This is a genomic window from Brevibacillus sp. AY1, assembly GCF_029870785.1.
In the GTDB taxonomy this organism is placed as follows: domain Bacteria; phylum Bacillota; class Bacilli; order Brevibacillales; family Brevibacillaceae; genus Brevibacillus; species Brevibacillus invocatus.
In genome coordinates this window covers 1-44914 of record NZ_JAFLPN010000030.1, presented here as the reverse complement: position 1 = coordinate 44914, position 44914 = coordinate 1, and the positions used below count along the sequence as shown (strand labels likewise).

The 44914-nt window shown below is 49.0% G+C and carries 55 protein-coding genes, 1 other RNA gene, 1 pseudogene and 1 other annotated feature; of the genes and pseudogenes, 46 read left to right on the top strand and 11 right to left on the bottom strand.

Annotated features, from left to right (window positions below; genetic code table 11):
• The first annotated feature begins 158 nt into the window (after nucleotides 1-158).
• On the top strand, nucleotides 159-821 hold the full coding sequence (locus JZI27_RS19290; protein ID WP_280208755.1) for a YczE/YyaS/YitT family protein: 663 nt from the start codon (nucleotides 159-161) through the stop codon (nucleotides 819-821).
• Nucleotides 822-894: 73 nt separating this feature from the next.
• Here the strand turns inward: JZI27_RS19290 and JZI27_RS19285 are convergent, their stop codons facing one another.
• A complete protein-coding gene (locus JZI27_RS19285) occupies nucleotides 895-1149 on the bottom strand; it encodes a LysR substrate-binding domain-containing protein (RefSeq protein ID WP_280208753.1) in 255 nt (84 codons plus the stop codon).
• On the opposite strand from JZI27_RS19285, the gene JZI27_RS19280 reads away from it, so the two are divergent.
• Nucleotides 1086-1559, top strand: a complete 474-nt coding sequence (locus JZI27_RS19280) for an MFS transporter (RefSeq protein WP_280208751.1) — start codon at nucleotides 1086-1088, stop codon at nucleotides 1557-1559. The two genes, JZI27_RS19285 and JZI27_RS19280, sit on opposite strands and share 64 nt — an antisense overlap.
• A complete protein-coding gene (locus JZI27_RS19275; RefSeq protein WP_280208758.1) occupies nucleotides 1453-2088 on the top strand; it encodes an MFS transporter in 636 nt (211 codons plus the stop codon). Before JZI27_RS19280 ends, JZI27_RS19275 begins: the two co-directional genes overlap by 107 nt.
• A 126-nt stretch (nucleotides 2089-2214) precedes the next feature.
• On the opposite strand, the gene JZI27_RS19270 is transcribed toward JZI27_RS19275, so the two are convergent.
• On the bottom strand, nucleotides 2215-2871 hold the full coding sequence (locus tag JZI27_RS19270) for a Crp/Fnr family transcriptional regulator (protein ID WP_251244217.1): 657 nt from the start codon (nucleotides 2869-2871) through the stop codon (nucleotides 2215-2217).
• Between the two features lie 88 nt (nucleotides 2872-2959).
• On the opposite strand from JZI27_RS19270, the gene JZI27_RS19265 reads away from it, so the two are divergent.
• Genes JZI27_RS19265 through JZI27_RS19255 form a run of 3 tightly spaced genes read left to right on the top strand, consistent with a single transcriptional unit; the run spans nucleotide 2960 to nucleotide 6195 of the window.
• The gene (locus tag JZI27_RS19265) at nucleotides 2960-4096 is read left to right on the top strand and encodes an aminotransferase class V-fold PLP-dependent enzyme (protein ID WP_245996894.1); all 1137 of its coding nucleotides are present in this window, start codon (nucleotides 2960-2962) and stop codon (nucleotides 4094-4096) included.
• Nucleotides 4097-4106: 10 nt separating this feature from the next.
• Nucleotides 4107-4742, top strand: coding sequence for a YitT family protein (locus JZI27_RS19260; RefSeq protein ID WP_251244216.1), 636 nt, complete (start codon nucleotides 4107-4109; stop codon nucleotides 4740-4742).
• A 46-nt stretch (nucleotides 4743-4788) separates the two neighbouring features.
• Complete coding sequence (locus JZI27_RS19255) at nucleotides 4789-6195, top strand: amino acid permease (RefSeq protein WP_280208748.1); 1407 nt, start codon at nucleotides 4789-4791, stop codon at nucleotides 6193-6195.
• A gap of 64 nt (nucleotides 6196-6259) precedes the next feature.
• Here JZI27_RS19255 and JZI27_RS19250 read toward each other — a convergent pair whose 3' ends face one another.
• Genes JZI27_RS19250 through JZI27_RS19235 form a run of 4 tightly spaced genes read right to left on the bottom strand, consistent with a single transcriptional unit; the run spans nucleotide 6260 to nucleotide 8314 of the window.
• The gene (locus JZI27_RS19250; RefSeq protein WP_251244215.1) at nucleotides 6260-6775 is read right to left on the bottom strand and encodes an arsinothricin resistance N-acetyltransferase ArsN1 family A; all 516 of its coding nucleotides are present in this window, start codon (nucleotides 6773-6775) and stop codon (nucleotides 6260-6262) included.
• Between the two features lie 18 nt (nucleotides 6776-6793).
• Nucleotides 6794-6931 (bottom strand): hypothetical protein, encoded by a 138-nt coding sequence (locus JZI27_RS19245; protein ID WP_251244214.1) that lies wholly within the window; start codon nucleotides 6929-6931, stop codon nucleotides 6794-6796.
• Nucleotides 6932-6945: 14 nt separating this feature from the next.
• The gene (locus JZI27_RS19240) at nucleotides 6946-7812 is read right to left on the bottom strand and encodes a permease (protein WP_251244213.1); all 867 of its coding nucleotides are present in this window, start codon (nucleotides 7810-7812) and stop codon (nucleotides 6946-6948) included.
• 52 nt (nucleotides 7813-7864) lie between these two features.
• A complete protein-coding gene (locus tag JZI27_RS19235; protein ID WP_122909424.1) occupies nucleotides 7865-8314 on the bottom strand; it encodes a MarR family winged helix-turn-helix transcriptional regulator in 450 nt (149 codons plus the stop codon).
• A gap of 142 nt (nucleotides 8315-8456) precedes the next feature.
• Between JZI27_RS19235 and JZI27_RS19230 the strand changes: the two genes are divergently transcribed.
• The 9 genes from JZI27_RS19230 to JZI27_RS19190 all read left to right on the top strand — a co-directional run bounded on the left by JZI27_RS19230 (nucleotide 8457) and on the right by JZI27_RS19190 (nucleotide 14493).
• Nucleotides 8457-8780 (top strand): ArsR/SmtB family transcription factor, encoded by a 324-nt coding sequence (locus tag JZI27_RS19230; RefSeq protein ID WP_122909423.1) that lies wholly within the window; start codon nucleotides 8457-8459, stop codon nucleotides 8778-8780.
• A 26-nt stretch (nucleotides 8781-8806) separates the two neighbouring features.
• Nucleotides 8807-10099, top strand: coding sequence for an arsenic transporter (locus tag JZI27_RS19225; protein WP_251244243.1), 1293 nt, complete (start codon nucleotides 8807-8809; stop codon nucleotides 10097-10099).
• Nucleotides 10100-10114: 15 nt separating this feature from the next.
• On the top strand, nucleotides 10115-10540 hold the full coding sequence (gene arsC / locus JZI27_RS19220; protein ID WP_251244212.1) for an arsenate reductase (thioredoxin): 426 nt from the start codon (nucleotides 10115-10117) through the stop codon (nucleotides 10538-10540).
• 337 nt (nucleotides 10541-10877) lie between these two features.
• A complete protein-coding gene (locus JZI27_RS19215; protein ID WP_251244211.1) occupies nucleotides 10878-11462 on the top strand; it encodes a sulfurtransferase TusA family protein in 585 nt (194 codons plus the stop codon).
• A 39-nt stretch (nucleotides 11463-11501) separates the two neighbouring features.
• Nucleotides 11502-11897, top strand: a complete 396-nt coding sequence (locus tag JZI27_RS19210) for a DsrE/DsrF/DrsH-like family protein (protein WP_122909420.1) — start codon at nucleotides 11502-11504, stop codon at nucleotides 11895-11897.
• 30 nt (nucleotides 11898-11927) lie between these two features.
• Nucleotides 11928-13079: an MBL fold metallo-hydrolase gene (locus tag JZI27_RS19205; protein WP_122909419.1), complete on the top strand. Its 1152-nt coding sequence runs from the start codon at nucleotides 11928-11930 to the stop codon at nucleotides 13077-13079.
• Between the two features lie 196 nt (nucleotides 13080-13275).
• Nucleotides 13276-13758, top strand: a complete 483-nt coding sequence (locus tag JZI27_RS19200) for a DsrE/DsrF/DrsH-like family protein (protein ID WP_251244210.1) — start codon at nucleotides 13276-13278, stop codon at nucleotides 13756-13758.
• Nucleotides 13759-13815: 57 nt separating this feature from the next.
• Nucleotides 13816-14082 carry a metal-sensitive transcriptional regulator gene (locus tag JZI27_RS19195; protein WP_280208757.1) on the top strand — a complete coding sequence of 89 codons (267 nt, stop codon included), beginning with the start codon at nucleotides 13816-13818 and terminating at the stop codon, nucleotides 14080-14082.
• Between the two features lie 21 nt (nucleotides 14083-14103).
• On the top strand, nucleotides 14104-14493 hold the full coding sequence (locus tag JZI27_RS19190; RefSeq protein ID WP_251244209.1) for a rhodanese-like domain-containing protein: 390 nt from the start codon (nucleotides 14104-14106) through the stop codon (nucleotides 14491-14493).
• Between the two features lie 65 nt (nucleotides 14494-14558).
• Here JZI27_RS19190 and JZI27_RS19185 read toward each other — a convergent pair whose 3' ends face one another.
• On the bottom strand, nucleotides 14559-14870 hold the full coding sequence (locus JZI27_RS19185; RefSeq protein WP_122909415.1) for a DUF4870 domain-containing protein: 312 nt from the start codon (nucleotides 14868-14870) through the stop codon (nucleotides 14559-14561).
• Nucleotides 14871-15111: 241 nt separating this feature from the next.
• Between JZI27_RS19185 and JZI27_RS19180 the strand changes: the two genes are divergently transcribed.
• On the top strand, nucleotides 15112-15759 hold the full coding sequence (locus JZI27_RS19180; protein ID WP_122909414.1) for a DedA family protein: 648 nt from the start codon (nucleotides 15112-15114) through the stop codon (nucleotides 15757-15759).
• A 112-nt stretch (nucleotides 15760-15871) separates the two neighbouring features.
• A complete protein-coding gene (locus JZI27_RS19175; RefSeq protein WP_122909413.1) occupies nucleotides 15872-16756 on the top strand; it encodes a DMT family transporter in 885 nt (294 codons plus the stop codon).
• 12 nt (nucleotides 16757-16768) lie between these two features.
• On the opposite strand, the gene JZI27_RS19170 is transcribed toward JZI27_RS19175, so the two are convergent.
• Entirely contained in the window at nucleotides 16769-17686 is a 918-nt protein-coding gene (locus JZI27_RS19170; RefSeq protein WP_280208738.1) for an EamA family transporter, read from the bottom strand.
• Between the two features lie 201 nt (nucleotides 17687-17887).
• Here JZI27_RS19170 and JZI27_RS19165 point away from each other — a divergent pair, with 201 nt between their 5' ends.
• From JZI27_RS19165 to JZI27_RS19135, 7 genes are all read left to right on the top strand, one after another.
• Nucleotides 17888-19480, top strand: a complete 1593-nt coding sequence (locus JZI27_RS19165) for an HD domain-containing phosphohydrolase (protein ID WP_280208737.1) — start codon at nucleotides 17888-17890, stop codon at nucleotides 19478-19480.
• Between the two features lie 92 nt (nucleotides 19481-19572).
• An RNA gene (gene ffs, locus JZI27_RS19160) (signal recognition particle sRNA large type) lies at nucleotides 19573-19837 on the top strand.
• 241 nt (nucleotides 19838-20078) lie between these two features.
• Nucleotides 20079-21509 (top strand): ATP-binding protein, encoded by a 1431-nt coding sequence (locus JZI27_RS19155; RefSeq protein ID WP_251244204.1) that lies wholly within the window; start codon nucleotides 20079-20081, stop codon nucleotides 21507-21509.
• A 149-nt stretch (nucleotides 21510-21658) separates the two neighbouring features.
• A complete protein-coding gene (dnaX, locus tag JZI27_RS19150) occupies nucleotides 21659-23371 on the top strand; it encodes a DNA polymerase III subunit gamma/tau (RefSeq protein ID WP_280208736.1) in 1713 nt (570 codons plus the stop codon).
• A gap of 25 nt (nucleotides 23372-23396) precedes the next feature.
• Nucleotides 23397-23708: a YbaB/EbfC family nucleoid-associated protein gene (locus JZI27_RS19145; RefSeq protein WP_122909410.1), complete on the top strand. Its 312-nt coding sequence runs from the start codon at nucleotides 23397-23399 to the stop codon at nucleotides 23706-23708.
• Nucleotides 23709-23738: 30 nt separating this feature from the next.
• The gene (recR, locus tag JZI27_RS19140) at nucleotides 23739-24335 is read left to right on the top strand and encodes a recombination mediator RecR (RefSeq protein ID WP_122909409.1); all 597 of its coding nucleotides are present in this window, start codon (nucleotides 23739-23741) and stop codon (nucleotides 24333-24335) included.
• A gap of 91 nt (nucleotides 24336-24426) precedes the next feature.
• Nucleotides 24427-24894: an SRPBCC family protein gene (locus JZI27_RS19135; RefSeq protein ID WP_280208735.1), complete on the top strand. Its 468-nt coding sequence runs from the start codon at nucleotides 24427-24429 to the stop codon at nucleotides 24892-24894.
• A gap of 333 nt (nucleotides 24895-25227) precedes the next feature.
• Here the strand turns inward: JZI27_RS19135 and JZI27_RS19130 are convergent.
• Nucleotides 25228-25789, bottom strand: a pseudogene (locus JZI27_RS19130) (response regulator transcription factor); the annotation flags it as partial.
• Between the two features lie 158 nt (nucleotides 25790-25947).
• Between JZI27_RS19130 and JZI27_RS19125 the strand changes: the two are divergent.
• Genes JZI27_RS19125 through JZI27_RS19115 form a run of 3 tightly spaced genes read left to right on the top strand, consistent with a single transcriptional unit; the run spans nucleotide 25948 to nucleotide 27450 of the window.
• Nucleotides 25948-26925 (top strand): CPBP family intramembrane glutamic endopeptidase, encoded by a 978-nt coding sequence (locus JZI27_RS19125; RefSeq protein WP_280208734.1) that lies wholly within the window; start codon nucleotides 25948-25950, stop codon nucleotides 26923-26925.
• A 15-nt stretch (nucleotides 26926-26940) separates the two neighbouring features.
• On the top strand, nucleotides 26941-27171 hold the full coding sequence (locus JZI27_RS19120) for a DUF2508 family protein (RefSeq protein ID WP_057134139.1): 231 nt from the start codon (nucleotides 26941-26943) through the stop codon (nucleotides 27169-27171).
• 12 nt (nucleotides 27172-27183) lie between these two features.
• Nucleotides 27184-27450, top strand: coding sequence for a pro-sigmaK processing inhibitor BofA family protein (locus JZI27_RS19115; RefSeq protein WP_057134138.1), 267 nt, complete (start codon nucleotides 27184-27186; stop codon nucleotides 27448-27450).
• Between the two features lie 6 nt (nucleotides 27451-27456).
• Here the strand turns inward: JZI27_RS19115 and JZI27_RS19110 are convergent, their stop codons facing one another.
• Entirely contained in the window at nucleotides 27457-27984 is a 528-nt protein-coding gene (locus JZI27_RS19110; protein WP_245996393.1) for a hypothetical protein, read from the bottom strand.
• Between the two features lie 184 nt (nucleotides 27985-28168).
• Here JZI27_RS19110 and JZI27_RS19105 point away from each other — a divergent pair, with 184 nt between their 5' ends.
• The 12 genes from JZI27_RS19105 (at nucleotide 28169) to rsmI (ending at nucleotide 36910) form a co-directional block, all read left to right on the top strand.
• Nucleotides 28169-29185 (top strand): hypothetical protein, encoded by a 1017-nt coding sequence (locus JZI27_RS19105; RefSeq protein ID WP_280208733.1) that lies wholly within the window; start codon nucleotides 28169-28171, stop codon nucleotides 29183-29185.
• A 60-nt stretch (nucleotides 29186-29245) separates the two neighbouring features.
• Nucleotides 29246-29425 carry a sigma factor G inhibitor Gin gene (locus tag JZI27_RS19100; RefSeq protein WP_122907065.1) on the top strand — a complete coding sequence of 60 codons (180 nt, stop codon included), beginning with the start codon at nucleotides 29246-29248 and terminating at the stop codon, nucleotides 29423-29425.
• A 103-nt stretch (nucleotides 29426-29528) separates the two neighbouring features.
• A complete protein-coding gene (locus JZI27_RS19095) occupies nucleotides 29529-31001 on the top strand; it encodes an aminotransferase class I/II-fold pyridoxal phosphate-dependent enzyme (RefSeq protein ID WP_122907058.1) in 1473 nt (490 codons plus the stop codon).
• Between the two features lie 32 nt (nucleotides 31002-31033).
• Nucleotides 31034-31675, top strand: coding sequence for a dTMP kinase (gene tmk, locus JZI27_RS19090; protein WP_280208756.1), 642 nt, complete (start codon nucleotides 31034-31036; stop codon nucleotides 31673-31675).
• Between the two features lie 137 nt (nucleotides 31676-31812).
• Entirely contained in the window at nucleotides 31813-32142 is a 330-nt protein-coding gene (locus tag JZI27_RS19085; protein WP_122907056.1) for a cyclic-di-AMP receptor, read from the top strand.
• A gap of 110 nt (nucleotides 32143-32252) precedes the next feature.
• Nucleotides 32253-32699, top strand: a complete 447-nt coding sequence (locus JZI27_RS19080) for a YaaR family protein (protein ID WP_251244199.1) — start codon at nucleotides 32253-32255, stop codon at nucleotides 32697-32699.
• A gap of 17 nt (nucleotides 32700-32716) precedes the next feature.
• Nucleotides 32717-33697, top strand: coding sequence for a DNA polymerase III subunit delta' (holB, locus tag JZI27_RS19075; protein ID WP_122907054.1), 981 nt, complete (start codon nucleotides 32717-32719; stop codon nucleotides 33695-33697).
• 3 nt (nucleotides 33698-33700) lie between these two features.
• Nucleotides 33701-34516 (top strand): PSP1 domain-containing protein, encoded by an 816-nt coding sequence (locus JZI27_RS19070; protein ID WP_122907053.1) that lies wholly within the window; start codon nucleotides 33701-33703, stop codon nucleotides 34514-34516.
• A 25-nt stretch (nucleotides 34517-34541) separates the two neighbouring features.
• Nucleotides 34542-34913 (top strand): DNA replication initiation control protein YabA, encoded by a 372-nt coding sequence (yabA, locus tag JZI27_RS19065; RefSeq protein ID WP_023558927.1) that lies wholly within the window; start codon nucleotides 34542-34544, stop codon nucleotides 34911-34913.
• A 108-nt stretch (nucleotides 34914-35021) separates the two neighbouring features.
• On the top strand, nucleotides 35022-35789 hold the full coding sequence (locus tag JZI27_RS19060; RefSeq protein ID WP_122907052.1) for a tRNA1(Val) (adenine(37)-N6)-methyltransferase: 768 nt from the start codon (nucleotides 35022-35024) through the stop codon (nucleotides 35787-35789).
• A complete protein-coding gene (locus JZI27_RS19055; protein ID WP_415783093.1) occupies nucleotides 35740-36054 on the top strand; it encodes a GIY-YIG nuclease family protein in 315 nt (104 codons plus the stop codon). The genes JZI27_RS19060 and JZI27_RS19055 overlap by 50 nt, the downstream gene beginning before the upstream one ends.
• Nucleotides 36038-36910, top strand: a complete 873-nt coding sequence (gene rsmI / locus JZI27_RS19050; RefSeq protein ID WP_122907051.1) for a 16S rRNA (cytidine(1402)-2'-O)-methyltransferase — start codon at nucleotides 36038-36040, stop codon at nucleotides 36908-36910. The genes JZI27_RS19055 and rsmI overlap by 17 nt, the downstream gene beginning before the upstream one ends.
• Nucleotides 36911-37022: 112 nt before the next feature.
• Here rsmI and JZI27_RS19045 read toward each other — a convergent pair whose 3' ends face one another.
• A complete protein-coding gene (locus JZI27_RS19045) occupies nucleotides 37023-37271 on the bottom strand; it encodes an AbrB/MazE/SpoVT family DNA-binding domain-containing protein (RefSeq protein ID WP_007719913.1) in 249 nt (82 codons plus the stop codon).
• A 432-nt stretch (nucleotides 37272-37703) separates the two neighbouring features.
• Nucleotides 37704-37961 (top strand) — a binding site (T-box leader).
• 53 nt (nucleotides 37962-38014) lie between these two features.
• Between JZI27_RS19045 and metG the strand changes: the two genes are divergently transcribed.
• The 7 genes from metG (at nucleotide 38015) to JZI27_RS19010 (ending at nucleotide 44694) form a co-directional block, all read left to right on the top strand.
• Nucleotides 38015-40045 (top strand): methionine--tRNA ligase, encoded by a 2031-nt coding sequence (metG, locus tag JZI27_RS19040; RefSeq protein WP_122907049.1) that lies wholly within the window; start codon nucleotides 38015-38017, stop codon nucleotides 40043-40045.
• Nucleotides 40046-40071: 26 nt separating this feature from the next.
• On the top strand, nucleotides 40072-40842 hold the full coding sequence (locus JZI27_RS19035) for a TatD family hydrolase (RefSeq protein ID WP_280208731.1): 771 nt from the start codon (nucleotides 40072-40074) through the stop codon (nucleotides 40840-40842).
• Between the two features lie 388 nt (nucleotides 40843-41230).
• Nucleotides 41231-42322, top strand: coding sequence for a 3D domain-containing protein (locus JZI27_RS19030; protein WP_122907047.1), 1092 nt, complete (start codon nucleotides 41231-41233; stop codon nucleotides 42320-42322).
• Between the two features lie 183 nt (nucleotides 42323-42505).
• On the top strand, nucleotides 42506-43060 hold the full coding sequence (gene rnmV, locus JZI27_RS19025; RefSeq protein ID WP_251244194.1) for a ribonuclease M5: 555 nt from the start codon (nucleotides 42506-42508) through the stop codon (nucleotides 43058-43060).
• On the top strand, nucleotides 43057-43953 hold the full coding sequence (rsmA, locus tag JZI27_RS19020) for a 16S rRNA (adenine(1518)-N(6)/adenine(1519)-N(6))-dimethyltransferase RsmA (RefSeq protein WP_280208729.1): 897 nt from the start codon (nucleotides 43057-43059) through the stop codon (nucleotides 43951-43953). Before rnmV ends, rsmA begins: the two co-directional genes overlap by 4 nt.
• A 212-nt stretch (nucleotides 43954-44165) precedes the next feature.
• Nucleotides 44166-44438 (top strand): biofilm formation stimulator Veg, encoded by a 273-nt coding sequence (gene veg / locus JZI27_RS19015; protein WP_057134130.1) that lies wholly within the window; start codon nucleotides 44166-44168, stop codon nucleotides 44436-44438.
• A 73-nt stretch (nucleotides 44439-44511) separates the two neighbouring features.
• A complete protein-coding gene (locus tag JZI27_RS19010) occupies nucleotides 44512-44694 on the top strand; it encodes a small, acid-soluble spore protein, alpha/beta type (protein ID WP_122907044.1) in 183 nt (60 codons plus the stop codon).
• The last annotated feature ends 220 nt before the right edge of the window (nucleotides 44695-44914 follow it).

The window sequence follows — 44914 nt, the reverse complement described above, 5'->3', positions numbered from 1 at the left end:
AAAGATTAGCGGAAGATAGTATAAGTGCAACTAAGGCTCCGCCAAAAGCTTGGCGTAGCCAAGTTTTCTAATTGGCAAAAAAGACAAATTTTCATGATCTGAAGGTTTAGATCCAGAATTTCCAATATTCACAATAAAGGGAAGGAGAGATGTCTCGAATGAAGACTCAAAATCCGCAACGAATTCGACAATATATCGTGTTTCTGGCAGGTCTTTTTTTTATGGGACTTGGAATCGCGCTGGTGACGAAATCAAACCTCGGGACGTCGCCGATTTCCAGTGTACCGTACGTGTTGAGCATGACGTTTCCCATTTCGATGGGAACGCTTATTTTTCTGTTATGTACCTTGTTCTTTTTCATCGAACTGATGATTGTGGGCAAAAAATTTCCCAAGAAGCAATATCTGCAGTTGCTAGTGGGACCGATCTTTGGCGTTTTTATTGACTTGGGAATGGCGATCTTCTCGTTCTTGGATCCTTCCTTGTATTTCGTCAAAATCGTCGAGTTGGTGATCGGTTGCATTCTTCTTGCACTGGGGATCTACCTGCAAATTGCGGCGAATACGATTTTGAACCCGGGTGAAGGTGTGGTAAAGGTCATCGCCGATAAAGTGGGGAAAGAGTTTGGCAATGTCAAAATGATGTTTGATGGAACCCTGGTGCTGGTCGCTTTGATGATTTCGTTTGTTGCTTTTGGGTCAGTCGAAGGTCTGGGTGAAGGGACTATTATTTCCGCCTTTCTGGTAGGCTTCTTGGTGAAGCTGATCAGCCGGATTGGGAATAAAATCGTGTATAAAAACAAGCTGGAAAAAGCAGCTTGAGCCATCCTTATACGTATTGAAAGAGCCATCAACCAGGCATATGTTTGGGTTGATGGCTCTTTCTGTTTCTTCGTTAAATCGCTCCGAGTTCGCGTTCATTATTTTCCGCAAAATACTCCACCAAAAAGCTTTGAAACTTGCGAGCAGCCAATGAAAGATACCGTTTTTCCAACCAGGCTTGAACGAGACTCATCATGGCAGCAGGCTCTTCTACCTCACAAACAATATTGGGTTGTATGCCCGCTCTTCCCAGGATGTCGGCATTTGTTTTCCGCAAGGGATGGCCCGTCTTATACTCGACAAAAGGTTCATCCGCTATCTCGTGCAATGAAATGCTTTGTCGCCCAGCAAAACGATGCCCAGGAGGGAGGGCGAGGCTTTCCTCCAGAGACACGCGGTCGTGCGCTCGGAATTTCCGCTACAGGATTGGCAGTCGGTGGCGCGCTTGGTCCGGTTATTGCGGCATTGGTCGTAAGTGTCGTGCATTGGCGATGGCTGTTCTGCATTCCGTTATTCATCGTGTTTATCCTGCCGTACTTCCGCAAACATTTGGACGATCATCAAGGGGATCGGACGCGTATCGTGGCTTGGCGGAGGGCTGCTCGCAGTGACAGTCGCTCCTTTTGTTCCAGTGACTCTATTGAAAAACAAACGCTATGCGGCCGGATTGGAATTATGCGTATTGGTAATGGGGATGGGCTTTTCACTTCCATTTTTGACGCCGCAGCTTTTGGCTGAAGTCAATCAATTGGAAGCGGGATGGATCGGCTTCGCGATGGTACCTGCTGCAGTGGTATCTGCCTTGTTGGCTAGAAGCGCAGGCAAGCTGGCGGATCAAAAGGGCAACTCCCAACTCTTTCATCTGGGTGGGGTCTTGTACCTGATCAGTTTCCTGCTGCTTTCGGTCTTTGTGGGGATAGCGCCTGTATTCGTTGCGCTCTTATTGATCTTTGGAACCGTGGGTCAACTGTTCATACAAATCTCGATGTCCAATGCGATATCCCGAACGCTCTCAAAGGAACAAACGGGGGTAGGAATGGGCCTGTTTTCGATGGTCGGTTTCCTATCTGGTGCCGTTTCAACAGGCATTTACAGCAAAGCTGTCGATTACGGTGCTGCGACGTATTGGATTCCGTGGAATCCTTACGCAAACGCGGCGGTTTTCAGCAATATCTACCTAGCGCTGATTGTTATGACGGCTTTGATTCTGGTGATATTCCGGTATTTCTTTAGCAAGGAAACCGTGACAAATATTCATAAAGGGTGAAGAGTTGGTTCGTATGACCGGTTGTTTGAGGCAACCGGTTTTTATAATTATCAGAAATGTATAAAAATAATTGCAGCTGTAAAATGCTTTACTGAATGTCCTGCTGCTCTTCTTGTATCGTGAGTACTACAGCAGCATGTTGACCAAGACGGACGAGTACCATTCTGACTCCTTTTCGATGACGTACATCCCGTTTTCTTTGGACAGGAACTGCTGACGCTCCAATTCTTTCATCGTATTGGCTACCGTCACACGCGAGGTACCGACTACGTTGGCGAGCTCCTGGTGTGTAAATTTCACGGTGATGACGCGCTTTCCATCCGAGACTTTCCCATACGTGCTGCCGAGCTGCAATAACGTGTAACAGATCCGCTGCGTGGCGGAGTAGAAACTCAGCTGCATGCTATGGGAGATCAGTACGTGATTTTTCAGGTCGATAAAACGCAGCGCCTGATGAGCGAGCATTGTGTTTTGGTTCCAGGCTTCCCGGAATCGCTCTTTCGGAATTTTGATGAGAGCAGCCTTGCTGGCCGTGATGACTGCGTGGTTGTAGGTCGGGTGATCAAAAAGACAGCTTTCACCAAGCAAGCCATTTTTGCCTACGATCGCAATCGTTTTCTCGTCTCCGGAAGGCGAGGTGAAGAACATGCGGATACGCCCACTCATGACCACATAGATGTGCCCTGCAGGTTCGTCCTGATGAAAGATGATTTCATGCTTCTTCAGCAGGATGGTTTGTCCGAGAGGGGCAACGTCCTGCCAATCGTACGGGAGATTCTCCATCCAAGGTGAACTCTTGGTATCAATAGTCAAAATCATAGTCTGTATCACTCCATACCAAAATGAACAGTGAGGAAAGAGGGTTATCAATGTGTTTCCATTTGCAAAAGAACGAGCGTATTTTCCGATTTTGAATGAACAGATCATGCTGTCCAGCTGCTCCCAAAGCGCACTGAGTCGACAGGTCGAGGAAGCGATTCATTCCTATTTGGACACGCTGCGATACACAGGGATGGACTGGATGCGCTGGATGGAAGAAGTAGAGGCAGCGAAGCAGCAGTTTGCCAAGCTGATCAACGCCTCACCTGAAGAGATCGCGGTTCTGTCATCCGTATCGGATAGCGCATCATCTGTAGCGAGCGCCCTGGATTTCACTGGTCAAAGAAATCAGATCGTCACAACGGAGATGGATTTTCCGAGTATCGGTCACGTGTGGCAGGCCCAAGAAAGGAAAGGCGCACAGGTCCGATTTATTCCATCACAGGATCAGATGATACCGTTAGCGTACTATAACCAAGCCGTCGGTGAACAGACCCTGATTACCTCCGTTCCCCATGTTTCGTATTACAACGGATTTAAGCAGGATCTGCAAAAAATCGCCTCCATCGTTCATGAAAAAGGCTCTTACCTGTTTGTAGACGCCTATCAGTCGGCTGGAAGTGTAGACATCGATGTAAAGGCGGCAAACATTGATTTTCTCGCGGCAGGGACACAAAAATACTTGCTGGGCATTCCGGGTATCGCCTTCCTGTATGTGAAAAAGGAAGTAGCAGAGAAGCTGGAGCCTGCAGTCACTGGATGGTTCGGCCGTACCAATCCTTTTGCCTTCGATATCAAATGCCTGGATTACGCACAAGGAGCGCGTCGCTTTGAAACGGGGACTCCTCCGATGATCAATGGTTATGCGGCTCATGCTGCACTGCGCTTGCTCAATGAGATTGGAGTCGAAAAAATCGAGAGCTATCTGGGAGAGCTGTCTGAAAAAGCGGTCCAATACGCAGGGGAAAAAGGGCTCACCGTAGTCAGTCCCCATGATCGGAGTCAGAAAGCATCCAATACGGCTATCTATGTTCCGGAAGCATCAAAAGCCGAGATTCTCTTGAGAGAAAGAGGAATCATCGTTTCGGCCCGCAATGATGTGATTCGCATCGCTCCCCATTTTTACAATACCGAGCAAGAAGTGATGACAGCGATTGACGCTTTGGCTGAGCTGACAGTCAGACTGTAGGAGGATTTGGATGAGCGGGGCCAATCGTAAAAAGAAGATAATGCTGGAATGGGGCTTGATCTTTATAGGGACCGCGATTGTGGCTTCTACCTACTATCTGTTTCTGAAGCCCAATGACATCATGACCCCAGGGTTGGGAGGGGTAGCCATCCTGATTGGCTATCTTCTTCCTCTCTCTTTGGGACTGATTTACTTCTTGCTCAATATTCCGTTGTTTTTGTTAGGTTATCGGTTCGTGGGAAGACAATTCGTCATTCGAAGCCTGGGAGGCATGGTCAGCCTGTCGCTATTCCTGTCCCTGTTTGAGTTCTTGCCTGGCTGGCATCAGCCGATTGCGGGAACTTTACTCGGCGGGGCTATCAGCGGTGTAGGAATTGCGCTTGTTCTACTGGGCGGAGGAACGACAGGCGGGGTAGATATAGCCAGTGTTGTGATTCATAAAGTGTGGCCGACTTTTACAATTGGACGCGGCATGATTGCGATCAATAGTCTGATTGTCATCGCTTCGTGGATGACGACAGATGTTTTACATTCCATCTATACGTTGCTCTCGCTCCTCATAGCGGGAAAAACGATCGATGTCTGTTACGCCAAGTGGTCAGGGAAAGGCGGTGATTACGGAGAAAAGGCAGAAGTGACCTCGTAATAGTCAAAATATTGGGAATTAGGAACGAACAAAGGGGGTTACCAGGTTGAAAGACAACTTTATGGAACGTGAATCAGGTCTGCACAGAGGACTTACCAAAGGCCAGCTGACAATGATTGGCTTGGGTGGGGCGATAGGAACAGGATTGTTCATGGGAAGTGCTATCGCGATCAGTTACGCGGGACCTGCCGTCATTCTCAGCTATGTCATCGCAGCATTCATCGCGGTCATCATGATGTTCAGTCTGTCCGAAATGGCAGTTGCGCATCCGACAGCAGGTTCGTTTGGCGTCTACGCGGAAAAATACCTCGGTGGCTGGGCAGGCTTTACTTCTCGTTGGACATACTGGGCTGCACAAGTAATAGCTGTCGGAGGAGAGGCAGTCGCCGTAGGGATTTATATGACCTATTGGTTTCCCGATATCCCCGTCTGGATCTGGACACTTGGTTTTGGTGCCGCACTGATCTACGTCAACTCTCGTTCTGTTGAAAATTTCGGCAGCTTTGAGTATTGGTTTGCCATGATTAAAGTGGTTGCAATTATTGCGTTCATTATTTTTGGTATCGCCGTTGTCTTTGGAATTGGTACACCAGCCGTAGGTTTTGAAAATTTTACAAAGCATGAAGGGTTCATGCCGCATGGTTTTGGCGGGGTCTGGATGGCTGTACTGATGGCCATTTTCAGTTTCGTCGGGGTCGAGGTGATTGCCGTGACAGCGGGTGAGGCGAAAGATCCTCGTTCGGCCGTACCGAGAGCCATGAGGACGATGGTTTTCCGCTTGATCGTGTTCTACTTCCTTGCGATGAGCATTATGATTGCGGTGGTACCATGGATTCAAGCAGGGGCGAAGGAAATCGCGCAAAGTCCGTTTGTTCTTGTCTTTGATCATGTCGGCATTACAGCTGCAGCCGGCATCATGAATTTTGTCGTCATGACGGCAGCACTATCCAGTATGAACACCAACCTGTATTTGACATCACGGATGATCTTCTCTCTTTCTCGCAGTCAGTACGCGCCTGATACATTGGGCAGGCTGTCCAAAAACGGAACGCCGATCAACGCACTCCTGCTCTCCAGTCTAGGGGTAGCTATAGCGGCGCTCATCTCCAAAATCAGCCCATTGGCCTACAACTACCTGTTTGGTATCGCACTTTTCGGTGCCTTGTACGTCTGGCTGTTGACGCTATTGTCTCACTTGAGATTCCGCAAGCAATGGGAGCTGAGCGGTGGAGAAAAGCTTCCGGTACGCGCTCCGCTGTTCCCGATCCTGCAAATCATCGGGATTGCGCTGATTGCTGCGATCCTCATCACGATGGGTTTAGACACGGAGTTTTGGAATATATCGTGGATTATAGGGGTTCCTTGGCTGCTGTTTCTCACTTTGCTCTACTATGCCAAGTACAAGAAAAGGCTGGGTCAGCTCAATAAGGACGAGTCAGGGAAAACCATGTAAAAAGTAGCCCTATGATGATGGTGTGGGTTTACCGACACGATGAATCATAGGGCTTTTTATTCCATTACTGGGTGTGGAGGGATTCGGGCAGCACCTTTTCCATCGCCATGACATCAACGTACTGACCGTCGAGTATTCCTTGCTTTTCAAAGATACCAATTTCCCGAAACCCTCTTTTTCGATAAAGGGCTTGCCCGAGCTGGTTCTTGGCGAAGGTAAACAAAACGATCTTGTGAAAGCTTTGGCTATGTGCTTTCTTTTCTAACTGCTCCAGAAGATGCTGGCCGACACCATGACCTCGGAAGCTGCGCTCCACGTAAATGGAAAGGTCAGCTACACCGTCGTACGCACAGCGATGAGAATAGCGGTTTAATGAAGCCCAGCCGACCACAACATCAGCCATTTCAGCCACCAGCACCGAATACCTCCCCTGATGCTCGCCAAACCAGCTCGTCATATAGACCATGTCTTTTTGATCCAGCTCCAGGGTAGCGATGCGATCTTCGATACCTTGGTTGTAGATGAGCAGAATTTGTTCCAAATCACGAGCCTCTGCGTGACGGATGCGTATTTCCTGCATGACCTTCCCTCCAAATGCCTACATTTCGTTCTTTTCACAGCAGTTGTTTTGCTCCGACTCTTCGCAGCATGCGCTTTCTTCGCTTTGGACTTCTTCGATCTTGATGTCACAGCATGCGTCTTGCTTCTTGCCCATTAGATGGTTCCAGATTGTCATTGTTTTCACCTCCTTTACAAGAAATAAAACAGGTAGCCAGATAGTGTAGCCATGATCAGAACAGACACGATAAAGGCCACCACCAGTCGTCTCTGGAAAATCGCGCCGAGCAATGCAATCTCAGGCAGGCTCGCTCCAGCGGAACTAATCATCAAGGCCATGACAGGAGCGAGTGCCATTCCTTTGGCGAGCAGGATTTGCGACATGGGGATCATCATGGAAAGCCGGATGTACAAGGGAATGCCGATCACTGCAGCTATGGGAACCAGCCACCATTGCTCACCACCCAGCACGGACGAAATCCAGTCAGCGGGAACGACACCGTGAATCACAGAACCGATCGCAGCTCCGATGATCAGGTACGGGTAAACAGTCTTCATCATGCTGAGGGTTTCCGCCCATGCAGTCGTCCAGCTGAATCGCTGTGTCTTTTCTTCGTACCCGGTCATCACCACTTGTTTGACCGCTTTTTCAAAGCCCAGCTTTTCCAGTGTCAGACCAATTGCGACAGATAGGATCGACGTGATAACAGTGTAAGCGACAGCTACTTTTATCCCGAGCAAAGCTCCCATCAGCGTGATAATCGTCGGGTCCAGAACCGGTGATGAGAATAGAAAGACCATGACGATACCGAAGCGCACCTTTTTATTCAACAGATTGACCACTACAGGAATGGTGGAGCAGGAGCAAAAGGGTGTGATGAAAGCAAACAGGAGTGCAGCCAAGACTCCAAGGACGGTGTTGTTACCGGACAGGTAGCGATTTATTTTTTCATAGGGAATCAAGCCTTGAAGCAAGCTGATGAGAAAGGAAATGCCAATAAACAAGATCGTTAATTCAAAGGCGATGGACAAAAACGATTGAAGCCATGTGATGAACATATATGGATCCCCCCTTTTGGTTGTAAAATGCAAGTATTTATCAAATAGAAGACTACCCCAGTGGAGTAGTGCAGCATTTTCCTGATTTCGCCATGCTCTCGTTTAACAATTGAATGGAGCGAATCACCGTTTCTTTTTCGAATGCGTTCATGTGCGAGAACACTTCTTCCAGATACAGCTTCATCTGCTGATCGATCGTCTCGGTGACATAGTTTCCCTCCGGAGTGAGCGATAGCAAGGATACGCGGCGATCTTCCGGGTCAGGCGTTTTTTTCACGAGATTCATTTTGATCAGGGATTGAATTTGACGGCTAAATGTAGTGATATCCGTACCTAATGTTTCGGCGACTTGCTGCATGGAGGGACGGCGTTGGCGAGAGATTTCATAAAGAATATGGCTTTGTACCAGGGATATGTCGCATCCCCCAGCCGTACAGCAGTTTTTATTGAGAAAGCCGAAGCGGCGTGTCATCACTTGAAACAATTGGCGTAGATCATCCATACTTTTCATTCACCTCAACATCACAATATGCCATTTGATTGCATTTTGCAACTTGTTTTTTTGTATTTTTTATTTAAATAACTATATAGTTATAGTACTATTAGGTTGTGAAGTAAAAGAGAAAGGAGGGATTGACATCGAGATGGATTCCAATCAGTTGGTGACCATTCTAAAGGCATTGGCTGATCCTACCAGGCTGAAGATCGTGGGTTTGTTGAGCCATCGCAACTGCTGTATTTGTGAACTGGTCCCGATTTTCGGGATTTCACAGCCAGCCGTATCGAAGCATATGAGTCGCTTAAAAAGTGCGGGACTTGTGGTGGAAACGAGGAGGGGGCAGTGGGTTTTTTACGCCTTGAATCATGAGCGTTTGGAACAGGTTCGATTTGCCTTGGGGAATCTGCCTGATTACTCCGCAGAATTTGAAAGGCTTGCTGAACAGGGGCTCCTGGTCACCTGTGAATAGAGACAGAGTTGGGAGAGATCAAGTTGTTGGTTTGGTTGGCTTTTCTCATATTTGCTTTGACGATTACCTTCGTCATCTGGCAGCCTAAAGGCTTGGGCATCGGCTGGACGGCAACAGGCGGGGCGATTTTGGCTTTGGCGTTTGGGGTTGTCAGCTTTGATGATGTCATCACTGTGACCGGTATTGTCTGGAATGCAACTTTGGCGTTCGTAGCCATTATTCTGATTTCATTGATCCTGGACGAGATCGGTTTTTTTGAATGGTCCGCCTTGCATATTGCACGGCTGGCAAAAGGAAACGGGACGCTGATGTTTGTCTACGTGGTGCTGCTGGGCGCGGTAGTATCCGCCTTTTTTACCAATGACGGTACAGCGTTGATTTTGACACCGATTGTGTTGGCGCAGGTACGGGCCTTGAAGTTTCCTGACCATATGATTTTGCCTTTCATCATGGCGAGCGGGTTTATTGCCGATACGACCTCATTGCCTCTGGTCGTCAGCAATCTGGTCAATATCGTTTCGGCAGATTATTTCGAGATCGGCTTTATGGAATACGCGTCCCGGATGATTGTCCCTAACCTTTTTTCTTTGGGGGCCAGCTTGCTCGTTCTCTACCTCTTTTATCGGAAGAGCATTCCCGCCCATTACGATATCACCACCTTGAAGCAGCCGCGTGAAGCGCTGAAGGATCTACGGCTTTTTCGATTGTCCTGGGTGATTCTGGGGCTGCTGTTCATCGGATTTCTGGCAAGTGAATCCATTGCTGTTCCTGTATCCTTCATTATCGGGATCGCCGCGATCATCTTTGTTCTGGATGCGCGACGCAGCAAAGTAATCGCTACGAAAAAGGTGATCAAGGAAGCTCCTTGGTCCATCGTCGTTTTCTCGATCGGCATGTATGTTGTCGTGTACGGATTACGCAATGTAGGACTTACCGATACCTTGGGGGAGCTGATCCAGACATTTGCCCATCAAGGATTGTGGGCAGCTACAGTCGGTATGGGTTTCTTGGCCGCTGTTCTTTCCTCCATTATGAATAATCTGCCTACTGTAATGATTGGCGCATTGGCTATCCAGGAAACGGAGACGACAGGTGTGATTCGTGAAGCTCTCGTATACGCCAATGTCATCGGCAGCGATCTGGGTCCCAAGATCACCCCGATTGGTTCACTAGCGACCTTGCTCTGGTTGCATGTCCTTTCCCGCAAAGGGGTGCGCATCACTTGGGGCCAGTACTTTAAGACCGGAATCGTGTTGACGGTACCGACGCTGTTTATCACGCTGATTGGCCTGTATCTATGGCTGCAAATCATTTCGTAAAAGGGGTCGACTTCTATGAAAGAAAAATCGCTTGTGTATTTTCTTTGCACGGGGAATTCGTGTCGTAGCCAGATGGCGGAAGGCTGGATGAAGGAATTGGGGAAAGATCGTTTTGAAGTAAAAAGCGCAGGGCTTGAGGCACATGGGCTAAATCCTCGGGCAGTGGAGGTCATGCAAGAAGCGGGGATCGATATCAGCAGCCAGACTTCAGATGTCATTGACTCCGATATATTGAATAGGGCTGATTACGTCATTACGTTGTGCGGCCATGCCGACGAGCATTGCCCGGTCATTTCCAATCGTGACGTGGTCAAACAGCATTGGGGCTTCGACGACCCGGCCAAGGCGACCGGGTCGGAGGAAGCGATCATGAACAGCTTTCGAGTGGTGCGGGATGCGATTCAAAAAAGAATGAGGCAGTTTTTGGAGGAAGTTAAATAAGGCTTACGGCTGGTTAGGTTCGATCGAAACGAGCTGTGGCGAAGTTCCCTGCCTCGTGAAATTAAAAAAGGCGACAATGCTAGATAGCCAGATGTAAACAAACACCTCCTGCGGGAGGTTTTCTTTTTGGCTATACACAAAAAAGCACTACAAGGATTGACAAAGAGTCAACAGGAGCCTAATATAATACCTATAGGGGTATATGTAATTTACGATACGTGCGACGACCTCGCTCAAATCACCACATTCAGAGAATTGCCTGTATAGATCAGTTCAGTCCGCCTCCAGAATGGAGATCACGGCATGAAGGCAAAATAAATACGGGGAGGTATGCCATATGACCAAACAAACAGCAATACCAGCCAATCACATATTGGACTGCAAAGGTTTGGCTTGCCCGATGCCGATCGTGAAAACGAAAAAAAGGATCGAGACCATGCTGCCCGATGAAGTACTGGAGGTCCAGGCTACGGACAAAGGCTCACTGGCTGACATGCAGGGCTGGGCCAAAAATACCGGACATGCTTATCTGGGTACGATTCATGATGGGGACGTACTCAAGCATTACCTGCGAAAGGCTAGCCCGCAGGAAACAAAGACAGAGACCAAGTTTCCGCATACCATCACCAGCGAAGAGCTGGAACAGAAGCTGTCTGCCAACCAAGCAGGTACTGTGCTGGATGTCCGGGAACCAGCAGAATATGCTTTTAACCGCATACCAGGAGCCAAGTCGATTCCTTTTGGAGAGCTGGAGAAAAGGTGGAACGAATTAAAGCAGGAGGACGAGATTCACGTCGTATGCCGATCTGGCAATCGGAGTGATTTGGCTTGCCAGGTCTTGGCGGACAAAGGCTTTACACGTGTGAAAAATGTACTGCCCGGAATGAACGGGTGGAAGGGTCCCGTGGAATCAAATGAATAAAGAAGTTAAAAAACATGTACACAAGGGAGAGATTTGATCATGTCAACAAAAGTAGCGATTATTGCAAGCAACGGCGGAATGTTCGATGCCTACAAAGTGTTTAATATTGCCACTGCTTCTGCAGCAACGGATGCAGAGGTTGCGATCTTCTTTACCTTTGAAGGACTAAACTTGATTCACAAGCAAGCCAATCAACAGCTTTCCATGCCAGCAGGGAAAGAACATATGGCAGAGGGTTTTGCAAAAGCCAATGTTCCGTCGATTCCTGAGCTTGTAGGCATGGCTCAAGAGATGGGTGTCAAAATGATCGCCTGCCAGATGACCATGGACGTCATGAATTTGCAAAAAGAAGCGTTCATAGACGGGATTGAAGTAGGCGGAGCTGTAACCTTTCTTGATTTTGCCAAGGACGCCAACATTTCATTGTCGTTTTAAACCAATTTACAGAAGGAGAGTACATTGACAATGACTACTGCAACAACAGCATTGCAAGCGATGACGCCGCATGAATTGGCTAAAATCGTCTTCAATCAGGAGCGTCTCTTTATCCTGGATGTCCGCAATCAGAGCGACTTTGACGATTGGAAAATTGAAGGGCATAACATCGAGATCATCAATATCCCGTATTTTGATCTGATGGACGGAGTCGACCCTGCACTGGAGCGAATCCCTGAGGGGGAAAAGGTGCTGGTCGTCTGTGCAAAAGAGGGTTCGTCTATCTTTGTGGCTGAACAGATAGTAGAAGCGGGAAGAAGCGAAGTGTTTTATCTCCAGGGCGGGATGAAAGCATGGAGTGAGCATCTGGAGCCGGTCAAAGTCGGGGATCTGCGTAACGGTGGAGAGCTGTATCAATTCGTACGGATTGGAAAAGGCTGCCTTTCCTATATGGTGATTTCTCAAGGGGAAGCCGTGGTCATTGATACGCTGCGCATGACAGACGTGTATGAAGCCTTTGCCAAAGAACATAAGGCTACGATCAAGCACACAATCGACACCCATCTGCACGCTGACCATATCTCCGGAGGGAAAAAACTGGCGGATCAGGTAGGTGCGACATACTGGCTACCGGAGAAAGACGCTACTGAGGTGACGTTTTCCTACGAAAAGCTGGAGGATGGCAAGGCCATAAAAGCTGGGAACACGGATATCACGATTCTGCCGATATACTCCCCGGGGCATACGATCGGGAGCACCTCGTTTATCATCGATGATCAGTATTTGCTGACAGGAGACATCCTTTTTGTGGAGTCCATTGGCCGTCCTGACCTGGCTGGCTTGGCAGAGGATTGGGTGGGTGATCTGCGCCATACCTTGTATTCGCGCTACAAAGAGCTATCTCCTGATCTGATCGTTCTGCCTGCACACTTCGGGAAGATTACAGAGCTTGGAAAAGGTGGACAGGTTTCGACCCGACTGGGGGATCTGTATCAGCACAACCCGGGTTTGTTGATTCAGGATGAGACGGAATTCAGAAGAACAGTTACGGAAAAATTGCCGCCACAGCCCAATGCGTATCAAGAAATTCGTCAGACAAATATGGGAAAAATCAAGCCTAATGAGGAAGAACAGCGCGAGATGGAGATTGGACCAAACCGTTGTGCTGTTCACGACAGATAACCAGATCAATTCGATGAGAAGGAGCGAGCCCTGTTACGAGGTGTTCGCTTTTTTTGTCTCGTCGGAATACCCTTTGCGAGGCGAGTAGGTTCTTTTTATCAATAGGTACATTTTTGTACTTGCCAAATAGTGACCGCCTCCCGTATTATACTGGTAGGGGTATGAGTATAAAATGATGAGAGGGGTTATTATACACATGGAAAACCAAAAAGAAAAAACGACAATTGTCCTGTTTAGCGGGGATTTAGATAAAGCCATTGCAGCATTTATCATTGCCAATGGAGCTGCAGCCTACGACCACGACGTCACGATCTTCTTCACTTTCTGGGGACTGAATACCATGCGCAAGGACGAGGTTGTCCCTGTGAACAAGGGCTTCCTGGAAAAAGCGTTTGGCTGGATGATGCCACGCGGTGCCAACAAGCTGGGCTTGTCCAAAATGAACATGATGGGTATGGGACCTGAGATGATCAAGCACGTCATGAAGAAGCACAATGCGCTGTCCTTGCCGCAATTGATCGAATTGGCGCAAGAGCAGGGAGTCAAGCTGGTAGCATGTACGATGACGATGGACCTCTTGGGGCTGCAAAAGGAAGAACTGATCGATGGCATGGAATACGCTGGGGTTGCAGCCTATCTGGGGGATGCGAACCAGGCTAAAGTGAATCTGTTTATCTAAATCTCCTTTTTCGTTTATAATACGAGTATACGTATGAATGGAACGGAGGGAATCAGTATGGATTACACCTACGGCGATGATGTGAAAAGACGCTTGCGCAGGATTGAAGGACAGATTCGCGGCGTATTGCGGATGATGGAAGAACAGAAGAATTGCAAGGAGGTAGTGGCTCAGCTTTCAGCTGTTCGGAATGCCTCTGACAGAGCGATCGCACAGATTGTTGCGGAAAATTTGCAACGTTGTTTATTAGAAGAAGAGAGAGCAGGCAAAGACCCGGAAAAAATGGTGAAAGAAGCAGTCGAACTACTGGTTAAAAGTCGCTAAAGAGAAAGGGCGAATGCATACGTGGATTTCACAACTATCCTATTGATTGCCGTCTACGCTTTGCTCACCTATTTTCTGGTCACGCGTTTTGTTCCGGTCAAAGGTTTGCAAAACCTGAATGCCGACCAATTCAAAGAACGGGTAAACCAAAAAAGCAAGGTACTGCTCGTCGATGTACGGGAACCGCATGAGTTCAAAGCAGGCCATATCCCTTCCGCAATCAATATACCGTTGTCGCAGCTCAACAGCAGGGTCAAAGAAATTTCCCCTAAAAATGAAGTGTTGCTCTATTGCCGAAGCGGCATGCGCAGCAAACAGGCTGGGAGAATCCTGAAGAAGCATGGCTACAGCAATCTTGCTCATTTGCGTGGAGGCATTACGGCTTGGCGCGGGGCTATAAAAAAGAAATAAGGTGCTGTCCATTCGTATCACAGACCAAAAAGACCAGCGAGCGAACGCTGGTCTTTTAGCTTGTATTAGTGGCCCACCAAAGACCCGATAATCGGGTAGTGGAATGGGCGGCCTTGCAACGAGAAGATGACTCCTTTGATTGGATAGTAGATTCCGATCAAGCCGAAAACGATCAGGAATGGAATACCGATCAAAATGTAGGAAAGAACTGCGGAAATACTGATTAAAATACCGATACCTACGTGAAAGAGCAGAGCTTGCAGGGCCATGCTTTTTACATGACGGTCTTGCATCAACAGCCATACGAGCAGTGGTACCAAAAACGGGGCAAAAAATGCACTTGCATGGGTGATTGCTTTAACACCATTATGATCCATGAATGATCCTCCTCATCTCAACCGAACCGTTGTATGATTCTATTGTACTGTAAGTTCGAGATCAACAGATACCGTCAAAAGCGCGATTTTTGACTCCAACTTGAGACGGACTGTCTGTTTCTGTTAATATTTACAAGTCGCTTTGTCGTATGGGTTGCAAGTATATTGGGCAAAGGCGGTTAAGCTTTGTACCATTCGGAAGATGGATATCCCTTGAGAAGGATAGGAGGAACAAAAAGAAATGAGTGTTGAAATGCTGAGTGAATCCGTGAGTCAGTTTGGATATCCAGCTCTATTTTTCACGCTATGGCTCGGTATTGTGGGAATGCCCATCCCTGATGAGGTGATTGTCTTATCAGCAGGGGTGTTGACTTCGCTGGGAATACTCAGCTTTGTTCCGGCATTTATCGCCACCTATCTGGGGGTCGTTTCAGGACTATCGCTCGGATACGTTCTGGGTAGAGCACTTGGTGCGCCGGCATTAAATTGGATTAGCAAGAAAAAAGGGATGAGCAGGCACGTAGATCGCGCACAGTCGCTGCTGGAGCGATACGGCAGCTATGCGTTGTGTATCAGTTATTTCCTGCCTGTAGTGAGACATGTGGTTCCCTATCTGGTTGGGATCGGAAAAATGACATTTCGTCGCTATGCGATGTTTTCTTATACGACTGGTTTTGTGTGGACTTTGGTCCTGTTTTTCGTCGGTTATGTTGTGGGAGACAATGCGTCTGACATGGATGCCTTCCTCAAAATGTTTACACAGGATATGGGGATCGGCGTCGCTATACTCGTAGTGGTAGGTGTGGCAGGGATATTCGGATATCGAAGATTCAAAGCATCGAAAGCTCAAAAACAGGTGGTCAGCTCCAATCAGGACCCTGATTGCTAATACAGATTTTTGTAGGGTTGCGCAGAAAATTGATAGACGCTCTCCTCTGCGAATGGTGATAAAATATTTTCCATGAAAGCCAGGGGAGAGCCCTGCATGGAGGAGCGATACAGTGGCAACCAAGAAACAATTGATCTGGGCTGATTTATCTTTGTTTTTCATCGCGTTGGCCTGGGGATACACCTTTGTTTTGAGCAAAGATATTTTGACGGAGATGACGCCCTTTTACTTTCTGGGCACACGCTTTTTGTTAGCGGCCTTTCTTTTGCTGCCATTCGTCTGGAGGCGGTTGAAAAAGGTCAGTCGTGATGTCTGGGTGCAGGGGATCATCTGCGGTATCGTACTCTGTGCAGCGTTTACGTTTCAAATCCTGGGGATTGATCGGACGACACCGGGAAAAGCCGGGGTCATTACGGGGACAAACGTCATCCTTGTACCGTTTCTCTACTTTTTTTGGCGACGCAAGCCCGTAGGAAAAGGGGCGGTCATCGGAAGCTTGCTTGCCTTTGCGGGATTGACTTGTCTGTCAGGGGATGAGGGATGGACAGGCATCTCGTTTGGGGATTTTCTGGTGTTTTTGTGTGCGATCTTCTTTGCCCTTCATATTTTGCTGGTGGATCGCCTATACGAGCAGCGGGAAGATGTCGATTCCCTGAATTTTGTTATGATTCAACTTTTGGTGGTAGGTGTGATCGATCTGGCGATTGCCTTGTTCGTCGAGCCACTTCCACAACCGCTCAGCTCTTATGGATGGTTTGCCTTTCTGTTTGATTGCTTGATTGGGACCCTGCTTGCTTACATCGTACAGATCAAGGCACAGCAATTTTCTCCTCCGGTGCACGTCAGTATCCTGCTGTCGCTTGAGGCGGTATTTGCTTTTCTCTTTTCGTGGCTGCTATGGGGAGAACCCGTTACCCCGATCGTATGGACAGGAGTGGCCCTCATGCTCGCGGGCATTTATATAACAGAGCTGGGAGATCATCAAAAACCCACCTGAGTCGTGAAGCTTTTAGCTCCACTCAGGTGGGTTTTTTGTCTGGTAAGAAGTTGCGGCAGGTTTGATTTTTCTGCGTTGAAGCAGCTTGGGCAGCACGATGCCAAGCAGGATGACAATAACACCGGAAATCTGCAGCCAGGTTACAGTCTCATGCAAAACAATGGATGATGCGAAGACCGCCATGGGCAATTCAGCTGCACCCAGAATGGCCGCCATTCCTGCTCCGACATGCGGTACGCCAAAATTAAAGCAGGCAGTAGGAATCAGCACCCCAAACAGTGCGAGTAAGAAAACATAAGGGAACAGACCGTCCAAAAGCGTCCCATCAATGAGGAAAACAGGTGGATAGATCAGACAGGTGAGCAACAGCGATCCCGTGGACATGCTGGAGCTTCGCAGCCAGGGATTGACGGACAAGGCTGTTTTGCCACTGAAAATGATGAAAAGCGTATAGGACACAGCAGACAGCAAACCAAACCATACGCCGACCAGATGAAACTGTGCAAGTCCTCCATTCTCCAACAGACCTCCTGCCAGTATCGTCCCCACGATCAGCAAGATCAACGAGGCAAGAGTCAGCTTGTCCGGGAGCTTGCGGGACATGATCGATTCTGCGAATACACCCATCCAGGTAAATTGAAACAGCAGCAGAATCGCCAGGGAAGCGGGAATGTACTGCAAAGCGTTGTAATACATAATGCCAGTCGTACCGACCACGAGTCCGACTGCCGTCAAGAGCAGCAGCAAGTGCTTGGGTGGCTTGGTACGCAAAAAAAAGAGAGCAGGTAGCCAGGTTAGCAGGAAACCGAATACCATCTGGCCGCCGATGACTTCAGCAGCAGAATATCCTTGACTGTATGCGAGCTTGACGATGGTTGACAGGATTCCATAGCTGCAAGCCCCGATAAAGACCAGGAGTATATATTTCATGTTTGTATCTCCTTATGAATAGCTTCAGACAATCCAGTAGCTAGAATAATACGTGTTTAGGAAAAAGTCCATTCTCCTTGAAATAATAGGGAAAAAAAGGTTTATAGATCCCTTTTCCGTGGAAATAAGGAAATGATGCGATCTGACTTCGCAAGTGACACATCGTTCAGCCTAGAGCGCAGACGAAGAAGGAGGAGGCTGGTGTTTTCAAAGTTCAATGCCCGACTATTAGCAATATTGTTTTTAGTGAGTCTGCTCTCCATTCTCATAATCTGCAGTTTTCTTTTGTTTAAAGAAGCTCGCAAGGCTGTCATTACGCAATATAAGACCAGCGTTAGCAGTCAGATGGAGCTAATCGACGAACGATTATCTCAATTTTTTAATGGAATTGCAAAAGAGACAAGATTTTTAATGGATACACCGGAAATGCAGTCGGCTGAAAAAGAACCGACAGATCCTCAGGTGATGAATGAACGATTAAAACCTTTTTACCGCCTGCACGAAGCGATTGGAAATATACATTTGCTCAGAGACGATGGAAAGATTTTTTCCTTGTGGCCAGAAACAGGCTGGGATGGAAATGCCCTGAGCAGAATTCAACTCCAACGAGAAAGCGTAGGCTGGGGGCATGAGACAATTTGGCTGTATGGGAACAACCCAATGAATGAGGAAAAAACGATCTATTTATCCCAACGCGTTGAAAATCATGACGGACATCCCTATGCCGCCTTGCTGGTAGAGATCCATCTGGATAAGCTCTACCAATGGGTGACTTCCCTACAATCATACAAGCCTCATGAGCTGATGGTAGTTACCCCTGATGAGAGGATACTGCTCCATAGCAACCCGACTTTCATGGGAAAAAAAGTTCATGAACTCCCTAATTACGAAGACTTCAGCATCCATTTCGGCGCAAACGCTTCAAGTCAGGAGAGCACGTTTTCTTTTCTAATCAACGAGAGTTGGGTACATGCCTACCATCAGGCTTCACCTAATAGCGGGTATGTATACTACGAATTGTTGCAGGGGGAAGAAATCGATCATCACCTCCTTCACCTGCGTCTGATGTTCTTCGGAATTGTTATTTTGATCATCCTATCGGTGGCATACACATTCTATCTGTTTTGGAGGAATGAAGATTCTAATCACGCCAGGTATTCGCCTCCGATTTCTCTGGCAAAGGTTTCGCGAGCAGGTTTGGATCAAATTGTGCGCAGTTTTTACCTAGCCGTAGAAATGAAGGATTCCTATACAGCCGGTCACACGGAGCGCGTAGCCCAATATGCTTTGGCGATCTACGATCAAATGGGGGAGGAGCACAAGCATTTGCTTCCACGCGATGATTTACGGTATGCTGGCTTGCTGCACGATATAGGCAAGGTTGCCATTCCAGATCATATTCTGCTCAAAGAGGGCAAGCTGACAAAGGAAGAATATGAGAGAATCAAGCTTCACCCAACCATCGGCGCGGACATGGTAGAGCAGATCGAAAGTCTTGCCCACGTCAGTTCGGGAGTTCGCTATCACCATGAGCGTTGGGACGGGAGAGGGTATCCCAAACAGCTGAAAGGTGAAGAAATACCGCTGATCGCCCGCATACTGGCTGTGGCCGACACCTTTGATGCTATGATTTCTACCCGTTCTTACAAACAGGCGGTTTCACCCCGGGCAGCCTATGAAGAGATCCTTCGTTGCTCCCATACCCAGTTTGATCCGAATGTCGTCAGCTTTTTCAAGCAAGCGTATGACAAAGGCTCCCTTCAAGTAAAACAAAGGGATGGGGATCATCCATAGATGGTGGTTATTCCCCTGAACAGGGAAGCTTCCCCTGCATTGGATGGGTTTACGCCTTGCTATCAGCCCGTATATCTGGTATTCTAATTGTGCCGTGCTAGACGGGGAGGTTGCGGTGCCCTGTAACCTGCAATCCGCAATAGCAGGGTTGAATTCCTATCATAGGTCTTCTCATGTGAGGCTGCCTTATGGCGGCGGTGTTGAGGAGCGGGTCCTGTGCAACGTGAACCCATGAATCTGGTCAGGTCCGGAAGGAAGCAGCCATAAGTGGATCATCACGTGTGCCGCAGGGTAGCCTGGTCTGAGCTGCTACCATAAGTAACGCTCGGATGTGGAGTATCGAAGATAGGTGCACGGTACCTTCATATGAATGAGAGTAATGGTGTGTCTTCGTAGAGAGGACAGGCCATTTTTGTATTTCACGGGCAAAAAACGAGCTATTTTGTTGATTTTTGGCGAGAACTAGCGAAACATTTCCCACCTGCACCTGAGTATCAAGGGCAGGTTTTTATTGTATTATCACGAAATTCTCAAAGAGGGCAATTACGATATGCTTTCCTGCACGATAAAGTACGTCATAGGTCAGGGGGGACAAGCTGTGAGTACGTCTTTTTCTTTAAACCTCGTCGGCTCGTCCGATCGATTGCAGCAGTTCATGCATCAACTGCCTACTGCCGTTTTATTGGTCGATCAAGAGGGTAGAATCGTGGAAGCAAACGAACAAATGCTTCGTGTGACTGGATTTTTTCGTGAACAACTGCTGCAACAGTCTGTGCAAAAGATACTTCCTCATCACGGTTCGGTAGAGAAGTTGTACGAGGAACTGCTGTATAAGGAAAGTGAGTCTGAAGCTTTTGTAGAAGTCCAGTGGAAGGACCATTGGGGGAACGAGAAAACAGCTCCAGTATTCATTCTGCATCAGGATGCCGAGGAATCCTTGTACCTGATTCATTTTTTCCAACTGGGAAAAGATACGGGACAAGACTTGACTGGGCGAATTGTCTCAAAATTGACGCATGATACCAGTCTCGGGTTGTTTGTTTTGGATGGAGAAGCACGGATTGTCGAAGCAAGTCAAACAGCATGCAAATTATTGGGAATGGATCGACTGCAGGTCCTGAACAAGCATGTCGACCAACTGTTTGCCGGAGTACCCGAACAGCATCGCTTGATCAAAAAAGAGTGGTTGGACGGCGTAAAGCTACATAACATCGCCACGTCGTGGTCGAATGATAAGCAGCGCTATGAGTTGATTGTCGACGCGAATTCGCTGCAGGACGAGACAGGGAAAACGGTTGGGGCCTTTGTCTTGTTCAAAGACATCACCAACCTGCGTTCCTTTGAGCAAAAAATCGAACGAAATGAACGTCTGGCCATGATCGGTCAAATCGCTGCCGGGACGGCGCATGAGATACGCAATCCACTTACATCCATCAAAGGGTTTTTGCAGATGTTTCTGCAGTCGTTTAGCGAGAGTGGAATGGATCGTGAAAAGACCTACACAGAGATCATGCTGACGGAAATCAACCGGATCAATTCGCTTGTAAGCGAGTTTTTACTCTTGAGCAAGCCACGTGACGTGCAGTATTCCATCGTCGATCTCAACATCGTCTTTGAGGAAATTCTGCCGATCGTGGAGTCACAGGCGCATCTCTATGGCGTCGAGGTCAAGCTCACTTCACGAGGCAAGCTGCCACTGGTTGTAGGGGATACTGAACTGCTCAAGCAGGTGTTTATCAATATTTGCAAAAACGGAATTGAAGCGATGGGAGAACAGGGTACACTGCAAATTTCCCATCATATCGACCATGATGGGGACAAGATGAGCATCGATATACGGGATACAGGTCCGGGCATCCCCCTCTACATCATCGATAAGATTTTTGACCCGTTTTTCACGACGAAGGAAGAGGGTACAGGACTGGGATTGTCGGTATGCCAAAAAATCATTCACGACCTTGGGGGGCAGATTCGCGTTTCCTCCAAAGGCTTCGGAACCACCTTTCACATCCTGCTGCCGTATCTATAGGACAGTGATAGACATGACACGTCCCCGCTCACAACCCGTGACGGGACTTTTTTTTCTGTGTGCAAGAGCGTTTTGTACGAACTATGCCAATGGTGTATACTATATAGGATATGGAAGAGGACTGTGCAGATGGGGAGTGTCACACGAACATGGCTTATACCGCGCTGTATCGCGTATACCGACCGCAGAGATTTGAAGATGTAGTCGGACAAGAACATGTGACGATCACCTTGCGTAATGCGTTGCGCGAAGGTAGGCTTTCCCACGCCTATTTGTTCAATGGTCCCCGTGGTACGGGTAAAACAAGTGCAGCAAAAATCATGTCCAAGGCAGTCAACTGTGAACAGCCTCGGGATGGTGAGCCGTGTAACGAGTGCTCTACGTGCAAAGCCATCTCGGACGGATCGGTGACGGATGTACTGGAGATCGACGCCGCTTCCAACCGTGGTGTGGAGGAAATTCGGGACATTCGCGATAAAGTGAAATTTGCCCCCAGTGACGTCAAGTACAAAGTGTACATTATCGATGAAGTGCATATGCTGACGACGGAGGCGTTCAATGCGCTTTTGAAAACACTGGAGGAACCTCCTTCGCACGTGCTTTTCATCCTTGCCACAACGGAGCCGCACAAGCTGCCAGCGACGATCATCTCCCGCTGTCAGCGCTTTGATTTCCACCGAATCCCGTTGCAGGTCATGGTGAATCTTTTAAAGAAGATTTGCGAGTCGCAGGGAGTACGCGTAGAGGACCAGGCGCTTCAGCTGGTGGCAAAGATGGCGGAGGGTGGAGCGCGTGATGCGCTGAGCTTGCTGGATCAGGCAATCAGCTTTAGCCAGGACGAGGTTCGGGCGAGTGACATCATGCAGATTACGGGTACGGTTGCCCAATCGTACTTCTCCGTACTGGCAGGACATATCGTCGAACGAGATGTCGCAAAAGTGATGGAGCAGTTCGATCAGGTCATGGTGCAAGGGAAAGACCCTGAACAGTTCCTGCATGATTTTCTGTATTACTATCGAGATATGCTGCTGCTCAAGGCTGCCCCTCAATTGGAAGAGATCGTGGAGCGCACGATGCTTGATGACCAGTTCGCTCAAGTGGCGCAAAAATATACGATGCCAGATTTGTACGCCAAGATTGAGGTTTGCAATCAGGCCCTGTCCCAATTGAAATGGTCAACCTATGCCAGGGTATTGGTGGAGTTGACGCTGGTCAAGCTGTGTCAGCCCGTCGAGCAATCCATGTCGATGCCGAACGGCGCAGCTGCTGGAGTCTCCCCTGCCGATGCGGGAGAAATCGCTAGCCTATCGGATCGAATTCGTGTCCTGGAGGAGCGGCTGGTGCAGGTCATGCAGGGGCAGGTAAGCATTCAGGCGCCGAGCAAAGCCGAGGAATCGCGCAAAGCGGAGCCAAAGCGGGCAAATGCGGCGACTGGCGGCTCTCGTACACCGTTGAACAAGGTACGTGAGGTAGCCAAGGCAATGGATCAAAATCTGACCAGACAGGTGCAAGGTCAATGGAGTCAGATATTGGTCGACCTGAAAAAGATCAAAATCCAGCATCAGGCTTGGCTGGTCAATGGTCAACCGGTCGCTGCCGGAGCCGATGCGGTGGTCGTTACCTTTAAAAGTCCCATACATTGTGATAAGACGATGGAGCCTGAGCTGAAGAGTGTAGTTGAAAGGGTCATGCAGAGCGTATTGGGAAGACCATTGCAGCTTCTTTCCGTCATGGAAGAGGAGTGGCAGTCGGTCGAGCAAACCTCCTCGCAAGCGGATACGCCTGTAGAGGAGGAGCAGGACCCTTTTCTAGCCGAAGCGATCAAGCTCGTCGGTGAAGGACTCATAGAAGTAAAAGATTAGGAAGATATCAAAGGAGGATACCCCAATGAAAAACATGCAACAAATGATGAAACAAGTGAAAAAAATGCAGGAAGAGATGCAAAAAGCGCAAGAAGGCTTGAAAGATAAAACGGTAGAAGGCTCTGCTGGTGGCGGTGCCGTAACGGTGACTGTAGATGGCCACAAAACCGTTAAAGATATCGTGATCAAGCCGGAAGTGGTAGACCCAGAGGATGTTGAAATGCTGCAAGACCTGGTACTGGCCGCTGTGAATGATGCGATGCGCAAGGCTGATGAGCTGATGGGCAAGGAAATGGGACGCTTTACCGGAGGAATGAACATCCCGGGTCTGTTCTAATTTCAGGCAAGCTGAAGGAGTAAACACACGATGTTCTATCCAGAACCGGTATCCAAGTTGATTGAAGGCTTTATGAAGCTGCCCGGTATTGGGCAAAAAACGGCAGGACGTCTTGCTTTTTACGTCCTCAACATGAAAGAAGACGACGTGTTGGATCTGGCAAAGGCTCTGGTCAACGCCAAACGCCAGCTGCACTATTGCTCGGTCTGCAACAACATCACGGATCTGGACCCGTGCCATCTGTGCCGGGATAAGAGACGGGATGGCTCGACCATCTGTGTGGTTCAAGAACCAAAAGATGTCGTGGCAATGGAGCGGACTCGAGAATTTGAAGGGTATTACCACGTGCTCCACGGAGCTATTTCCCCGATGGACGGCATTGGACCGGAGGATATCAAGATTCCTGATCTCTTGAAGCGACTGAGCGACGAGCAGGTGAAGGAGGTCATCCTGGCGACCAATCCGAATATCGAGGGTGAAGCGACAGCCATGTACATTTCGCGGCTGATCAAGCCCTTTGGCATTCGCGTGACGCGGATTGCACACGGACTGCCAGTAGGTGGAGATCTGGAATATGCGGATGAAGTGACATTGACCAAGGCGCTGGAAGGTCGGCGCGAGCTATAGCGCATGTAGAGAAGACAGGGAGACCCTGTCTTTTTTTTATACTATGTGAAGGGGCGCGAAGCTGAGTATCAACCATAGGAGGTATCTGTGAATGCCAGTCATTCGTACGGAGTTTGACATCGATGCCCCGCATCAGGTCTGTTTTGACCTGGCGCGAAGCATTGACCGTCATATGGAATCTACTGCTCGAACCCGAGAAAGGGCTATCGGCGGAGTGACTAGCGGGCTGATCCAACTTGGTGAGAGCGTGACCTGGGAGGCTGTTCATTTTGGCATCAAACAACGACTGACTGCCTGGATTACAGAGATGGATGAGCCGCATTTCTTTGTCGACGAAATGGTACAGGGTGCGTTTAAACGCTTTTATCATAAGCACGAATTCATCTCAGTGGCAGAAAACAAAACAAGGATGATCGACACGTTTGACTATACGTCTCCCTATGGAATTTTGGGGAAAATCGCAGATGTTCTCTTCCTCGAAAGGTATATGCAAAATTTCTTAATGGAGCGGAATCTGTATCTGAAGAGAGCGGCGGAGTCACAAGCGAAAGTGAGGTAGAGGATTGAGGCAATCATTGAGGCAAGGACAACCATCATATAATGAACGACGCTGTTCTCCACAAGCAGCCAGCCCAGATTGGTTACTTTTGCAAGTCCTCTGACGACAACGATGCAGAGCGGGTGGATAATGTACAGACACATCGAGAGCATTCGCCAGTTTGCGTTGCTTTTTCCTCCCCATAATAGCAACCAATGAAAGAGAAAGAACATGACGGGAAGCGTTTTTTAATTCCGTCTGAAAGAAGTCTGAAGAAACTCTTACGATAATCTTAAGCTCTAGATGGAAGCTTGATAGACCGTGAAAGCATCGAGGATGTGGTTTTGTTCCGTTATCTCCCCACACTTCACGAAACAATCCTTCCGAACTGACTACTTGACCTCGGTTTTTGCAAAAAACCCATAGTATGGAGAACTCCGTAGGGGTCAAGGGATAAAGGTCTCTCATTTAGCGTACACTCATGGGCATGTCGATTGATCACGAGTCCTGAAAATGAAAGGATATTCTCATCCGGAACCATTTCTTTGTTGTTGTAGGTGGTAAATCTCCTAAGCTGGACTTTGACGCGAGCGATCAGTTCGAGTGGACGGAATGGCTTGATAAGATAGTCATCGGCTCCCAGGGTAAGTCCGGTGATTCTGTCGATGACTCCGTCTTTGGCCGTTAGCATGATGATGGGAAAGTGATAGTTTTCCCTGATTTTTTGGCAGATTGTAAATCCATCCATATCAGGCAGCATGACGTCCAGAATGGCCAGGTCGAGCTTGACGGTTTCGAACACTTGAATCGCTTCCTGTGCTGTATAGCAAGTAAATACGTTGTAATTCTCGTTTTGCAAATAGACCTGGAGAAGATCGGCAATCTCCCTTTCATCATCCACGACTAGAATATTGATTGGTTGCTGCACCTAATCGTTAAGAGATAGTCTCCCCAAGCCCATTGTAGCAATTCGTTTTTAATTTACTCTTACAATATCCTTAAGAAACCCTTAATTTGATCAGGAAAGCATTTTTCTGTGGGACGAGACATAGAGTGAAATAGGAGTGTGAGGAGATGCTGGGAGGAACAGGGCTGTCTTCGCGCGGTGGAGGGGCTCATAGCGGCAGGGCCACGCGTTGGGCCATTCTGCTGTTTATGGGGTACTGGATCATGTTTGCCGCTGAGCTGTCCATGATCCGCTTCATCAAGGGAGTGGACGGGCGTTGGGTGGCAACCACGGCGGATCAGCCGGCGGTATGGATGTCGTTAACCATTCTAGCTGTAACCGTTTTGAGCATAGTGGTATCTGTTCTATACATCATCAGTTGGGTGAAGGAACGAAGACTGAGACGTTGGCTGTGGGGATACCACGAGCTGGATGGTTACGATGTGATTCATATCGTTGCCTGGATGCATGTCTATCAAGCTGCAACGCTGATTTTGTACGGATTGGTGTTAGAGGGTTCATTTTTTGCATCGGGCACAGTCGGCAGCGTGTTTGAATCTGCGATGTATCAGATGTTTTTGCTTCTGCTGATCCCGCTCTGGTTTCGCGGGCGTTGGGAAGAGCTCGGGATCAAAAAGCCCATCAAGCTGTGGCGCATGATCCTGACGTTGCTGCTGCTGCTCTTATTTATTGCACAAGTGATGGATCTCGTCGTTACCAAGCCTGTCGCGGATTGGTTCGGCATCTCACTCGCTTCAGAGCGGGAGCAGCAGATTGAAAACGAGATCGTCCAAGCGAAAAACACGAATATGCTGGCAGCTTGGGCATCTGTGCTAGTCATCGGGATATTGGTGCCGATTGCGGAGGAGCTGTTGTTTCGGGGCGTCGTGCAAACGTATTTGGTAAGACGTCTCGGGGCGCTGGCAGGCATATTGTTGAGCAGCTTCTGGTTTGCGCTGTTGCACATGGACGTGGCGTTACTGGCACCCTTATTTGTCATTGGGGTGGGGCTGGGATTTGTCCGGCATCGCTACCAATCGATTTGGGGAGCTGTCGTCTTGCACGCGATCAACAACATGACTGGTGTGCTGTACTACTTTCAATAAGGAGTGGTTGAGCAGGTGAGTCGTTGGGGAAGGAAGGCTGTAACCGTAGTCGAGTGGGACCGAAATGAGCTGGATGCTTCGGTCAATCGCGCACGTGTTGACTGGCAACACGCTCGCTATCTCATGGACATCTGTGAACCAGATGGAAGAATCGACGAGGCGATCTACTATCTGCAGCTGACAGAGAAGAGATACATGTACCTGCTTTCGCAGGCCAAGCGAGAGCGAGATCGCCAACAAGCGTAGGAGGAGTCGATCATGGCAATCGAATGGGTCATTGGTTTGGTTGTAACCGGCATTATGCTGGTCATTGCTGCAAGCAAGTCTGTGGCACGCCCCATACGTTGGATAGGCTTTGCCGCCATGCAGGTGGTGATCGGAGCCATCCTGCTGTTTTTCGCCAATCTGGTCGGTGAATTAGCCAGCTTTCATATACCGATCAATCCGGTCACTGCGCTGCTTGTCGGTTTCCTGCGCCTGCCGGGTCTGGCCGCATTGATCGCCATTAAACTATGGGTGATGTAAAAGTCCTTATCCGTCTGTTCGCATAAAGGCAACTCCGCGTTCCTCATACTTGACGCTGGCTTGCTTGGGCTGACGAAAAGAAACGAACAAGGCGAGCAAGCGGGGAAGCGTCAAAATGATCGATCCACAGAGCAAAGTCAGACCGTACTCGATCGGGAGCCATACGTAAGCAGCCAACGCTAGAAAAAGACTGCCGGCCATGACACTTCCCTCCGTGACACGATATAGACGGATCGGCACGGGCAGTCGATAGCCGGTTCCCCACCAGGGAGAGACGAGCATGTTGGCGGTTGTTTGGGGCTTCAGAAGCCGAAGCTTGGCATAGATGCGAAACACCACGAGATGGCTGATCGCGATAGCAGGCAGGATCGCCAAAGTCACAATCAATTGAATAACAGGAATCCGCAGATAATAGGACATGCCGATGAGGGAAAGACCAATCAGCAGTAGCTGAAACAGATAGCCGACGCTTCTCCAGCGAAAACGGTACAGCAATTTATAGCTATAGATGGTTTGATGCATCGGTTCCTTCACAAAAAGTCACTTCCTCCAGCAGGCAAAAGGTTTCGGGAGTACCCATCCGTATTATCGCACAGACATGATGGTTGAGGAAGGACAGGTATGCGGTTGACAAGCTGTTGGCTTATGCCAGCAGTTTTTTTGATTGGAAGGGGTAGGATAATAGAAAAAAACGATATACAAGGAGTGGAGCTTTACCATGTCTAACAGTAGGACGGTAGTGCTGGCAGCATCGAGGGAGGTCTCGACTACCGCCCAACGAGAACTGGCGAAAAGCGGGATTGATCTGGTGATTGCGGAAGAGGCAGTCTCCCTAGAGTCATTAGGAGAGGTAGACGGACTCCTGGTGACGAAGCCGTCTGATCTAAAAGAGTGGCACGGTGATCTGCGACTGCGTCAAACAACGGGATTGCTGCTCGTCTTTGGCTCAGACATTCCGTATGGTTGGGCAGATCGGCAGACGGACATCATGAGATCGAATGAAGGCACGAAGTGGGAGTTGGTCAGAATGGTATGGCTCCTCGACCAAGATCGTGCCTGGCTTGGAGGAGATGTGGACGGAAAATGGGTACGTGTCCTCTGCAAGCAGCTCGCAGCCTGCCAGATCCTCTCCTTGGTCAGCACAATGCGGGAAGTAGATGAAGCCGTTCGCCAGCTCCCGCGTTATTTGGCCTGGAAAGAGCAGTTCTTTTTCGAACTCGGAGAGACCTGTGATCAGGAGGGTATTTCCCTGCACGGTGTCGCACGAGCATTGGGCATGGACAGGCGAATCGGTCAAGAATGGATGTATCCAAAACGTCATGATCATCAGTTTGTAGGCAGTTGGTTGGAGCGTGAAGCTACAGAAATCATGAAAAAGACGAACGTACAGCGCATTGCGCTATGGGGCCCCTTGTCCATTTGGAAGCAGATTCCTACAGGCTGGCTGGAGGAAAAAGAGGTATGCTTGTACATAAATGAGGACGAGCCAATTCCGAACGAAATCCCTGTTGCTTGGACTTTTTCTACCGAGTGTGAAAAAACGCTTCACAATGCGGATCTGCTGGTCATTCTCCACAAAGATGGCGTCATTGGCGAGCTCCCTTTGTCAGAGCTTTCCCGTACCATGAGACAGCCTGTTGTTCTTGATGCAGCAGCTTGTTTCCCCGTCCAGGAGGCGCAGGCGTACCTGCTGAGATACAGGGCAATTGGCGAAAAGACGAACGTTTGGGAATGATGCTGATTATAATGGGGTATAATGATTGGTAGATTGAGGAAAAGGGCAGGCGTTTACACTATGGAAAAAGTTGCTCAGCGCTGTATCGTCTGTGATGAGGAACAAAAGGACGGAATCGCCATCTGTGAACAGTTTATCTGTCAGCGATGCGAGCAGGAAATGGTCAACACCGATGTACAGGACGAAAAGTATCCGTTCTTTATTCACCAGATGAGAAGAATCTGGTTAAAAGATGCGTGAAGGCAAAAAAGGTATCGGAATCGTTCCGATGCCTTTTTCCGTTTCTTGCAAATCATGATAAAATGAAGGATAAACATTTGGAAACAAAGGACGTGAAGAGTGCGTGAGAGAACGTGATGCTGATTTTTGGGAGCGGCAACAAACAGCCCCTCTGTACGAACAGCTGGAGCGGCATGCCAGACGCCGTCCGCACTCCTTTCATGTGCCTGGACATAAAATGGGCCATAGCTTCGACGGAGGCGGTCGAGATCGTTTCGCTTCTGTACTGGAGCTGGATCAGACAGAAATTACAGGGTTGGACGATTTGCATCAGCCACAAGGCGTGATTGCCGAGGCAGAAGCGTTGGCAGCAGAAGCGTTTGGTGCGCAGGAGACACGCTTTTTGATCGGCGGTAGTACGGTAGGCAATCTAGCCCTGATCATGACAGTATGCCGACCAGGAGACAAGATACTCGTGCAGCGCAATTGCCACAAATCTGTGTTTCACGGGATTATCATGGCGAGAGCGACTCCTGTTTTTCTGGTTCCGGCAGTAGATTTGGCTACTGGAGTGGCTGCTGGTGTGCGGCGGGAGGACGTGGAGAGAGCGTTGCAGGCGCATCCTGATGCAAAAGCCGTCTTATTAACCAATCCTACGTACTACGGGATGGGCATTGATTTGGCTAAAATGGTGGCAACGGTACATCGCCATGACATTCCTTTGCTGGTGGATGAAGCACACGGAGCGCATTACGGCTTTCACTCAGCCTTTCCGACGTCAGCCATGCACGCTGGAGCGGATGCTTCTGTGCAATCGACACACAAGATGGCCTCATCCATGACGATGTCGTCGATGCTGCATGTGCAAGGCGAGCGGATAGATCGCGAAAGATTGCGCCGTTATTTGGCGATGATTCAATCTTCGAGCCCCTCCTACCCCTTGATGGCTTCGCTCGATCTGGCAAGGCGACATCTGGTGATGGAGGCAGCGAGCGAATGGGACCGATTGCTTCCTTTGCTGGACAAGCTGCGGGAGCGAACTAGCCGCATATCGTGGCTGCATGGGCCAGAGCTGGGTGCTAACAGCGTCTACGCGACATTGGACCCGCTAAAGCTGTTCTTGCACTTGCGGACAGAGGAGTTTACTGGATTTCAATTGCAGCAGCTGATGGAGCGACACGGCATTTTTCCAGAGCTGGCTGATGAGACACATGTTCTGTTGGTTGCATCCGCTGGTACCTCTGGACGGGATTTGGACGCACTGTTTCGTTTGCTGGAATCGATCGAAGCGCAAGAAGATCAGGACACAGAGCGAATCGTGCAGGCAGGTATCGTATCCTCTCATTATATAAGAGAGCAGGCACTGCCCATGCATGAAGCGGTAGATTTCCCGCATGAAACGATTTCGCTGGACCAGTCATTGGGTCGTGTCGTTGCCGAAATGGTCATTCCTTATCCTCCAGGCATCCCCATTTTGGTGCCAGGTGAGCAAATGGACGAGCAAAGCCTGTCCATGCTTCAAGAGCTTCGATCGGGGCAAACCCGTTTTCATGGCGTGCAGGACGATAGCCTGCAGACGATACAAGTGGTTCGTTAAATAAGTATGCTGACAAAGGGCTTGGAAGGAGCATAAATGTGACAACAGGAAGAAAAGGCAAATTCATCACCGTAGAAGGCGGCGACGGTGCGGGAAAATCGACTGTCATCGTGAGGATGTATGAGGAGCTGTGTCGCCGCGGGATGGATGTGCTTTTGACAAGAGAGCCAGGCGGGATTGACATCGCCGAACAGATCAGAGAAATCATCTTGAATCCCGCTCACACCCAGATGGACAGACGGACGGAAGCGCTGCTGTATGCGGCGGCAAGACGTCAGCATTTGGCTGAAAAGGTCTTCCCAGCACTCGAAGCGGGCAAACTGGTGCTGTGCGACCGTTTTATCGACAGCAGTCTGGCCTATCAAGGACATGCCCGTGGTCTTGGAATCGATGAAGTATACGCGATCAATCGTTTTGCTGTAGAAGACTGCATGCCGCAATGGACGCTGTTTTTTGATGTTTCGCCTGAGGTGGGACTGAATCGGATCAATGCTACCAAGGGAAGAGAAGTCAATCGCCTTGATTTGGAGGGGCTTCGTTTTCATGAACGGGTGCGAGAAGGGTACCAGCTGGCGATGGCACGCGATCCGGAACGCTTCATTGTCATCGACGCAGAACAAGAGCCAGACCAGGTATTTGTGTCCGCAATGGAGGCTTTGCTAGCGAGATTGTAAGCTGACAGTACCGCTTTGTTACAGACATGCTGTATACTACTTAGTAAGAAGGATATCGTAACCAGCCTAGAGGATTCACATACAATGAAGCAACGATAGTAACCATGCAAAGATAATGGTGGAAAGGGTGATGGCCGATGAAGATGGTAATTGCGGTCGTACAGGACAAAGATAGCGGTCGCTTGTCTCAACAGCTGGTCAAAAAGGGATTTCGTGCGACCAAGCTTGCCAGTACCGGGAGCTTTTTACGCGCAGGCAACACAACGTTTTTAATCGGTACGTCTGACGAAAGCGTGCCGGAAGTAATCGACATCATTTCTCATAACTGCAAATCACGCAAACAAATGGTGACCCCAGTTTCTCCCCTCAGCAATGCGGTTGACTCGTTCATGCCGTATCCCTTGGAAGTACAGGTCGGCGGTGCAGCGGTCTTTGTCATGGATGTAGGAGAGTTCCATTCGTTTTGATCCAGTGATTGAGTAGCAAATATAGTTCTTACTCGCTTTTCGCCTGCATTCGTATATACTGAAATGCATGGGGGAGGACCTCTAGTGATCGGAGTAACGGAGGTGGCTTAATGAAAATCGGCGATGGTCTTCGGCCGAAAGTGGAAATGCCCAGAGCTACGGATTCGCGCAGAAATCTCCATACAGAAAAGCTGAATTTTGGCACGATGGTGCAAGGCGAAGATGAACGCATGTCTCAAGAGCGCCTGACCCAGTTGTTGTCGAACATAGACAAGCAAGGCCAAATCCTGGCGCGATCACGCTCGATTCGCGATTTCTACGCATACAAAAACCTCGTTAAGCAGTTTATGGAGGAAGCCGTACAGTACGGTATCGCCTTGGATGACAGGCGAGGTATGAACCGACGTGGTCGCAGCAGACTGTATAAAATCGTGAAGGAAGTAGATGCGGAGCTTTTGAAATTGACAGATGAGCTTCTCAGCGAGCAGGCTCCCATGATTGATCTGTTGGCGCGAATTGGCGAGATTCGCGGCATGCTGATCAATCTGTACTTCTAACAGGTGGTCTATCAACCATGACTTGGACAACATTTTCTCAGCAGCCACGAGCTTCCGAACTGCTGTACCATAGCTTGCGCAACGACCGTCTTGCCCACGCCTATCTGTTCACGGGTCCAAAAGGCGCTGGCAAGAAGCAGATGGCCCTGCATCTGGCGAAGTCTCTCTTTTGTTCGGAAAAAGAGGCAGACGCCTGCGGGGCCTGTCTTACATGCAGAAGGATCGAGTCGGGCAATCACCCTGACGTTCTTCTTCTTTCGCCGGATGGAGCTTCCATCAAGATTGACCAGATTCGTGCTTTGCAAAAAGAGATGGCGATGCGGGCAGTCGAATCGCATCACAAGGTATACATCATCGAGCATGTCGATAAAATGACGACACAGGCCGCCAACAGCCTGCTCAAATTTCTGGAGGAACCGCCTGCTGGAGTGCTAGCCGTTCTTTTGACCGAGCATAGTCACGCTATTCTTCCTACCATTCTGTCACGGTGCCAAATCGTTCCTTTTTCGCCGCTTTCAGCAGAAGCTATCACTAAAAAACTGTGCGAATCCGGGGTTTTGCCTGGCATGGCACAAGTCGCTTCCCACATTACAACAAATGTGGAAGAGGCCTTGGTACTTAGCCAATCAGAATCGTTTGCACAGCTGAGAAATCTAGTGATACAATTGGTGCATGAGTGCAAACAACGCAACTCGTCAGCGCTCTTTACGATCCATGATATGATGCATAAGAGCGACAAAATAAAGGAGGAACTACCCCTCTTTTTGGATTTGCTCATCCTTTGGCTGCGCGATATCCTGTATGTGCAAGTAGGCAGGCATGCCCATCTCATTCACAGCGACCAACAGGATGTGCTGCAAGGACAAGCACTGATATGGACAAAAGCTGAGCTCTTGCGTGGGATCGATTTGGTCATGGAAACGAAGTATCGGATAGAGCGAAACGCCAACGCACAGTTGGCCCTTGAGCGGTTGGTTCTTCACATCCAGGAGGGATAACCCTTGTATGAGGTTGTTGGTGTCCGCTTTAAAAAAGCGGGCAAAATATATTACTTCGACCCTGACCGACTGCCGATCGAAAAGGATTGCACCGTAATCGTCGAAACGGCGCGTGGGGTCGAATACGGCAAGGTTGTTATTGGCAAGAAGCAGGTAGCCGAAGAAGATGTTGTGCTGCCGCTTAAAAAAGTGATTCGCATGGCAGACGAGCGGGATGCCAAGCAGGTGGACGAGAATAAACAGGCTGCCAAGAATGCATTCACCGTATGTCAGACGAAGATCAAAGAGCACAAGCTGGATATGAAGCTTGTCGATGTGGAATACACGTTTGACCGCAACAAGATTATCTTTTATTTTACGGCTGACGGAAGAGTGGATTTCCGTGAGCTGGTCAAGGATTTGGCTTCCGTATTTCGCACGCGCATCGAGCTGCGTCAGATCGGCGTTCGCGATGAAGCGAAGATGTTGGGTGGAATCGGCCCCTGTGGTCGATTGCTTTGCTGCTCCACGTTCCTGGGCGACTTCGAGCCTGTTTCTATCAAGATGGCCAAGGATCAAAATCTTTCGTTGAATCCAGCGAAAATCTCCGGTCTGTGCGGTCGGTTGATGTGCTGTTTAAAATACGAGAATGACAATTACGAAAGCACCCGCGATGAAATCCCCGATGTCGGGAAAGTCGTGACCACCCCTATGGGGAACGGACGGGTCGTCTCTGTGAATGTGCTGGATCAGTCTGTTCAGGTGGAGCTTGCGGTAGATAAACGGATTACCGAGTTTGGACTTGATGAGATTGCGATAGGGCTTCCCACCTTTGAATAGTGTGGGGTAGAGGAGAGGTGAGCGAGTGGACAAACGGGAAATTTTCGTCAAAATGGCGAGCATTGAAGAAAGAATCGGCGACCTGTATCAAGAGATCGGTGAACTGAAAGACGTCATCGTCGTTTTGATGGAGGAGAATGCCCAATTACTCGTTGAAAACCAGCACCTTCGAAACCGGCTAGACAAGAAAAAGACCGGCTCCTCACCAAAACAGAAGGGAACCAACCCTGCTGCACAGGAGAAAGCCAAGAAGAAAGTAGTCGGGGAAGGATATGACAACCTGGCTCGTCTGTACGGCGAAGGGTTTCATATTTGCAATGTGCATTTTGGCAGCCTGCGTAAAGAAGGAGACTGCTTGTTCTGTCTCTCATTCCTGAGCGGTGGTCCTCAAAAATAAAGGTGAGAAACCTGCACCGAGTGAACAAAGCGACCTGGAACTTTCGTTCAGGTCGCTTTTTCGCTGGAAAATGTTTAGACGACAAGGTAAAGGAGTTTGGCCTAGCTGATGGAACCTGTCATCAACGTACCGCTACACGAGGCGGAGCGTATCGACGATTTGCTCACACATGAAATGAAGATCATTCAAAGCCACGAAGTTTTTTGTTTTTCGATGGATGCTGTCCTGCTTGCCCGATTTGCTTCTGTTCCCAAACGGGGAAGGGTCTTGGATATGTGTACAGGCAACGGGGCGATTCCGCTGATCATGACAACGCGGACACCCGAAGCGACCTTTGACGGTATTGAAATTCAGGAAAGATTGTTCAGTATGGCTAGCCGCAATGTCATGTTGAATCAACTGGAAGAGCGAATCACTATGCACCACGGCGATGTGAAAGAAGCCGTGGAACGGTTTGGCCATGGCAAGTTTGATTTGATCACCTGTAATCCGCCGTACATGCCTGCAACCAGCGGAGAAAAGAACATCAGTGAGCATTTTGCGATTGCCCGCCATGAAATCCTGCTGAATCTGGAAGACGTGGTACGCGTCAGCAGCCAGCTGTTGAAGAACGGCGGCAAGCTGGCTATGGTGCACCGTTCGACACGGCTCATAGAAATTATTACGTGCATGCGTCAGTACGGCATAGAGCCGAAGCGAATGCGGCTGGTATATCCACGCCGGGACGCAGAGCCCAACATGGTGCTGATCGAGGGTATGAAAGGTGGCAAGCCTGAGCTTCGTATCCAGCCTCCTTTGATTGTCTATGAAAACGGAGAGGAATACTGTGAAGAACTGCAGGAAATCTATTTCGGACGACGCGATTCCCTCGCATAAGAGCCATTACGTCTATATGCTCGTCTGCAAGGATGGGAGCCTCTATACCGGCTACACCACGGAGCTGGCCCGCCGATTCCGTACTCACAATGAAGGTAAGGGTGCGAAGTATACGAGGGGAAGAGGTCCGGTCGAGCTGATGTATTGGGAAGAAGGAGTGGACCGTTCCTGGGGATTAAAGCGGGAGGAAGCCATCAAGCGGCTTTCCCGCAGCCAAAAAGAAGCGTTGATTGGAGGGGAGCCTCACGATGAATGTCCAAAGTAGTTTTACGGCAGAAGGAACGGGTGTCCTCTATCTGGTAGCTACGCCGATCGGCAATCTGGACGATATGACCGTCCGCTGTCTGGAGACACTGCGCATGGTCGATGTGATTGCCTGTGAGGATACCCGTCAGACTCGCAAGCTGTTGAACCATTTTCAGATCGAAAAACGGACGGTCAGTTATCACGAACATAATAAGGAAGCTAGTGGACAAGGATTGCTGCAATGGCTGGAGGAAGGAAAGCGAATTGCCCTGGTCAGCGATGCAGGCTTGCCTGCTATATCGGACCCTGGGGCAGAGCTTGTCCGGGACGCGACAGCAGCAGGTTTTCCGGTCATTCCTGTTCCAGGAGCCAATGCAGGTTTGACGGCGTTGATCGCGTCTGGGCTGCCGACGGACCGCTTCGTCTTTTGCGGCTTTCTGGGGCGAGAGAACAAGGAAAGACGGGAAGAGCTGGAGAGGCTGAAGCATTATCCGGAGACCCTTATTTTTTACGAAGCTCCGCATCGAATCGGAAAGACGCTGACTGCCATTCGGAAGGTATGGGGCAATCGACGTGCAGTGCTCGCGCGGGAGCTGACCAAACGATATGAGGAATTTGTCCGTGGAACCTTGGATGAATTGATCGAATGGCTGGAAGCCGGAGAGGTACGGGGGGAATTTTGCCTGATTGTCGAAGGCTTTACCGGTACAGCGGAAGCAGCAGCCGCGCTGGCGTGGTGGCAAGACAGGAGCCTGGTGGAGCATGTTGATCAATATGTCGAACAAGGCTTGAACAAAAAGGAGGCCATCAAGAAAGCAGCCGAGGATCGTGGAGTCTCCAAGCGAGACGTCTACAACGAATACCATCGCGAATAGCAAGCAGTAGTGGAAGCTGACTATTATGTAGAGTCAGCTTTTTTTGCATGAAAAAAAGCCCCACCAGAAACGGAGGCGCACTGGAAGAGGCTTTGTATGCGTTAAGTATCAATTAGCGTTTTACAGGCATTTCTGTGAGGCAATCTTGGCAAACGATTTTGCCTTTAAAGTGAGATACTTTGTCTGCGTTTCCACAGAAAATACATGCAGGCTCATATTTTTTCAGGATGATACGCTCGCCATCCACGTAAATTTCCAGTGCGTCTTTTTCAGCGATCCCCAAAGTGCGGCGCAATTCAATCGGAATGACTACGCGACCCAGCTCGTCCACTTTGCGTACAATACCTGTTGATTTCATCATCGTATGATCTCCTCCTAAAATCTGGCGATGTCTTGTCGATGCTATTGTGAATGTAAACTATTAATCGTCAATATTCGACATTTTCTATTGCGTTTATCATACCAGCGATTCCCAAAGGTGTCAACATCATTTTGTAATTTTTTTGAAAAACAAAGTGTTTTTTGAAAATCAAAAGATTGATGTACCAGTGTTTTGTGAAGGTGCAGGATTAATCCGGAAAAATTTATGGATAAAAATTACTGGAAGAATTAATCTTGATTTACAGTCGTTTCATGTCGAATACAATCAGATGATTCGACAAAAATTCCTTTTTATAACACTGCTCGCTTATTTTGTGCTCCAATCATATTTGAATGAAAAGAAAGGCGAAGAGATGTTTACAAAATGGGTCGCTCGTGTAAAATAGAGGATAAATTGAGTTGGATATATTGAGAGCAGACGTTGAAGGGAAGAGTAGGCTGACACTCCTTATGACAGAGAGCCGGGGTAGCTGCAAACCGGTATAAGCGAGCAAGCTGAAGATGGCCCCCGAGTCTCGCAGATGAACAAACAGCTTGGCTTTGTACCAGCTGTAGTAGTTTGCGACGAATGCCCACGTTACGGGTGGAGTCAACCTTGACTCCTCAAGTCCGTTTTCCGTGAGGGAGCGGAATATTTGGGTGGTACCGCGAGATCAAGCTCGTCCCAATCTGGGGCGGGCTTTTCCTTATTTATCAACGCTATTTTTGGAGGGGTATTGGGCTATGAAACCAACGTATTACATTACAACACCGATTTACTACCCTAGTAACAAGCTGCATATCGGGAATGCATACACGACCATCGCCTGTGATGCGCTAGCTCGTTACAAACGCCTGCGCGGGTACGATGTTTACTACCTGACAGGAACCGATGAGCATGGGCAAAAGCTGCAGGAGCGTGCGGCCGAAGAAGGCAAGCAGCCGCTCGAATTCATCGACCCCATCGTCGGCTGGATTCGCGATCTGTGGGACAGACTGGATATCTCCTATGATGACTTCATTCGCACCACCCAACCGCGTCACAAGGAAGTTGTCGAAAAGATCTTCCAACTCCTGCTGGATAAAGGTGATATTTATCTGGGGGAATACGAAGGCTACTACTGTGTACCGTGTGAAGCGTTCTGGACCGAAACCCAGAGCAAGACCGATACAGGGCACAACTGTCCAGACTGTGGTCGTGAAGTGAAAATGGTGAAAGAGCAGAACTATTTCTTCCGCATGTCGAAATACCAGGACCGCCTGCTCAAGCATATTGAGGAGCACCCGGAGTTTATTCAGCCTGAAAGCCGTCGCAACGAAATGATCAACAACTTCCTGAAGCCAGGCTTGCAAGACCTGTCCGTCTCCCGCAGCACTTTTGACTGGGGAGTCAAAGTACCTAGCGATCCAAAACATGTCATCTACGTCTGGATCGATGCTTTGGCTAACTACATCACAGCATTGGGCTACCTGACAGATGACGATAGCAAATATCGCCGCTACTGGCCGGCAGATGTACACATGGTCGGTAAGGACATCCTGCGCTTCCATACGATTTATTGGCCGATTGTCCTGATGGCGCTGGATCTCCCGTTGCCTAAACAGGTATTTGGACACGGCTGGCTGTTGATGCCGGATGGAAAAATGTCCAAATCCAAAGGGAACGTCATCGATCCGAAGCTGTTGATCGAGCGCTACGGCTCTGACAGTGTACGTTACTTCCTATTGCGTGAAATCAACTTTGGTCAAGACGGCGTATTTACGCCTGAGTCGTTTGTCCAACGTTTGAACTACGATCTGGCTAATGACATCGGCAACCTGCTGAGCCGTACCGCGACCATGATCGAAAAATACTACGATGGTACTGTCCCAGCCCCACAGGATGCAGGAGAACCAGATGAAGACCTGATCAGCCTGGCAGTCAAAACCAAAGGGCTGGTAGAGGGTCATGTCGAGGAAATGCGCTTCAGCAACGCTCTCGCTCATATTTGGGAGCTGGTGGGTCGAACCAACAAGTATATCGATGAGACTATGCCTTGGAACCTGGCTAAGTCTGAAGAGACAAAAGGCCGCTTGGCTACCGTCATGTACAATCTGGCAGAAAGCATCCGGATCAGCTCCATTTTGATCCAGCCATTTATGACGAAAGCACCGGCAAAAATCTGGGATCAGCTAGGCATTCTGGATAATGAAGAAGCGACAAGCTGGGAGTCGGCAGGAGTCTGGGGTGGCTTGCCAGCGGGCAGCATCGTCAGCCGCAAGGAAATTCTTTTCCCGCGTCTGGATGTACAGGCTGAGCTGGATTTCATCGACGAATCTACTGCTGAGGCACGCCGCCAGGCAGAGGAGAACAAGAAGAAGCAAGAAGGACAGGCAGGAGGTAATAGCGTGAGCGAAACAACCAATCCGGATACAGCGGCAGCATCCGCAGAAAAACAAGCAGACACCAAGGAAGCGATCGGTATTGACGACTTTGCCAAGGTAGAGCTGCGAGTCGCCCAGGTCATGGAGTGTACCAAGCATCCAAACGCTGACAAATTGCTGGTACTCCAGCTAGATCTCGGTTATGAGAAGCGTCAGGTCGTGTCTGGCATCGCCAAATACTATAGCCCGGAAGATTTGGTGGGCAAAAAGGTGATTGTGGTAGCCAACCTGAAGCCAGTCAAGCTGCGTGGGGAAATGTCGCAAGGAATGATTCTGGCAGCATCTGAGGGAGATCAATTGACTTTGGCAACGGTTGATCCAAGCATGCCGAACGGAGCTATCGTCAAGTAAGCTGGCTGGAAAGGAAGGGTCATACCGTGTTATTCGAGACACATGCGCATCTGAATGCGAAAGAATTTGATGAGGATCGTGCAGAAGTTATTGCGCGCGCCAGGGAAAATGGCGTGGACACCATCGTCAACATCGGCTTCAATGCCGAGACGATCCCCACCTGCATGGAGCTGGCCGACAACTACGATTTTATCTATGCAGTGGTAGGATGGCATCCCCAGGACGCCAAGGACATGACAGATGAACATCTGGAGTGGATCGCGGAGCTGAGCCGGCACCCGAAAGTAGTCGGGCTTGGAGAAATGGGCCTGGATTACTATTGGGATACGTCGCCTCGTGATGTGCAGGCAGAGGTTTTTCGCAAGCAGATTCGCCTTGCACGCAAGCTGGATATGCCGATCATCATCCACAACCGGGATGCTCATCAGGATGTCATCTCGATTCTCAAAGAAGAGAAGGCAGCCGATGTAGGCGGGATCATGCACTGCTTTTCCGGTAGCTGGGAAACGGCCAAACTAGCTCTGGATATGAATTTTTATATTTCCTTTGGCGGTCCATTGACGTTCAAAAACGCCAAGCAGCCGAAAGAAGTGGCTACCAAAGTACCGCTGGATCGATTGCTCATTGAAACGGACTGCCCCTACCTGACTCCGCATCCGTTTCGCGGCAAGCGCAACGAGAGTGGCTATGTGCGCTATGTTTGTGAGGAAATGGCCAACTTGCACGGACTGTCCTATGAGGAAATGGCGAAAATCACTTCCGAGAATGCGAAAAAGCTGTTCCGCCTCCAACCCTAAAATCTTTCTTACGTCAAAAAAACCGGGGAATCACGGATTTGTTCGTGGGTTTCCCGGTTTTTTCTATGAAAAGCGCCAAAAAATCAGTAGTTCTACTCCCTTTTTAAGAGGCATACCATGTACATGTGTCGAACGATTCTTCTCTTATCGACACATAGGCTCGACAGAAATCTGCTTCCATTCGCCAGACTGTTTTTGCTAGTCTGTTACCATCATCGCTTCAGCAGCCATTTAAGGGAATTTGACAAAGCCGAAAAAGTAACTTACAATCAAATCCGACCTTGTTCAGTATCGGCCACTTCCAGAATATTAGTGCAATTACATCGACCCTTACCTGGCTAGACGAAGGAAGGCCCTCGGGTTTTCCTAGTAAAAAGGAGTGTGGGAAATGGAATTACGCAGGATGTGGGAAAGGTATAAGAATCGGGGACTTGTCCTCTTTGGCACCCTAGCGCTTATATTGGTTCCCATGATTGGCTATTTCTCTGCCCAGGCTACCCAGCCAAAAATGGTCACTTTTACGTTAGACGGAAAGAGCCAGACGGTAGGTACAAAAGCAGACACCGTCGAGCAATTTCTAGCCGAACGAAATGTAACGGTAACGGAAAGGGATTCCCTTCAACCTACACCTGAGACTAAACTTACGAGCGGAATATACATTACTTTAGATACAAGCTGGACGATTCCTGTCCAGGTTGACGGGCAGAAAAAAATGATACATACACTGAGTCGTGATGTTGCTGGTGTGTTGAAGGACGGCAACATCGCGTTAGGTGAGCTGGACCGGGTAGAACCGGCCCTAGGAACCGCTCTCAGCAAAGAGTCTGCGATTCAAGTAAAGCGTGTTGCTGTGCAGATGGTTCAAGAGGAAGAGCGTGTCACCTTCCAGGAAATTCGCAAGAACGATTCCACCTTGACAAAGGGGAATACCAAAGTACTGCAGAATGGGCAAGAAGGTAAGGCAATTGCACACTACAAGCTGGTCACGGAGGATGGAGTGGAAGTCTCTCGTGAACTGGTGAAACGAGATGTCATTACAGTAAAGAAAGACCATGTTGTGGCGGTCGGTACAGCGGCAGTCGCGCGTCTGGATGATGGGTCACAACCAGTCATGGTCGCATCAGCGGGAATGGTCTCCCGCGGTGGAAAAGCATTTAGGCCGAAGAAAGTATTGAATGGGGTTACCTTGACCGCTTACTCCCCTGCTGGGGGAGGAAAGCCCGTGAACTCACCTGGCTATGGTCGAACGGCTACAGGTGTAAAAGCACAGGCAGGTCATACCATCGCAGTCGATCCTAAAGTCATTCCTTTGGGATGGTGGGTTTTCATCGATGGAGTTGGGTACCGTCGAGCAGAAGACGTGGGTGGAGCCGTACGCGGCAACAAGATTGACGTATTTGTCAGCACCAATGCAGAGGCGGTTCAATTTGGTCGCAAGCGCAACCGAACAGTCTATGTGATTGGACCACAAAAACCTTGAGGGCAGGAGCGAATAGCTCCTGTCTTCTTTTTCGGTTTGGTTCCGGGAAAGAAGTCGTGGTAAGCTATTACATTATAAGACGTGACCAGACAGGGAACGTTTCAGTCTTTTTCTGTCTTTTTGCATGGTTTTTCGAGCAAACTAGTCTCAAACTTGAAACTGTACGAAAGTGGGAGTTCGTCCATGAAAATCAGAGAACTCATCGTAGTCGAGGGCAGAGATGATACCGCGGCAATTAAGCGTGCCGTCAATGCCGATACGATCGAGACAGGTGGGTCAGCTATACATGAAAGGACCATCGGAAAAATTCGCCTGGCACAGGAAAAGCGCGGGGTAATCATCTTTACGGATCCCGATTATCAGGGGGAGCGTATACGCCGGATTATCAGCCGTGCTGTGCCTGGCTGTAAGCATGCGTTCATCACACAAGAGGACGGAACGAAAAAAGGCGACATCGGGGTAGAGAACGCCTCTCCGGAGGTCATCATCCGCGCGTTGTCTGAAGTGCGTACGGAGATGGTGGAGACAGCTGGAGAAATTACGTCTGATGATCTCTTGGCCTGTGGCTTGACGTCAGGGGCGGATTCCAAGGAACGGAGAATACTGCTGGGAGAGCGATTGGGGATCGGCTATGCCAACGCCAAGCAGATGCTGCAGCGTCTCAATGCCTTCCAGATCAGCCGCGAGGAATTTGAGGCAGCCATGAAAGCCATAGATGGAGAGGGGAATGAGGGATGACGCAGACAACGCGCAAGGATATCGCGACTCCAACACGAACAAAAGAAATTCTGGAAAAGTACGGATTTTCTTTTAAGAAGAGCCTGGGACAAAACTTTCTGATCGACACCAACATCCTGCACAATATTATAGCTGCCGCAGACCTGACAAAAGAAAAGGCTGCCATCGAGATTGGGCCAGGGATTGGTGCACTAACCGAACAGCTGGGACGAGCTGCCGGGAAGGTGATGGCGATTGAGATCGACCAACGGCTTTTGCCGATTTTGTCCGACACCCTCTCTCCTTATGACAATGTTGATGTCGTTCACGGGGATGTACTGGAGCTCAATCTGCAAGAATTAATAGAAGACAAGCTGGCTGGGTTTGAAAAAATCAGTGTAGTAGCCAATCTTCCCTACTACGTGACGACTCCCATCCTAATGAAGCTGTTGGAAGAACGGCTGCCCTTGGAAAATATCGTCGTCATGATTCAAAAGGAAGTAGCGGAGCGCATTGCAGCCAAGCCAGGGACGAAAGAGTACGGTTCTCTTAGTGTAGCGGCCCAATTCTATGCGGACACGCAGGTCGCGATGATTGTCCCTGCTAGTGTGTTTGTGCCCAGACCGAATGTAGATTCGGCCGTGATTCGCTTGAAGGTTCGTGATCGGCCGGCTGTAGAGGTGGATGACGAGGACGTGTTTTTCCGCGTGGTAAAGAGCTCGTTTGCCCTTCGCAGAAAGACCCTTTTGAACAACCTGATGAACGGTCTGTTTCCTAAAGCGCAAAAAGATGCAGTAGTACAGATGCTTGAAGAAATTGGAATTGACCCTACAAGACGTGGCGAGACACTCAATATGGAGGAGTTTGCTCGGCTGGCAAACGAGAGCATTCGTCGCGGATATATCAATAAATAGCCTTATTATCGCCTCATTTTTGGACGATTTTCGTCAAAAGTGGGGCGTTTTTGTACCTTCTGCCATTTAAGAATATGCAATTGACAAATATCTACGTAATTCACGAAAAAAAGGCCGTTGACAAAATCTCGGGTGGGTTGCTATAATTTTTTATTTCTTTGACAAAATAAGCGTATGCTGTTATAATAGAACCAAGCGAGGTGGATGGAACAATGGCAAGAAATGCGTTGCTTGACATTAAGCGTAGTTTAGACGGACACATTGGTGAGCGCATTATGCTCAAGGCTAATGGGGGTCGCCGAAAAACCGTCGAACGAAGTGGCATCCTCGAAGAAACATACCCTTCGGTGTTTGTTGTAAAGCTGGATGACGATCAGCTTTTCGAGCGGGTTTCTTACAGCTATGCCGACATCTTGACAGAAACAGTAGAATTGACGGTGTGCCGGGAGAACGAGCACATTCGCATCACATTTGTACAACAGTAGAACCTTAGGGTTCTGCTGTTTTATTTTTGCCTATTGCGTACATACTAGCATTGTCAACGAAAGGGAGGATGTTATGGGTCGCAGACGAGGCATTATGTCGGATGCATTCAAGATGGAGCTGGCCAAGGAACTGGGTTTTTACGATACGGTGAAAGCCGAGGGCTGGGGCGCCATCACGACACGCGACGCGGGCAACATGGTAAAACGTGCTGTTCAGATTGCCGAGGAAGCGTTGGCTAAAAGAAATGGCCAGTAACCGTTTCTAGCGTTCGAAGTGAGAGCGATGGCTTAAACGTTCACGCTAAAACGCTCGCATCCCATTTATGAAAAACGCCAAAACGTTTTTCACTAAACACCACATCAAATCGTTGACAGGGCCGGGAGTTTCCCGGCTTTTTTTTGTACTGTCGGAAAGGTTAAGTGCGCTACAGCGCTAAAAAGATTAGCGGAAGATAGTATAAGTGCAACTAAGGCTC

What these genes read in the sequence shown, in the direction of transcription:
- JZI27_RS19125 (WP_280208734.1), top strand. Translation starts at nt 25,948, where the DNA reads ATGCTGGGAGGAACAGGGCTGTCTTCGCGCGGTGGAGGGGCTCATAGC.
- holB (WP_122907054.1), top strand. Translation starts at nt 32,717, where the DNA reads ATGACTTGGACAACATTTTCTCAGCAGCCACGAGCTTCCGAACTGCTG.
- JZI27_RS19180 (WP_122909414.1), top strand. Translation starts at nt 15,112, where the DNA reads ATGAGTGTTGAAATGCTGAGTGAATCCGTGAGTCAGTTTGGATATCCA.
- JZI27_RS19145 (WP_122909410.1), top strand. Translation starts at nt 23,397, where the DNA reads ATGAAAAACATGCAACAAATGATGAAACAAGTGAAAAAAATGCAGGAA.
- JZI27_RS19260 (WP_251244216.1), top strand. Translation starts at nt 4,107, where the DNA reads ATGAGCGGGGCCAATCGTAAAAAGAAGATAATGCTGGAATGGGGCTTG.
- recR (WP_122909409.1), top strand. Translation starts at nt 23,739, where the DNA reads ATGTTCTATCCAGAACCGGTATCCAAGTTGATTGAAGGCTTTATGAAG.
- veg (WP_057134130.1), top strand. Translation starts at nt 44,166, where the DNA reads ATGGCAAGAAATGCGTTGCTTGACATTAAGCGTAGTTTAGACGGACAC.
- JZI27_RS19045 (WP_007719913.1), bottom strand. Translation starts at nt 37,271, where the DNA reads ATGATGAAATCAACAGGTATTGTACGCAAAGTGGACGAGCTGGGTCGC.
- arsC (WP_251244212.1), top strand. Translation starts at nt 10,115, where the DNA reads ATGAAAGAAAAATCGCTTGTGTATTTTCTTTGCACGGGGAATTCGTGT.
- JZI27_RS19290 (WP_280208755.1), top strand. Translation starts at nt 159, where the DNA reads ATGAAGACTCAAAATCCGCAACGAATTCGACAATATATCGTGTTTCTG.
- JZI27_RS19185 (WP_122909415.1), bottom strand. Translation starts at nt 14,870, where the DNA reads ATGGATCATAATGGTGTTAAAGCAATCACCCATGCAAGTGCATTTTTT.
- JZI27_RS19205 (WP_122909419.1), top strand. Translation starts at nt 11,928, where the DNA reads ATGACTACTGCAACAACAGCATTGCAAGCGATGACGCCGCATGAATTG.
- JZI27_RS19240 (WP_251244213.1), bottom strand. Translation starts at nt 7,812, where the DNA reads ATGTTCATCACATGGCTTCAATCGTTTTTGTCCATCGCCTTTGAATTA.
- metG (WP_122907049.1), top strand. Translation starts at nt 38,015, where the DNA reads ATGAAACCAACGTATTACATTACAACACCGATTTACTACCCTAGTAAC.
- JZI27_RS19080 (WP_251244199.1), top strand. Translation starts at nt 32,253, where the DNA reads ATGAAAATCGGCGATGGTCTTCGGCCGAAAGTGGAAATGCCCAGAGCT.
- JZI27_RS19100 (WP_122907065.1), top strand. Translation starts at nt 29,246, where the DNA reads ATGGAAAAAGTTGCTCAGCGCTGTATCGTCTGTGATGAGGAACAAAAG.
- JZI27_RS19270 (WP_251244217.1), bottom strand. Translation starts at nt 2,871, where the DNA reads ATGGAGAATCTCCCGTACGATTGGCAGGACGTTGCCCCTCTCGGACAA.
- JZI27_RS19195 (WP_280208757.1), top strand. Translation starts at nt 13,816, where the DNA reads ATGGATTACACCTACGGCGATGATGTGAAAAGACGCTTGCGCAGGATT.
- rnmV (WP_251244194.1), top strand. Translation starts at nt 42,506, where the DNA reads ATGAAAATCAGAGAACTCATCGTAGTCGAGGGCAGAGATGATACCGCG.
- JZI27_RS19030 (WP_122907047.1), top strand. Translation starts at nt 41,231, where the DNA reads ATGGAATTACGCAGGATGTGGGAAAGGTATAAGAATCGGGGACTTGTC.
- JZI27_RS19115 (WP_057134138.1), top strand. Translation starts at nt 27,184, where the DNA reads ATGGCAATCGAATGGGTCATTGGTTTGGTTGTAACCGGCATTATGCTG.
- JZI27_RS19170 (WP_280208738.1), bottom strand. Translation starts at nt 17,686, where the DNA reads ATGAAATATATACTCCTGGTCTTTATCGGGGCTTGCAGCTATGGAATC.
- JZI27_RS19230 (WP_122909423.1), top strand. Translation starts at nt 8,457, where the DNA reads ATGGATTCCAATCAGTTGGTGACCATTCTAAAGGCATTGGCTGATCCT.
- JZI27_RS19010 (WP_122907044.1), top strand. Translation starts at nt 44,512, where the DNA reads ATGGGTCGCAGACGAGGCATTATGTCGGATGCATTCAAGATGGAGCTG.
- JZI27_RS19060 (WP_122907052.1), top strand. Translation starts at nt 35,022, where the DNA reads ATGGAACCTGTCATCAACGTACCGCTACACGAGGCGGAGCGTATCGAC.
- JZI27_RS19210 (WP_122909420.1), top strand. Translation starts at nt 11,502, where the DNA reads ATGTCAACAAAAGTAGCGATTATTGCAAGCAACGGCGGAATGTTCGAT.
- JZI27_RS19085 (WP_122907056.1), top strand. Translation starts at nt 31,813, where the DNA reads ATGAAGATGGTAATTGCGGTCGTACAGGACAAAGATAGCGGTCGCTTG.
- rsmA (WP_280208729.1), top strand. Translation starts at nt 43,057, where the DNA reads ATGACGCAGACAACGCGCAAGGATATCGCGACTCCAACACGAACAAAA.
- JZI27_RS19250 (WP_251244215.1), bottom strand. Translation starts at nt 6,775, where the DNA reads ATGCAGGAAATACGCATCCGTCACGCAGAGGCTCGTGATTTGGAACAA.
- JZI27_RS19245 (WP_251244214.1), bottom strand. Translation starts at nt 6,931, where the DNA reads ATGACAATCTGGAACCATCTAATGGGCAAGAAGCAAGACGCATGCTGT.
- JZI27_RS19135 (WP_280208735.1), top strand. Translation starts at nt 24,427, where the DNA reads ATGCCAGTCATTCGTACGGAGTTTGACATCGATGCCCCGCATCAGGTC.
- rsmI (WP_122907051.1), top strand. Translation starts at nt 36,038, where the DNA reads ATGAATGTCCAAAGTAGTTTTACGGCAGAAGGAACGGGTGTCCTCTAT.
- JZI27_RS19235 (WP_122909424.1), bottom strand. Translation starts at nt 8,314, where the DNA reads ATGGATGATCTACGCCAATTGTTTCAAGTGATGACACGCCGCTTCGGC.
- dnaX (WP_280208736.1), top strand. Translation starts at nt 21,659, where the DNA reads ATGGCTTATACCGCGCTGTATCGCGTATACCGACCGCAGAGATTTGAA.
- JZI27_RS19105 (WP_280208733.1), top strand. Translation starts at nt 28,169, where the DNA reads ATGTCTAACAGTAGGACGGTAGTGCTGGCAGCATCGAGGGAGGTCTCG.
- JZI27_RS19215 (WP_251244211.1), top strand. Translation starts at nt 10,878, where the DNA reads ATGACCAAACAAACAGCAATACCAGCCAATCACATATTGGACTGCAAA.
- JZI27_RS19200 (WP_251244210.1), top strand. Translation starts at nt 13,276, where the DNA reads ATGGAAAACCAAAAAGAAAAAACGACAATTGTCCTGTTTAGCGGGGAT.